Raw genomic sequence first — 55299 nt, forward strand, 5'->3', positions numbered from 1 at the left:
CGGCGCCTTGCTGCGCTGCAGGGTCAGCAATTCCATTGCCAACTCCCGCCAAGACATTGGGCTGCGACTTCAGTCGCGCTTTGCGAGGCTCTGATTTTACCACCAACTTCCGCCACCGATTATTTGTAGACATATCGCATTTCCTGCCACTCTTCCTTACCCCTTCCTACACCTCCCTTTCAAGCACAACCTCTGCGATGTTTATTCCCTTTCAGATTGCACCGTCTTGCGTAAATCCCCCGCCACTGAATGCGTTTCGCTGATCGCGCAATACACAAGGTTAACCAGGGACGGCGCACCCCGAGCCACGTGGCCAGAGGTGGGTTTTCCTTGTGAATATGGACTTAAAGCCTTGTTTGTTTAACGTGCGGAGCCTCGCGTTCAGCGTTCAGTGTCCGGAGAAAGGATGTGTGGGATGCGTTTTATGGCATCAGGGATATGTGTTCAGGATTGTGCTTTGCGAGACACGCCTTACGTGATCAGATAAAAGACATACGCATTCAGCAATCAGACAAAAAATTAAAGAGGCACACCTTGCGCAATAAGATTTGCGTGATCCGGTTTCCGATACCCGCAATGTGCGTTCAGATCAAAGTGATGTGAATTAATATAAACGAACCATGCGATCCGCATTGTGAGAAATCCAAACGGTGAGGTGAGGAAGGTAGTATAAGTTCCGAAACAGGATGCCCTCGGCGAGCGGGATGTCGCGGCCTTCTGCGAAGCGCGACAGCGGCGGGACCAGCAGGCGCTCCTGGGCAACGGCCGACCAGTCGCGCAGCGCATCTTCCAGAAGCTTGTCGGTCTTAGATATCCCGAGCGCCTTGTGGCGGCCTCGCGCCCAAGTGTCGAGCAGGATCTCTGCCGACTGTCGGCCTTTATCCGCGCCGAGGAAGAAGCAACGGTGGAAGCGGACGACGTCCTTGGCATTCGCGGGGCGGCAGAGACGCTGCCGCTGGTTTCATCGACGGTCCAAGAACCTGCGAAATCTGCGCCATGCGCCTCGCGAGCATAGATCACGGTCTCAAACTGCGCGTCGGACAGCAAGCCATCGCACCGAACGGCAGCGCGCCGCGTGGGGCGGAAGGTGGGTTTGGGCGACATAACGGAAGCGCTGACCACCGAACTGCCACTGGAGCAGGGCTAGCAAAGCCCGAACGACCACGGGCGCAGGGCAACCCGGTCACGGGCTCGGTACGGAGTCCAGCGCACGGATGCACTCGACAAAGGCGCGCACGCGGCGGTTCTCGCGGTTGGCGGGGCTGAAATAGGTGTAAAGATAGTTTGGCGGCGGCATGTAGCCGGTCAGCACCTCCTGAATATCCGCCACGGTGGCAAGCTCGCGGCACATGCTCTCGGTCAGATAACCAAGGCCCAGCCCGGCCCCAACCAGCCGCATCGCCGTCGAGAAGGCCGCGACGGTCATCTTGCCCGGCGGTTCGAGTTCGATGATCCGGCTGTTGATGGCAAATTCCCACCGATAGGGCTGTTCCTGCCCCGGAAGATGGCGGCGGATACAGTGATGCGCCATCACATCCTTGGGCACCTCGGGGCGGCCATGCCGCTCCAGATAGGCCCGCGTCGCGACGACCCGCCAGTTGACGGGTTGCGGAATCCGGGCGGCCAGCATGTCGCTCTGAATATACTCGCCCAGCCGGATGCCCATGTCGAAGCCCTCGGCCAGCAGGTCGGGGCGTCCCTCGCGAATTTCGGCATGGACCGCAACGCCGGGATGGCGGGCCGCGAACAGTTCCAACGCCGGATCCAGCACGGTTTCCAGTGCCAGCGCCTGCACACAGATCCGCAAGGTGCCCCCCAGTTCGGCGCGGCGGTCCTGCAGATCCTTCAGCGTTTCCTCCAGACCTTCGGCCAAGGGACCAAGACGTTCCAGCAGCAGCAACCCGGCTGATGTCAGCTCCACCCGCCGCGTTGTCCGGTGAAACAGCTTGGAGGCAAGCCGCTCTTCCAACTGCCGGACCGTGGCCCCGACCGCCACCGAACTGACCCCAAGCCCTTGTGCGGCCTTTCGGAAGTTCTTCGTCCTGGCCACGGCAAGGAACTCTGGCAGGCCTTTGAACAGGTCGCGCTCTGTCATTGATTGATAACCTCAGCTTTCCACTGATGTTAGAAAGTATCGGATTGTTGATCAATGATATTCGCTGTCTCATGGGATCAGAACCGCACAAGGGATCAGGATCATGCTTTCCAACTCGCTCCGCGACCGCGACATTGCAAGTCAACTTCACCCGCAGACCAACCTGTCGCTGCATGAAAAGACCGGGCCGGTTGTGATGGCATCGGGTCAGGGGGTCGAGATCACCGACACCAACGGAAAGACCTATATCGAGGGCATGTCCGGCCTGTGGTGCACCGCCCTCGGGCTCAGCGAATCCCGGCTGGCCGAGGCCGCGACCCGGCAGATGGGGGTGCTGCCCTATTACCAGAACTTCGCCCATCGCGCGACCGAGCCGGGGATTCAGCTGGCCGAAACGCTGCTGGAGATCGCGCCGGTGCCAATGTCCAAGGTGCTGTTCCAATCCTCGGGGTCCGAGGCGAATGACACCGCGATCAAGCTGGTCTGGTATCACTTTGCCGCGCAGGGCCGCCCGGAAAAACGCAAGATCATCGGCCGCAACCGTGGGTATCACGGCACCTCCATCGCCTCGGCCTCCATCACCGGCCTGCCGCATCTGCACCGCGATTTTCACCTGCCGCTGCCGAATTTCCTGCATGTGACCTGCCCGCATTTCTATCGCGAGGGGAAACCGGACGAGACGGAGGAACAATTCTCGACCCGTCTGGCCAATGAACTGGACGCGCTGATCATCGCCGAGGGGCCGGACACGGTTGCCGCCTTCTTTGCCGAACCGGCAATGGGCACGGGTGGTGCGGTCATGCCCCCCAAAGGTTATTTCGAGAAGATCCAGAAGGTGCTGAAAAAGCACGAGGTTCTGCTGATCGCGGATGAGGTCATCACCGGCTTTGGCCGAACCGGCAACTGGTGGGGCTGTCAGACCTTCGGGGTTGAGCCCGACATGATCACCTGCGCCAAGGCGCTGACCGCCGCCTATATGCCGCTGTCGGCGTTGCTGATTTCCGAGCCGGTCTATCAGTCGATGAAAGCGCAGTCTGAAAAGATCGGCGTCTTCGGTCATGGCTATACCTATGGCGCGCATCCGGTTGCCTGCGCCGTCGCAAACGAGGCGCTGCGCATCTACGAAGAGGATGGCATCATCGCAGGTGTCGCCGCCAAGGGCGCACAGCTGGGCGGGTTGCTGACCCCGCTGGCCGATCATCCGCTGGTGGGCGAGGTGCGCGGCACCGGCCTGATGTGGGGGATCGAGATTGTGGCCGACAAGGTGACGCGCGCGCCCTTCGATCCGGCCCGCGCCATCCCCGCCAAGGTGCAGGAGGCCGCCTTCGCGCAGGGTCTGGTCTGCCGCGCGCTCGGCTCGGCCATCGCCATCGCCCCGCCGCTCGTGATCCGCCCCGACCAGATCGACGCCGTCCACAAGCGGTTCTCGACCGCGCTGGACCAGATCGCAGACGAGCTGGGCATCCTGTGATGACCCGCAGCCTTTACCCTTCCACGACCGCAGGAGCCCGTACATGACCCAGGCCGCCCCCCTTTATATTGCCGGTGAATGGCTGCAATCGGGCCGCGACAGTTCCGCCGTGCCCGACCCATCGGGCCTGCCGGATGCCGGGCGCGTCACCCATGCAACCCTCGCCGATCTGGACCGCGCCGCCGAAGCCGCGGCGGATGCCTTCCGTGGCTGGTCGCGCATGTCGGCATATGACCGATCCACCCTTCTGCGCCGCGCCGCCGATCTGCTGCGCGACCGCGCGGATCCGATTGCCCGGCTTATGGTGCGTGAACAGGGCAAGCCGCTGGCAGAAGCGCGGGGCGAAGTGATCGGCGCGGCGGATCATATTGACTGGGCGGCAGAAGAGGGCCGCAGGCTTTATGGCCGGATGATCCCCGCCCGTATGCCGGGTGTGCTGCAAATCGCGCGAAAGGAGGCCATCGGCCCGGTCGCCGGTTTCTCGCCCTGGAACTTCCCGGTCAGCCAGGCCGTCCGCAAGATTGCGGGCGCGCTTGGGGCCGGCTGCACCATCGTTGTGAAATGCCCCGAGGAAACGCCCTATTCCTGTGTGGAGCTGGTGCGCTGCTTTGCCGATGCGGGCCTGCCTGCCGGTGTCGTCAATCTGGTCTTTGGCCAGCCTGCACAGATCTCTGAACATCTGATCCCTCATCCGGGCATCCGCATGATCTCATTCACCGGCTCGGTCCCGGTCGGGCGGCAACTGGGTGCCTTGGCAGCAGCGCGGGTGAAGCGCGCAACGCTGGAACTCGGCGGCCATTCGCCGTTCATTGTGTGCGAAGATGCCGATGTGGAGGCTGCAATCAAGCTGGCGGCGGGGCTGAAGTTTCGCAACGCGGGTCAGGTTTGCGCCGCACCGTCACGTTTCTATGTCCACGAGGCGCTTTATGATGCGTTTGTCGACGGGCTGGTCACCGCCGCCAAGGCCATCAAGATTGGCAACGGCTTCGAGCCGGGCGTGACCATGGGTCCGCTGGCCAACCCGCGCCGCCTGACCGCGATGGAGCGGTTCGTGGCCGATGCCACCCTGCGGGGCGGAAAACTGCGCGCCGGGGGGCGGCGTCATGGCAGCGCGGGCAATTTCTTCGAACCGACGGTGCTCACCGATGTGCCGGATGACGCCGCGCTGATGCTGGAAGAGCCCTTTGGCCCGATCGCCCCGGTCAGCGCGTTTTCATCGCTGGACAGTGCTATCCAACAGGCCAATGCCCTGCCCTTCGGGCTGGCGGCCTTTGCCTTCACCCGCAACTTCGCCACCGCCGAGAAGCTGTCAACAGAGTTGGAGAGCGGCATGATTTCGATCAATCATTTCGGCATCGCGGCCCCGGAAACGCCTTTTGGCGGCATGAAGGAAAGCGGCTATGGCTCCGAAGGCGGCACCGAGGGGATGGAGGCCTTCGTGACCACCAAGTTCACCAGCGTCCTGGGGCTTGGCGCCGCCTCCTGAGGGGGACCGGAATGGGCCAGCAACTGCATTTCGACGCGGATCCTCCGTCGCGCAAACCCACACTTTTGCTGGTGCATGGGCTTCTCAGCAGCCGGAACCACTGGTTGCCGAACCTGCCGGCGCTCCGGCGGGTTTTCCGCACGGTCAGGGTTGATCTGCCGGGGCATGGGCTTTCCCCTGCCCGGCCATCCCCCGATCAACTGCACCCAGATCATCTGGTTCAGGCGCTGGACAGCATCCGGCAGCGGCTGGGCCTGACCAACTGGGCGCTGTGTGGCCAGAGCTTTGGTGCCGGTCTCACCCTGCGCTATGCCCTGCAATGGCCCGAACGGGTGCCGTTTCATATCTTTACCAATGCCACCGTCGCCGTGTCGGACATGACCCCCGCGCAGGTGCTGAGCCATTGGACCACGCGCCTGCCAAGGTTGAAATCGGGCCAGCCCGACGCCTTGCTGCAGGAACCCGTGCATCCCAGCCATGCCCGCTTCTGGCCTGCGGAGCTGCGCGACCGGCTGGCACAAGATGCGGCGGGCATGGATCCGCTGGCCTATGCCGCGCTGATCGAGCATGGCCTTGCCCATCTGCCATTGGGCCGCACTCTCGCCCACCTGCGCCCGCCAGGCTTGCTGGTCAACGGGCAGCACGAACGCCGGTTCCAGCCGCTGCGCACCACACTGCCCGCTATGATACCCTGTCTGCATATTGTGGATCTGCCGGGAGGCCATTCGATCAACATCGACAATGCGGCAGGATTTGATGCCGCCGTTCTGAAGTTCGCGTCTGAACATCTGGGCTTCCCGGACGAAAGCCAGTAGGTTACCGTTACAACGATCTGGTTGTGATCTTTAACGTTCTGATATTCAGGTGTAGGACAGATGGACAAGGCAACACGGCTTGACGGCATCGGCGACAAGAACGGCGACATCCGCCACCTGTTTACCTATAATCTGCAACGGCTTGCCGGTGTGTCCAGCCGCATCGCCATGCTGACAATCCGGCCTGAATTCCAGATCAACACCCTGGATTGGCGGGCGATGGCCGTGCTGGACTTTCTGGGCGTGGCCACCTTGCAGGTGCTGGCCCGGCGCGCGGGCGTGCAGAAAAGCCAGATGAGCCGCACGGTCGCGGCGCTGGAGGCGAATGGCATGATCCAGCGTGAAGACAACCCCCGCGACAAGCGCAGCGTTCACCTGAGGCTGACGCCCAAGGGCAAGGATCTTGTGCAGGCCATTCTGGAAGCCTCGCGCGAACGGAACCGCGCGATGCTGAGCCAGCTTTCCGACGCGGAAAGGTTGCAACTGATGGCGCTGCTGGACAAAGTCACCATCGGATCGCTGAACTATCTGAAACAGTTGAAAGGCCATGAGGAGGGCGACGAACCACCCTCCCCCGAAACCGCCTTTGAAACAGAAGTGTTTTAGGCTGGATAAGCTGCACGGAACATCCGCAGGGCAGACCCACGCTGCCCTGCCCCGCGCAAGGCCCTAGCGCGGCAGAGCTGCGACGATCGCCCGATATTCCCGGGCAATCTCGAACACGATGTCGGCGGCGGGCTGGATCCGCTGCACCAGACCGGCAGACTGCCCGGCCTCAAGCTTGCCGCGCTGAACATCGCCATCCAGCGCCGCCATCTTCAGGGTCGATGCGGTGAACAGGCTGCGGCGGTCATCTTCGGGCGCATTGGCGGTTTCCAGTGCAGTCATGCGTTCGGTGAACTCATTGGCAATGGCGCGGATGAGGCCCAGCCCGCGCCCGACAGTGCGGGTATCGGCGATCCCCGCCGCGACAACCGCCTGTTTATACCCCTGTGCCAGCCCGGCTTCGGGCGTCGCCATGAAGCGGGTGCCGAAATTCGCCGCCCCTGCCCCCAGCGCCAGCGCCGCCGCCAGCCCGGCCCCATCGGCGAACCCGCCCGAGGCGATGACCGGCAGACGCCCGTCCATCGCCCGGACCACCGCCCGCGTCAGAACCAGAGTCGAGACCAATGCCTCGGGCGGATGGCCCCCGGCCTCGCCCCCCACGACGATCAGCCCGTCAACGCCCTTGTTCGCCGCACTCAGCGCATGGGCTTCGCTTGCGACGACATGCAGGCAGATTGTGCCGAGCGCCTTGAAGCGTTTCAGATACTTGTCCGGCCCGCCTTGCGAGGCGATCAGGATCGGCACCCGCTTTTGCTCCAGCAGGTCGAGGATCTCTTCAGAGCCCTTGCGATACAGCGGCATGTTGACGGCAAACGGCTTGTCGCTGCCCGCACGCAGGGTATCTATGGCCTCGGCCAGGGCTGCGGGATACATCGGCCCCGCGGCAATCACGCCCAGACCCCCGGCCCGGCTGACCGCCAGCGGCAGCGCCGCATTCGACGAGGCCCAGGACATCCCCGCCTGCAGGATCGGCAGGTCGATCCCCAGAAGCCGCGTGACAGAGGTTTCAATCCGCATTCCGTAATTCCTTGATCTTGCCGACAGTAAAACGCGGCCCGCATTGGGGCCGCGCTTCAAGAGCGTTCAGTTCGAGACGCCGGACCAGGTGTTGAACCGGACGGTCAGGTCTTCCAGATTGTCCTGCCAGAATTCGCGCGCCGCCTCTGATCCAAGAAACAGCGCGGTGTCCAGATTGTCGCCTGCGGGCAACATCGGCACCCGTGCGGCATCCACCAGATCCATCGCAGCAGGCACCGTCGGCCCATAGGCGAAGCGGTTCGAAAAATCGGCCTGGCGCTGCGCATCCGACGCATAGGCGATCAGCTCATGCGCCAGATCGGGATAGGGCGTGCCGGCCGGAATGACCCAGGCATCGGCATCATAGAGGGTGTTTTCCCACAGGATCCCCAGCGGACGCCCTTCGTCCAGCGCGGCAGAGATGCGACCGTTATAGGCCAGCGCCATGGTGACATCGCCCGAAACCAGCCACTCGGCCGGCTGCGCGCCCGAGTTCCACCACTGAATGCTGCTCTTGATCGTGTCGAGCTTGGCAAAGGCGCGGTCCACCCCCTCTGGCGTCGCCAGCACCGTATAGACATCCGCAGGGGCAACCCCATCGGCCATCAGCGCGAATTCAAGATTGATCTTGGGGCCACGGCGCATGCCGCGCTTGCCCGGCCAGGTCTGCAGGTCGAAGAAATTCGCCACGGTGGTCGGCGCCGTCCCGATGGTGCTTTCGTTGAAGGCCATCACCACAGACCAGATCACGGTGCCGACGCCACATTCGGACACAGCTGCGTCGTAGAAGCTGTCTTTCGGCCCGATCTTCGTCCAGTCGATGGGCATGAAGATGCCCTCTTCACAGCCGCGCACCAGTTCGGCCGTTTCGACCTGCACCACATCCCACGGAATGACGCCGGTATCCTGCATCGCCTTGAAGGGTGCCCAGCCGCCATCATAGACATCATCCAGAACCCGGATGCCCTTTTCGGTGCCAAAAGGCGTGAACATGATGTCGCGCTTTGCATCCTGCACCGCGCCGCCCCATGCGGTGACGGTCAGATCCCGGCTCTGCGCCGCCACGGGTGAGGCCAGCAATGTGGCAAGCCCAATTGCAAGAAGTTTCCTCATGATATTTCCCTGTTGTTGGTGATTATCCGATTGTTGGTGCTGGCCTGACAGCGCGCAGCCGACACAGAAAAATCGTTGTCCTTCTGTGGCATCGCCCGGATCGCTGCGGTTTCAGAGGCGCTTGCCACAAGATCCCGCAGTGATTCCCAGCCTGTTCAGGTTACGTTTAATTAGGTGATGTTGTAAACTATATTGTAGTCAACATCATCAAATATCATCGCAGGATCTGGTTGCGCGCGGCCCGGCTTCGCAGCACCTCATAGGCGGCCAGCAGACCGACCGTGAACACGATCACCAAGGTCGAAATCGCGATGATCGAGGGGTCAAGCTGCTCGCGCAGGCCCGAGAAAAGCTGCCGTGGCAGGGTGAACTGCGCGGGCGAGGCAATGAACAGCGCGATGATGACCTCATCAAACGAGGTCATGAAGGCAAACAGCGCGCCCGAGATCACCCCCGGTGCCACCAGCGGCAGAATGACCGACAGGAACGTGGTCACAGGCCGCGCGCCGAGGCTGGAGGACGCCAGCACCAGCCGCCTGTCAAACCCGCGCAAAGCGGCGCTGACGGTAATCACCACATAGGGCGCACCGATGGCGGCATGTGCCAGGATCATCCCGGTGAATGTGCCGCTCAGCCCCATGCGCGCGAACATGAAATAGATGCCAAGCGCCACAATCACCATCGGCACGATCAGCGGCGAGATCAGGATGCCAATGATGATGCCCCGGCCCGGAAAATTGGCGATGGTCAGCCCGTAGGCCGCCAGCGTGCCCAGCGTGGTCGCAATCGCCGTTGCGCCCAAAGCAATGATCAGGCTGTTCTTGACCGCTGCAAGCCAGGGCGTCGGCTGCAACACCGTCTCGTACCAGCGCAGCGACAGGCCCGGCAGCGGATAGCTGAGAAAGCTGCCGGAACTGAACGACAAGGGCATGATGATCGCAATCGGAACGACCAGAAACAGGCAGACCAGAAGGGTGAAGACGGTCAGCACAATCGGGTTTTTCGGGGGGTTCATATCGACCTCTCAGACGGTGAAGCCGCGGGCGCCGAACGCCTTGCGGAACACGACATAGACGACAATGGTGGTCAGCAGCAGCAGACCCGCCGCAGCGCTGGCCATGCCCCAATTGCCGAGATTCAGCGCAAATTGTGTGATCAGATAGCTCAGCATCTGGTCTTGCGCGCCCCCGACCAGCGCGGGGGTGATGTAGTAGCCAAGCGCAAGAATGAAGACCAGCAGCGCCCCCGCACTGACACCGGGCAGCGATTGCGGCAGATAGACCGTTCGGAAGGCCGCAAATGGCCGCGCCCCCAGCGACATAGCCGCCATCACATGCGCCGCCGGAATGGTGCGCATCGCGTTGTAGGTCGGCAGCACCACGAAGGGCAGCAGCACATGCACCATCGCGATATAGACGCCCAGCCTGTTGAAGATCAGCTCCAGTGGCGCGTCAATCAGACCTGCCTTCAGCAAGAAGCTGTTCACCATGCCCTCGCGCTGCAACAGCGTCATCCATGCCGCCGTCCGCACCAGAACCGAGATCCAGAACGGCAACAGCACGCAGGCCAGCACGATCCGCGCGGTGACTGGCCGGGCATGGGCCGCGAAATAGGCAACCGGATAGCCGATCACGATGCAGAGCAAGGTCACCGACAGGCTGATGACCAGCGTGCGTTTCAGGTAATCCAGATACAGCGCCTGATCGGGAGGAACCGCAGCGATCACGCCGCCCTGATCGCGCCGCAGGTCCAGCACCGCCAGCAGATACCGCGCGGTGTAAGGGGTGGCGGTGGCTTGCAGATGCACCCAACGCTCGGTCTCGGCCCAAGCCGGGTCCAGATCGGTCAGCGCTTGCAGATAGGGCGGCTGCATCTCGCCCGCCTCGCGCGCCGCGCGCATCATCACGCTGCGCATGCCGGGCTGTTCCTCGTTGATGCGGGTGGCGGCGGCGGCAATGGTCTTTGCAGCATAGGCCCCGGCGATTTCCGGAACCATGATGGCGGCCATGTCCTCGGTCGGGGGGCTGGTGCCGTCCCAGTTCAGCAGCATGGCAGAGGTCTGCGGCAAGGCGTTGCTGACATCCGGGCTGGCGATGGATTTGGTCAGCGTCGTGGCGATGGGGGCGACAAAGACCACGCCGAGAAATGCCAGCAGCGGCAGCACCATCAGAAAGGCGGTCAACTGCCGCCCACGTTCGGCCCGCCGCATTGCGCGGCGCAGGTCAGGCTGCGGTGCGCTCATTTCCCCTCCTCCCGGTCCAGAACCCGGGCGCGTTCGCGCGGCCAGCTCAGGTCGATGGCGGTGCCGGGTTCAAAGCGGTCGGTGCGTTCCAGACTGCTGCGGGCGGTGATGCCCTTGCAGCCCGCGACCTCGACCTCATACCGCAGATGGTCGCCATGATAGATCAGCGTGCGCACCACGCCGCGCACCGCGCCGAGGCCGCCCTGACCATCGGCAGCCAGCGCAAGACGCTCGGGGCGAACCGCCAGATTGACGGTCTGGCAGATCACCGCATTCAGCACGTTCAGGCCCTGAACCTCGGTCCCGCAGGACAGGCGGACCCGGGCGAAAGCGCCCTCCACCGCTGTAACCTTGCCGTGGAAGTTGTTGATCTCGCCAATAAAGTTGCCAACGAAGGAACAGTTCGGCTCTTCATAGATCTCCTGCGGTGTGCCGATTTGCAGGATGGTGCCGCGGTTGAATACGGCGATGCGGTTCGACATGGTCAGCGCCTCGGACTGATCATGGGTCACATAGACGACCGTCATGCCCAGTTCTTCGTGCAGGCGCTTGATCTCGATCTGCATATGCTCGCGCAGCTGTTTGTCCAGCGCGCCCAGCGGTTCGTCCATCAGAACCACATCGGGTTCGCTGACCAGCGCGCGCGCCAGTGCGATCCGCTGCTGCTGACCGCCCGAAAGCTGGGTCGGCAGGCGGCTGGCGAATTTTCCCATATGAACCTTTTCCAGCGCCGTTTCGACCCGGCGATCAATATCGCCCTTCGGGATGCGGCGCTGTTTCAGCGGATAGGCGATGTTTTGCGCCACCGTCATATGCGGAAACAGCGCATAGCTTTGAAACACCACGCCCATGTTGCGCTTGTAGGCCGGGGTGCGGTCCAGCCGCTTGCCCGCAAGGTGGATTTCGCCGCCGGTCGGGTTTTCAAACCCGGCCAGCATCATCAGCAGCGTCGTCTTGCCCGACCCCGAGGGGCCCAGCAGCGTCACGAATTCGCCGCGCTGAATGGACAGTGACAGGCCGTCGACGACATTGCTCGCGCCGTCATAGGTCTTTGAAATATCTCGGAATTCGACAAAGGGGGCAGACAGGGTCTGCGTCTGTTGGGCTACCATGATGTCCTCGGCATGTTGGGAGACGCGCCGTTGGGCCGGCGCTGATGTCATTCAGGGCTTGGGTTCGCTAAAGCGCGACGGCGCGCGGATATCGCCGCGCCACATCGACAAGGCTAAGAGGGTCTCATCCCCGGTCCGCATGGCATGGGGCTGCATTTCATGGTGCAGAAGGAAGGCTCCGGGCGGGCGTGGGGCAAAGGGCGTGTCGTCCACCGCCCAATCCGCCGTGCCCGCGAGCACCAGATACAGCTCGCGCGCCGGGTGTTCATGCAGCGGATACAGCGTCTGTGGCCCGACGATCACCAACCCCAGCGTGACCTGATCCGACGCTTGCACCCCGTCCGGGCCGACCAGATCACAAAAGCCGAAGCGGTCATACAGCCGGGCGTCGCTGTTGCGGTATTTGTTGCGCCACCACAGCCCCCCGGCCAGCGCCGCCACCGTGCTTGCCAGATGCTGCAACGGCCCCGGTGCCACGGTTTGCAGGGCTGGGTGCAGGAACCGCACCGCAGGCAGTTCGTGCGCCTGCGGATTGCAGATGGGTGCGGTGACACCGGCCAGCAGCCGCGCCATTTCCGCGCATTCTGCCGCGACCTCGGGCGGGCTGTTGCGCGCGGCGTCAGAGGTCAGCAGGACCCGCGTCGCGTCGCAAAAAGCCGCCACATCGGCAGGCCAATCGCCCTGCGTCACCAACCCTGCGGCGCCACCCGCGCCTTGCGCCGGATCCCGGGTCATTGCACCGTCTCCGCTGTGTGCAGCAGTGCGATGGCATGTTCTGCCAGCCGGGTCTTTTGCACCTTGGCGCTGGCGGTCATGCCGATGTCGTCAAAACTGTCGACGATCCACAGGTGGCGCGGTACCTTGAAACCCGCCATTTCTTCCTTGCTCCAGGCCAACAGGGTGGCGGGATCGGTGGTTGTCTGCGCGTTCAGAACGACGAAGGCAGCGCAGACCTCGACCAGCCGCGCGTCGGGGACGCCCACGACCTGCGCCTGCTTGACCGCCGGGTGGCGGTGCAGGATGTTCTCGACCTCTTCGGGCGAGACGTTCTCGCCACCGACACGGACGATGTTTTTCAACCGGCCCACAAACTCCAGCCGGCCCTCACCGTCCATCCGGCCCAGATCGCCGGTCAGCAGCCAGCCGTCTGCGGTCAGCGTCTCGGCGGTGCGCTCGGGCATCTCGAAATAGCCCGGCATCACCGACCAGCCCCGCACGCGGATCTCGCCAACTTCGCCCGTGGGCAGCACCGCCCCGCAGGCCGGATCGGTGACGACCACCTCAAGCCCCGGCTGTGGCGACATCAGCCCTTTGAAACGCTGCTCCATCGGCTCCCACCAGGCCGATTGCGCGACATTGGGCGAGGCTTCGGACAGACCATACCCCGACACAACTTCGGTCGCGCCCAGTTCCAGCGCCACGCGGCGCAGAGCGGTTTCGGCCCCCGCCACCCAGGCCCCGCGCAGGCACAGCTTGCGCGCGGGCCGGTCGGGATGGTTCAGCAGCATCAGCGCCATGGTGTCATTGCCCGAAAAATGCGTGCAACGCTCCGCTTCCATCAGGCGCAGGGCCTCGGCGGGTTCAAACCGCCGCATGGTGACCAGCGTGGTCAGGTTCTGCAAACAGGACAGGATCGACAGCGTGGTGCCCGCAACGTGAAAGAACGGCCGCGCCGAATGGAAACGGTCGCCACAGCGCAGCCCCATCCGCTGACCCGACACGAAGCCGTTCGCCAGCATCGCGCCCTGCCGCAGCATCACCCCCTTGGGAAAGGCCGTGGTGCCCGAGGTATACTGGATCAGCATCATATCATCGGCGCAGGCCAGAGCGCCCGGATCGGCCCCCGCCCCGGCCATGAAATCATCCCAGGATCCGCAGGTCGCCGGCACTGTGTCGCCGTCAACCACGACCGTGTGCAGATCGGGCAAGGCGGCGTCCGGCAGGCCATGATCCAGCCCCGGCGCAATCCGCCGCAGCAAGGCGATGAAATCCGACGACAGCAGCCGGTCGGCGGTGAACAACCGCGTCACCCGCGACTGGCGCAGGGCATAGGCAATCTCCTCGGATTTGAGCCGGGTGTTCACCGGAACCGACACCGCGCCCAGCGTGCCAAGTGCCAGAAACAGCGTCAGGAACCGGGTGCCATTGCCCAGACAGATGCCGACATGGTCGCCACGCCTGACCCCCGCCACCGCCAGTGCGGCACGCACCCGCGCCACTTCGGCATCAAGCTCTGCAAAGGTCAGGCGGCCATCGGGAGCGACAATCGCCTCGACCGTGGGGGCCAGGCTGCGCGCGCGGCGCAGGGCCTCGGCCACTGTCACCGGGCAGAGGGTTGCGGGATCAAAGTTCATGCCCCTGCCTCCTTCTTGCCCGACCCGACGATCCCGGAAAAGCGGGCGACGCCGCCGCGCCAATCGCTTTGTTGCAGGTTGCGTTCGATGGCCGACATCTCGATGGCGATGCCGCTTGCCAGATCGGTGCGGCTGCCCTGATCCACGCAATGTTTGGTCAGGCGCATTGCCAGCGCGGGCGCTGCCAGAATACGGTCAACCACCGCCTCGACTTCACTGGCCAGCGACGCGGAGGGGACCAGCCGCGCGACGAGGCCAAGCGCCAGCGCCTCATCCGCCGCCATGACGCGGCCCGTATACAAAAGTTCCTTGGCACGACCGACGCCGATGGCCCGTTGCAGCCGCTGCGTCGCGCCGACCGTGCCCCATTGGGGTTCAGGAAACCGGAAGCTTGCCGCATCGGAGGCGATAATGAAATCACAGCTCATCGCGATTTCCCCGCCTGATCCCACCAAAGCACCCTGCACGACGCAGACCACAGGCACGGCACAAGCCGCAATGCAATCATAGGCCCGGAACGAGGCACGGCGACGGGCCATCACCCAGGCTTCATCCCGGCCCTCGCGTTCCTTCATGTCGGCCCCGGCGCAGAACACCGGCCCCTCGGCCGACAGCACGACAATGGCGATCTCGGGCGTGCGCGCGATGGTGTCAAAGGCGGTGATCAGCTCTTTGCACATCTGCAAATTCAGCGCGTTCCGGGCTGCGGGCCGCGACAGGATCACATCGGCGCGCCGGTCGGACAGGCGCAGGGTCACAAGGGGGTGGCTCACGCTACGGCTCCTTTGCGGAAAAGTGCGTCGATTTCATCTTCGGTCAGGTCCAGCTCCTTCGACAGGATCTGGCGCGAATGTTCGCCCAGCTGTGGCGGGGGGGAAAACCGCGCCGCGTCCCAGCCAGACAGAAGCGCCGGATTGCGCAGACCGGGCGTCGCGCCCCGGCCCGGCACATCGAAATGGTCAATCATCTCGCGCGCCTGCGTATGCGGATCGTTCAGGATTTCGGGCACGGTGTTCACCTCGCCCGCCGGGACACCACGCGCGCGCAGGGCCTCGGCCAGTTCTGCGCGGTCGCGTGCGGCAATAGCCTCCCGCAGCGCGGCCTCCACCGCATCACGGCGACGGACGCGGTGACGGTTCCGGGCCAGTTCGGCATCGGCCAGCAGGGCATCCAGGCCCAGTTCGGCACAAAGCGGTTCCCAATGCTGGTCCGAGGCGCTGATGAACAGCCAGCCGCCATCGCGGCAGGCATAGGCGGCGCTTGGCACCCGGCCCAGATGCCCGGTGCCGGTGCGGGTCGGCGTCTCGCCCAAGGCAAAATACCGCGCGGCAGGCAGCCCCAGCAGACTGACCTGCACATCCATCATCGACAGATCGACATGGGTTCCCCGCCCCGACTGCGCCCGCCCCATCAGCCCGGTCAGCACCGAAATCGCAATCCACAGCCCCGAGGTCAGATCGGCAAAGGGCAACCCCACCTTGGCAGGCGGGCCGTCCGGCTGGCCCGTCAGGTCAATCGCCCCCGACAGCGCCTGAAAGATCGTGTCATAGCCCTTGCGGTTGCGGTAAGGCCCGCTCTGCCCGAACCCGGTGTTCGAGACATAGACCAACCCCGGATTGACCGCCGACAGCGCGGCGTAATCCAGACCGTATTTCGCCATTTCACCGGGCAGGAAATTTTCGACCACCACATCGGTTCCGGCGGCCAGATCGAAAGCCAGCTTGCGGCCCTCGGGCGATTTCAGATCCAGCGCGATGGACCGTTTGCCGCGATTGAAGGCGCTGTAATAGGCGCTGGGGCCATCCTGAAAATGCGGCTCGAAGGTGCGGCTTTCGTCGCCGGTGCCGGGACGTTCGACCTTGGTCACCTCGGCGCCATAGTCGGCGAGGATCTGCGTGGCCATCGGCCCCGCCAGCACGCGCGAGAAATCCAGCACGCGGATGCCATCAAGCGGCCTCATGGCTTCGGCTCCCGGAACGAGCGCATCATGGCGTTCACGTCGCGCCCGACCTGCATCGCCGCCTCGGTCGGCAGGTCTGACACGCGATAAAATAGCTGCTTGGCGGCCCGCATGGCGCGCGGTTCGGCGGCGGCCCAGGCCTCGGCGATGGTGAGGGCCTCGGCCAGCGGGTCGTCTGCGATGCGGTTGGCCAGCCCCAGCGCCAGCGCCTCATCCGCGCCGATCAGGCGGCCAAGGCTGATCATCTCGAACGCCTGTTTACGGCCCAGCCCGCGCACCAGCCCGGTCATCACCAGCGCCGGAACAATGGAGTGCTTGACCTCGGGGTAGCCGAATTTCAGGTCACGACCCACCACCGTCATGTCACAGCCGATCGCCAACCCCGCGCCACCGCCCACCGCCGGGCCCTGCGCCGCCGCAACAACCGGCTTGGAAATCTGGCTCATCACCATCTGCACCCGGCAGGTCAGATCGGCGCGTTTGATGACCGCATCGGATTGGTCGGGCGTCAGATGCCGGAACTCTGCCAGATCCGCCCCGGCGCAGAAGGCGCGCCCTGCCCCGGCCAGAACCACCGCGCGAATGTGTGTCGCGGCGTCGGCCTCCAGCATCGCGTCCAGCACGCCCTGCGTCAGCGCGGTGTTCAGCGCATTCATCTTCTCGGGGCGGTTCAGTGTCAGGATGCGCACCGCGCCACGGTCTTCTTTCAGGACCAGATTTTCCACGTCAGACTGTCTCCGCTTGCATGGGTGCAAAGGCCCCGGCCCGCGCCACCCGGCTGTTCAGGTTTCTGCCAAGCGCCGCCTCGCAGGCGGCTGACGCTTGCATCATCAGATCAAGGTCGATTCCGTGGTTCAGATTTTCACGATCCAGCAGCGCGACCAAATCCTCGGTTGCAACATTGCCAGTTTCGCCCTGCCCGTAGGAAATCTGCCGGGGATGGCCACCGACCCCCCCCATGGCGCTGTCGAAATCGACGCAGTCGGCCTCAAGCGCGGCCATGCAATTGGCGATACCTGCGCCACGGGTGTCGTGGAAATGTGCCACCGGCACGATGCCCGGCACCTCTGCGGCCAACCGCCGGAACAGATGCCGCACCCGCGCGGGCGAAGCGCTGCCAACCGTGTCGCCCACCGCCAGCAGCGCCGCGCCCAGGTCGGCGAAACGCGCCGCATCCTCGATGACACGGCCGGGGTCAACCTCGCCTTCGAACGGGCAGCCAAGCGCCATCGAGATCACGCCGACCAGCCGGACCCTGCCGCGCGCCAGAGCCGCCATCTGTTCGACCCGTTGCCATTGTTCGGCCCGCGTGGTCCGAAGGTTGCGCGCCGTATGGCTTTCGGTGGCCGAGACCAGCAGGCTCAGTTCATTCGCGCCATGCCCCGCCGCCTGATCGGCCAGCGCCCGATCCACCGCACGCTGATTGGGACAGGTGGCCTTGTACCAGACGCCAGCCCGACGCGGCATCTGCCGCAGCAGATCGCTCGCATCGGCAAAGGCCGGAACCTGACCGGGGTGGCTATAGCTGGTCGCTTCGATGCGGGGGAATCCTGCGGCGGCGAACAGGCCGATCAGCCGGGCCTTGGTGCCGGTATCCGGCACCTGATCCTCGTGCTGCAACCCGTCCCGCGCAAAGCATTCGCAGATGGTGAGTCTTGCGCTCATCTGATCTCCCTCCATATAGTTAATTCTTGCAACAATATTGATGCTTGAGTCAACCTAAATTTGACGAGGAGGCGATATCTGTTCTGCACCTCTGCCCACCAGACTAGACCAGGCCCGGCTTCAGGTGGTGGCGGTGATGTGCCGGATATTGCGATCTGCACGCGGCAAAGCCGCCCGCGATGACGGGCGGCTCTATCCGAGACGCGACAGGATCTTGATCAGGTTCGGCGGGCCGAGGGGCGGTGCGCCAGTCCAGACGACAAGCCCCTCTATCTGTCCAGCCGCCGCAGCGGCGCAGCGCTGCGCTGGCTGACGCCGGTGCCCGGCGCGATGCCGACGGCGGCATTCGAGGGCGCCAGCAGCGGGCGGCCCCGGATCATGTCGGCGCCGCGTTCGGCCAGCATGATGGTGGGGGCATTGAGGTTGGCATTGGGTTCGGTCGGAAACACCGAACTGTCGATCACCCGCAGGCCGTCAAGCCCACGCACGCGCAATTCACTGTCCACCACCGCCAGCGCATCTTCGCCCATCCGGCAGGTGCCGCAGGGGTGATAGGTGCTTTCCATGGTCTGCCGCACGAAAGCGTCGATCTCTTCATCGCTCTGCACCTCGGGGCCGGGGGCGATTTCTGTCGCGCGATACCGGTCCATCGCGGGCTGGGCGATGATTTCACGGGTCAGGCGCAGGCAGCGGCGAAAGCCCTCGCGGTCTTCCTCGCGGTCAAGGTAGTTGAACAGGATATCGGGATGGTCATTCGGATCCCCGCTGCGCAGCCGGACATGGCCGCGGCTCTTGGGTTTGTTCGGTCCGGTCAGCACCATGAAACCATGGCCTTTCAGCGGCTTCTTGCCATCATAGCGCATGGCGGCGGGCAGGAAGTGGAACTGGATGTCGGGCCAGGCCAGCGCCGCGTCAGAGCGGATGAAGCCACCCGCCTCGAAATGGTTGCTCACCCCCAGCCCCCGTTTGAACAGCAGCCATTCGACCCCGATCAGGAATTTGCTGAACAGGCCCATCTTGCCGTTCAGGGTGATCGGCTCCTTGCAGGCATATTGGATATAGACCTCGGAATGGTCTTGCAGGTTTTCACCCACGCCGGGCAGATCATGCAGCACCGCGACACCCGCCTGTTGCAGCACCGCCCCCGGCCCGATGCCAGAGCGTTGCAGCAGATGCGGCGAGCCGATGGGGCCGGCCGACACAATGACCTCGCGGTTGCAATGGGCGATCTGGCGCGTGCCGTCAGCCTCATATTCCACCCCGATGGCGCGTTTTCCCTCCAGCAGGATACGGCGGGTCATGGCGTGGGTGATGACCGTGAGGTTCGGGCGGTGCATCGCCGGGCGCAGATAGGCATTGGCGGTGGACCAGCGCACCCCGTCCTTCACCGTCATGTGCATCGCGCCGAAGCCTTCCTGCATATGGCCGTTGGGATCGTCGGTCTTGATGTAACCGGCCTGATGCCCGGCCTCGACGAAAGCGCCGTAGAGCGGGTTCTTCATCCTGTTGCCCGCATTGGTGGCCAGCGGTCCGTCAGCGCCGCGATAGCTGTCGCCGCCCTCGGCCCAGGTTTCGGCGCGCTGGAAATAGGGCAGGCAATGAGCATAGCCCCAGCCCCGCGCACCCTGCTCCTCCCATTCGTCGAAATCATGGGCGTGGCCGCGCATATAGACCAGACCGTTGATCGAGGACGACCCACCCAGCACCTTGCCGCGCGGACAATGGATGCGGCGGCCATCAAGGCCCGGTTCGGGCAGGGTTTCATATTTCCAGTTGTATTTCGTGCCATTCATCGGGATCGACAGCGCCGTGGGCATCTGGATGAAGATGCTGCGGTCACTGCCGCCGAATTCCAGCACCAGCACCGACACCATCGGGTCTTCGCTGAGCCGGTTCGCCAGAACACAGCCAGCCGAGCCCGCGCCAATGATGATGTAATCGAACGTGTCCGGCATGGGCGTGCTCCTGATCTGTCATGGGGTAGAGGGGGGGAAGGCACGCGGGCCTTCCCCGGTAGCGGTGCGTCAGGCCCTGGGGTAGGCACCCCAGCCGGCGGCGCGGGCAAAGGCCTTGGTCAGCCCGAAATGGACCAGACCGGCGGCAAGGCAGGACGGGATCGACGCGGTGAGATATTTGAACACCGCGGCGCTTTCGAGGGTTTGCGGGTTGAAGATCCAGACATAGACCACGAAGCCCACCGCCAGCGCGCAGAGCCCGATCGGGTTGAACCCGCCAAGGAACCGGTAGGGCGAACGGTCATCGGGCGCATGCAGGCCACGCAGGTCAAGCTTCTGGCGGCGCAGGAAGAAATAGTCGGCGATGCCGATACCCGCCAGCGCACTGTTCAGCGCCGAGGTCCAGACCAGAAAGATGAAGAAGCCGTCATACATGCCGGGAAAGAACAGCACGAGGATCAGCGGGATCACACAGAACAGCCCGAGGATCACCTCCCAGCGCAGCTTGCGCAGACCCTCGGTGCCGACCTGACGCAGCCCGACAATCGAGGTGTAGAGGATATTGGCCATCGAGGTGATATTGGCGAAGGCAACGAAGCCAAGCGCAATCAGGCCGACGGCCAGCCCGCCGATCTGGGTCATCCAGATGGTGGGATCACTTTGGCCAAGCGCGACGGCGGCCAGCAGGCCGACGATCTCGCCCAGGGCGGCGGCGCCGAAGATGCCGAGGATATTGGGCCAGAAGGCGGTGCGTTCCGTCTTGGTCAGCCGCCCGAGATTGCCGATATAAGGCCACCAGGAAAACCCGGCGGCGAGGTTGACCTCGATGGCGATGATGAAGTTCAGGGTGCTATCCTCGAACGGCGGCGCGAGGGCCGGCATCGCCATCAGATCAGCAAAGCTGTGCTTGCTGAGCAGCAGATAGAGCATCCAGACCATCAGCACCGCCAAGGCGGGCGACACCACCATGTTGAAGATCTTGATCGAGGTCGGGCCCCTGGCCACGATGAACCAGGTCAGCAGGATCGCACCAAGGGCGGCAATCGTCATTTTCACGCCAGTGGGCGAGGCTTCGGTGCTGCCGACAATGGCGGTCAGCCCGTCGATGGAGCGGCCGAACATCATCGCCAGCACCGCAAGCCAGCCCATGGTCAGGAACACCACCGCCAGCACATAGACGAGGCGGCTGCCATGGGTGCCGAACTGGCTGCGCAGGGCGATGAACTGCTCGATGCCGTATTTTCCGGCAGGCGCGCAGGTGGCAAGCGCGGTCAGCACCACGCCGATGATATTGCCGATGACGATGGCGGCGATGCCTTCCTTCGGGCCGACGAAAAGCCCGACCGCGCCGCCGATCAGAAAGGCCCAGGTGGCAATCGCCAGTGCGGCATTGGCATAGGAGAACTCCCAGAAGCCCCAGAGCCGTTCGGCGGGCAGCAAGGGCGCATCGCCACGTTCCGCCGCAGCCCGGAAATCTGCTGTGATTTTGGCCATCTCAGTGCCCCCAGACCCAGAAGCCGACAACCAGCAGGGCTGTCAGCAGGACGATCGCAAGGTAATCGACAGCGCCCATCCGCCCCTCCCAGGCGGCACGGGCGTCGAGATCATCGTAATGGCTGGCGCGGCGTTCGATCTCGCGTTGCCAGGCCTCATCTGTCCGGTCCATCTTTATCCTCCCTTTGCGCCACGTTTTCCGCGGTCGGCCTTGATTGCAGCGGCGGCAGGCCATGCAGGCCTGCCGGGGTCATCGCACCGTGACCGGCGCGGTGAAGTAGGGCAGCTGGTCGATGCGCGGCGACCATGCGCCGCTGGCGATGACGTGCAGAACATGGGCGGCGATGTCCTCCATCGGGGCGAACCAGACGTCGCCCCGCGCCACCAGCCCGGCCAGAAACTCATGCCAGACATGCCAGCGCGCCAGCCGCCCGGTGGCGAAAGGATGCACCACCGGCACCCACAGCCCGCCATAGGCATAACTCGCCTCGAACTCCTGCGCGAAGGTGGCCAGCCCCTGTTCGGGCGCGCGGATCGGCATCATGTAATCCAGATCCATCGACTGCACATATTGCGGCCAGTCATCCAGACCCCAATGCGACGGCAGCTCGACCAGCCGCCCCATGGCGCTGTGCAGCAGATAGGGTTGATCGTCCCCCATCAGCGAGGCGTCATAGGTAAAGCCGCGCGCCACCAGCAGATCGGCAGAGCGGTGCGAGAAGTTGTAGAGCGGCGCACGCCAGCCACGCGGGCGCTGGCCGGTGGCGCGCAGGATCACCTCGCTGGCGCGGTCGAGCCAGTATTCCTCCTGCGCATCGTCCAGCTCGCGCGGATGTTCATGCAGATAGCCGTGATGCGCGATCTCATGCCCGCCCTTGAGAATGGTCTCGATGGCGGCGGGATATCGCTCGATGCACCAGGCCGGGATGAAGAAGGTCTGCTTGATGCCGAGAGCAGCGAAGCTGTCGACGATGCGTGGAATCGCGACTTTCGGGCCATATTGCAGCATCGAGATCGCGGCGACACGCGAGTGGCCGTCGGTCGGATGGCCGATATGGATCAGGCTGTCGGCATCCATGTCGAAGGTGACACAGGCGGCGCAGCGCGCGCCATTGGGCCAGGGGATCGGATTGCGGATCATGGCATGATGCTCCCGCCATTGGTGCCAAGGCCCTGGCCGGTGATGTAGGCGCCGCCCGGCCCGCCAAGAAACAGCGCCAGATGGGCCACTTCTGCGGGTTGGCCAAACCGGGCGAGCGGGATGGCAAGTTCCTTTTCGCGCCATTCGGGGCTCATATGCGCGGCCCCCAGCATCTCGGTGTCGATCGGGCCGGGGCAGATGGCGTTGACGAGGATCGTGGGGGCGAATTCCTTGGCCCAGGAGCGCGTCAGGCCCAGCACCCCGTGTTTCGAGGCGACATAGGGCGAGAAGGTTTCGCGCCCGTAATAGGCCATGTCCGAGGCGATCAGGATGACGCGGCCCGATCCCGCCTTGTGCATCAGCCCGATTGCGGCCTGCCCGACCAGAAAGCTGCCACGCAGGTTGACGGCAATCACCCGGTCGAAATCTGCCACCGGGGTCTCCAGCAGTGGCGCTTCGTGGATGATACCGGCGCAGTGGATCAGGATATCGAGCCCGCCAAACGCCGCCTCCACCTGTTGAACCATGCCGGTAACGGCGCTGCTGTCGGCAACATCGCAACCGCATGACAGCACGTCTGCGGCCCCGGCGGCGCGCGCCTGTTGCGCCGTGGCCTCGGGCGCGCAGAGATCGGCCAGCGCGAGCCTTGCGCCGCTGCCCGCATAGGCCAGCGCACAGGCCGCCCCGATGCCGCGACCGGCGCCGGTGATCAGAACCCGGGTCATGCCATCACCTCGCCCCGGTCCAGCATCATCGCCTGCCCGGTGATGTCGCGCGCGGCATCCGAGGCGAGAAACAGATAGAGCGGCACCATGTCCTCGGGCTCCAGCAGGCCCGGCAGAACCTGCGCGCCGGTGATTTCGGCCAGAAGATCGGCTTCGCTGCGCCCGGTGCTGAGCGACATTTTCCGCAGCGACAGCATTGCCGCCTCGGTGCGCACCCAGCCGGGACAAACCGCATTCACCCGGATGCCTTTCGGGCCAAGCTCTTTCGCCATCACCCGGGTAAAGCCCAGATTGGCGTGTTTCGAGGCGATATAGGCGGCGAATTCGGCCACCGCCACCCGGCTCCAGATCGAGGCGGTCAGGATGATGCGGCCCCCTTGCGCCATTTTCGGCACCGCATGGCGGGTGACGTAGAAGGTGCCATTGGTGTTGATGTCGGTGATGCGGCGAAAGGTATCCTCGACCGCATCATCGGCATCGAGCAGCGGGGTGATCCGTTCCAGCCCGGCATTGTTCACCAGCACGTCGATCCGGCCCATTCCGGCCAAAGCGGCCTTGACGGCGGCGCTGTCGGTGATGTCGCATTCCAGCGCGGCACAGGCGCGCCCGGATTCCGCCGTGATGCGGGCGGCGGCCTGATGGATGCCGCTGCCGCTGGACAGGATGGTGACCGCAGCCCCGGCAGCGGCAAAGCCCCGGGCGACTGCATGGCCGATGCCCCGGCTTGCGCCGGTGACAAGCACGGTTTCTCCGGTAAAATCGAAACTGGCGCGGGCCATGGCTCAGCCCTCCCGCGCGTGCATGACACGACCGATCAGGTTCATCAGCACCTGCGCGGCAAGGATCGTGGTGGTGCCGGTGTGATCGTAATCCGGCGCGACCTCGACCAGATCAATGCCGACGATGGTGCCGCGCCTGGCCAGACCCGCCAGCAGTTCCAGCACCTCGTAATAGATGAACCCGCCATGCGACGGCGTGCCGGTGCCGGGCGCAATCGACGGGTCGAAGCCGTCGATGTCGATGGTGACGTAATACCGGGCCGCCGCCGGAATCCGGGCCAGCACCGCCTCGACCCCAAGCGCGCGGATCTGGCGCACCGAAAGGATGTCCGAGCCCATGTCGCGCGCCGCGGCATAGCCGTCTTTCGCGGTGGACGAGACATTGCGGATGCCAAGCTGCGTCAGGCCGCTGACATAGGGCTTTTCCGCTGCGCGCCGCATCGGGTTGCCGTGACCATGGCGCACGCCGTGACGGACATCGACAAAATCCAGATGCGCGTCGAATTGCACGATATGGATCGGACCATTGCGGGCGCAGTCTTCGGCAAAGGCATTGACGCAGGGAATATTGATCGAGTGATCGCCGCCCAGCACAACCGGCAGCGCCCCGGCAGCCAGGATCTTGCGCACGCCATGTTCGATATTGGCATGGCTGGTTTCGGTGTCGGTATGCACGATATCGGCATCGCCTAGGTCAACCATACGCACCTTGTCTGCCGGCAGATAGGTCACGTCATCTTCATGGTCATAGGCCCCGCCATGGCCGAAGGAAAACAGCGTGGAGGCCTCGCGGATGCCGCGCGGCCCAAACCGCGCGCCCGAGCGCCATTGCGTGCCGAAATCGAACGGCGCCCCGAGAATCGCCACATCGGCATCAATGCGGTCCCAGTCCGGCTGATACGGGCTTTTGCCGAAGGTGCAGATGCCGACAAACGGCAGGTTCAGGCGCCCACTATCATAAGAATTCTCGGCCATGGCCCGTCCTTTGCTTGAAAACACGGCAAAGTAGGCCCGCGACCCATGGATTAAAAAATATCTATGTTTTGATGTTTACTTATGGTTTCATCAATGTATGCCAGAGACCAGCCAAACCATCCGCCCGCGCCGCACCTCCCTCGGGGATGTGGATCTGCGGCTGCTGCGGGTCTTTGTCGAAATCGTGCGCTGCAACGGCTTTTCGGCAGCGCAATCCAGCCTTGGCATGAATCAGGCGACAATCTCGGCCCATATGCGGCACCTTGAGGAACGGCTTGCCGTGCGGCTGTGCGAGCGGGGCCGCAGCGGCTTCTTCATGACGGAAGAGGGGAAAAAGATCCATTCGGCCGCGCTTGACCTGTTTGGCTCCATCGAACGGTTTCAGGGCGCGGTGGGCGATGCGCAGGGCGAGCTGACGGGCCGGCTGACCTTCGGCACGGTCGATGCCATGGTGTCAAACCGGACGCTCGATCTTCAGGCCGCGATCGGTGCCTTTGCGCGCCTCGCCCCCAAGGTGCATCTCGACATTGATGTCGCCGCGCCACAGGCGCTGTCGCAGGGTATCCTGAGCGGTCGCTATCAGATCGTGCTGATGCCCGCGCAGACGCATTTTCCGCAGATGCGCGCGGTCGATGTCTTTCTGGAACGGCAGAACCTCTATTGTGGCCGCAACCATCCGCTGGGCGCGGTGGCGGATTGCGACATCACGCCGGAACTGCTGGCCATGCAAGCCTTTGCAGGGCGATCCTATATGCCGCGCGCGCCCATCTGCGGTGTGGATTTCCGCTGGAGCGCGGTGACAGCCCATATGGAAAGCACGCTGCTGCTGCTGTTGTCCGGGGCCTATATCGGCTTTTTGCCCGATCACTATGCCGCCCCGGCGTTGCACAGCGGCGCCTTGCGGGCGCTGGATCCCGGACGGTTCACCTTCGAGGACACGTTCCAGATTGTCTATTCCAGAGAAAGACCCACGCGGGCGGTGGAGCTTCTGGTCAGCAGCATTTCGCGCCCGCAACCGGCGATGGCATGACCAGCCCTATGGCTCATCGGGCTCATGCCAAACCGCATCCGCGCGCCGATGTCGGTGACCAGCGGCTGAAAAAATCGGGGGTGTTGCACCATGCCTCACGTTTCACCTGAGCGCCCCTTCACCGAACGTCACAGCCGGACCATGGCCCGCCCACCACGGGAAAGCCCGCATGGGGGGCGCGTGGCAGATACATCCGGCCTGTTTGATCAAGAGCAAGGAACACGCGCACCCGTCCTGTATGCTCGCAGGATCACTTCCGGGGGGCGCGATGCCGGGCAAACATCTTTCACGCTGGACATTGGCATGGTTCGGATCGGCGCTGCTGTTCCTGCTGGCGGCCTGTGGCCTTGCCTTGCTGGGGGCCGCAGGGCCACAGGACTGGTCGCGCGGGGCCGGGCTGGCGGTGGTGCATCTTTTTACGCTGGGATGGCTGTGCCATGTCATGCTGGGCGCGTTGATCCAGTTCGTGCCGGTGTTGGCCGCCCGCCCGCTGGCACTGCCCATGCTGGCGCTGCCGGCCCTGATCGCGGCCTCTGCGGGCACGGTGGATCTGGCTTTGGGGTTTCTGTTCCTTGACGGGCATGACGCGCTGCGCCCGCTTTTCCTCATCGCGCCATTCGCAACCGGCCTTGGCTTCACGCTCGTCGCGCTGATGGTGGCTGCCACGCTGCTGACCCACGCCACTCTGCGGCTGGCCGAGGTCAGACTGGTGCTCCTCGCGCTCTTCGCACTCGCCGGGCTTTGGCTGAGCGGCACGCTCATGGTGCTGACCCTGTCGGGCACCGCTATGGTGCTCGATCTGGCGGTGACAAGGCCGCTTCATATTCTGCTGGGCGTTGGTGGCTGGCTGAGCCTTGCCGCCTTCGGGGTCAGCTACAAGCTTTTCGCGATGTTCCTGCTGGCCCCTGAAAAGATCAGCCGGCTGCGCGATGCGATATTCCTGACGGCGATGCTTGGGGTGACAATCCTGCTCACGGCGCTGCTTTTGCTGCTGACCGAGCGGTCGACGGCTTGGGCGATGGGTGTCACCCTCGGGCTGATCCCTGTCATCGCGCTTCTGTATCTGTCCGAAATCACCCGGATCTGGCAGAGCCGCCGCCGTGCTGCGCCCGAAGGGAACATGCTCTGGAGCCGCGTGGCCCTGGCCTTTCTCGGCCTTGCCGTGCTTCTGGCACTGCCGGGCTGGTTCATCGGCGGGGTCTGGGCCGAGGCGGCAATCTTTCTGGCACTGGTGGGCTGGCTGTCGACACTGACCCTTGCACAGATGGTCAAGATCGTAAGCTTCCTGACATGGATCCAGATTTTCGCCCCGCGGATCGGACGCCGGCCGGTGCCGCTGGTGCAGAAGCTGAGCAATGCACAGGCGGTGGCTTTCTGCCTCGCGCTCTGGTCTGCCGGTGCGGTTACGGGATGTGTTGCGCTGCTGCTGGCAAGTTCTGCGGGCTTCCGGCTTGCGGTTGCCCTGCTGACCCTTGCCGCGCTCGGGCTTGTTCGCGAACTGATCGCAATCCGGCATCTGTCGCACCTTGCCGCGCAGGAACGCCCCGCCACCCTGCCCCATCTTATCCTGCCCCTCACGCAGCCCCTCCAGCCCGTAGAGTTCCGATCATGACACAGCCCACCCCTCTTGAGCTTGACGTTCGCCCGATCATCCGGCGGGGCGAAGAACCTTTTGGTGCCATCATGGCTGCGGCAGATGCGCTGACGCCCGGTCAGGCCTTGCGCCTGCTGGCCCCGTTCCGGCCCGCGCCGCTGTTCAACGTGATGGCCAATCGCGGGTTTGCCTGCCGCGACCGACAGCGCGATGATGGGGTCTGGGAGGTGGTTTTCACTCCCACGCCCGGTGCCGAAACGGAAACCGGAATGGCCCATGGCTCTGCCCCCGGCGCGGCCTTCTGGCCCGATCCGGTGCGCGAGCTTGACCTGATCGGTCTGGCCCCGCCCGAGCCCATGGTGCGGATCCTTGAAGAGGTCACATTGCTTGCGCCGGGCGATGTGCTGTTCGCACTTCTTGACCGCGAGCCGATGTTCCTGTTCCCCGAACTGGCACAACGCGGCCATGAATGGGCGGGAAATTTCGCACGCTCGGGAGAGGCTTACCGGCTGCTGGTCCGGGCTGGGGCACAGGATGACTGAACCCGTTCCGGATATTCACCAGGCATTGCGTGGTGTGCTCGACCCCGAAACCGGGCGCGACCTGATCGCCATGGGCCTGATCTATGAGACGCGGTTTGAGACAGGCACCGCCCATGTCCGCATGACCACCACCACACGCGGCTGCCCGTTGACCGAGATGCTGCGGCTGGGGGTCGAGGCGGCATTGCTTGCGGTGCCCGGCATCGCGGCAGCCGAAGTCACCCTGACGTGGGAGCCGCTCTGGACCCCCGACCGCATGGAACCGCTGCCGATGTGACCGCCGAAAGGGCAGCGCCGGTGGCCCTTTGCTGGTGGCGGCAGCATCCGGTCAGGCGCTGTCTGCGCGCGGCTTGCGCCGCATCCGCAGCAGCATCCCGCCGTATTCCGCAATGAACAGCGTGAAGGCAAGACTCCAGAGCGCGCCCGAAGCGGTCATCAGCCAGGGCCAGCCTGCCAGATCGGCCAGAGGTCGCGCGAGCGCCGCCGCAAACAGGCACAGATAGGACAGCACTGTCCAGCCCGAGGCCGTCAGCGGCCGCCCGGTATGGCCGCGCGTGGCGCGTGTCATCACTGCCAGCATCATGGTGGCAATCACGCCAACCGTCAGCACATGCAGCGCCGAGACCTGAAGGATGCGCCCCTCCGCCGCGAGTGCGATGGCCAAAAACCCCAGCGGAACAAAAGCATAGGCCAGATGCAGCACCAAGAGCAGCCATTCTGCCCGCACCGCCCACCCACGCCAGCGCGCCAGCCGCGCCGCATTCAGCCCCGCCGCGACCAGCGCCATCGGCGCGATCAGCCGTTCTCCGGGCAGGGCAACCCATGCTGCCAGCGCCAGGGCCGAGAAGAGGATCACCCCCATGTCAAACCGGTTATAGGCCACAGGCATCGGCCCCTGACCGTGCTGGTTCAACCAGTTGCGGGTAAAGCTGGGAAGGATGCGCCCGCCGATGATCATCACCAGCACCACATATCCCGCCACCGCGCCGCGCAGCCAGATCTGCGGCGTGCCGCCAAGCGCCACCGCAAGGTGGAAGCCGAGACTACCAAGGCTGATGGCAAAGACCCCGGCCAGCACTTTCACGTCACCCCATTTGCCGCCCCGGATGATCTCGCGCAGGCAAAGCGCAAGAAAGACCGGCAGGAACGCGGCATCAAGCATCGAGGCGATGGGCACCCCCGTCAGCGCCGCCGCCGCCATGGCGACCCGGCCAGCAAACCAGAGAGAGACCAGCCAGATCAGTGGCGCACCCGAGACCGGCAGGCTGCCGGTCCAGTTCGGGATGGCAGTCAGCAGGAACCCCGCCAGCACGGCGGGGGCAAAGCCGAAGATCATCTCATGCGCATGCCACAGCGGCGCGCCAAAATCACCGCCCAGCGGCAGGCCAAGCGCAAGCGTTGCGATCCACAGGATCATGGTCAGGACCGCCCATATCGCGCCACCGAGGAAGAACGGCCGGAAGCCGTAGGACCAGAGCGCCGCACCATCCGCTTTCAGGCCGCGCGGGATACGGGGGCGTTTTGATTCGGTCATGACGGCGGCTCCTTGGTCAGATCGTCTGGGTTCACCCCAGCGATAGAGCGGAAATCTCTCTGCTCTTTGCGCTGCCGCAAGCAAGGGGGCCTTTCGCCTGACCCAGCTTGATCCGGGTCAACGAAGGCCCGTGCCGAATGGCACAGTATTGCCGCAACCGGACAAGATCCGGCCCAAAAATCAGAGACATGCGTGAAAGGAACCTGCCATGCCCTCCCTCCCCGTCAGCCGCCGCACCCTTCTTGCCGGTGCCGCCATCGCCGGAGCCATGACGCAGATCCGCCAGGCTGCGGCAGAGACCCAGAAGGTGCTGACCCCGGCAAGTGCGACCGACATCGCCAGCCTGCCGCGCGTCAAGGTGCAACTGGTCGACCCACCCTTTGTTCATGCCCATGAACAGGTGGCCACCGGCGGCCCCAAGATCGTCGAATTCGAGATGACCATCGTCGAGAAGAAGATCACCCTTGATGCCGATGGCGCGACCTATTGGGCCTCGACCTTCAATGGCACGGTGCCGGGCCCGCTGATGGTGGTGCATGAAGGCGATTATGTCGAACTCACGCTGATCAACCCCGACACCAACGAGCTGATGCACAATATCGACTTCCACAGCTCCACCGGCGCGCTTGGCGGCGGCGGGCTGACCCAGGTGAACCCGGGCGAAAAGACGATCCTGCGCTGGAAGGCGACCAAACCCGGCGTTTTCGTCTATCACTGCGCCCCTCCGGGCATGGTGGCCTGGCATGTGGTGTCGGGGATGAATGGCGTGATCATGGTGCTGCCGCGCGACGGGCTGAAAGGGCGCGATGGCGAGGCCGTGACCTATGACAAGGTATATTACATCGGCGAGCAGGATTTCTATGTGCCGCGCGACGCGGCTGGGGCCTGGAAGACCTATGACAGCCCCGGCGAAAGCTATGAGGATACGCTGGCCGTCATGCGGACGCTGACGCCGACGCATGTGGTGTTCAACGGTGCCGTGGGTGCCCTGACGGGCGACAACGCGATGACGGCGAAAGTCGGCGAGACGGTGGCCTTCATCCATGGTCAGGCGAACCGCGACACCCGGCCCCACCTGATCGGCGGCCATGGCGATTATGTCTGGGCCACCGGCAAGTTCAACAACCCGCCCGAGCGGGGGCTGGAGACATGGTTCATCCCCGGAGGCACAGCCGGTCTGATGGTCTACACCTTCGAGCAGCCGGGCATCTATGCCTATGTGAACCACAATCTGATCGAGGCCTTTGAACTCGGCGCCGCAGCGCATGTGGTGGTGGAGGGCGCGTGGAACGACGATCTGATGACGCAGGTTCTGGCGCCAAGCCCGATCTGATCAGCACCCTTTGAACGCCCCGCTCTGGCGGAAGAGATCCGGCCCGCCGCAGAGACAGACCTGCGGCGGGCCATTCTGCAAGGGAACCCACCATGCATCTCGCCACCTTGTTTCTGACCGGCACGACATGCGCCCTGCTCGCGGCCTTGCATCTTGCCGGGCCCGACCGGGCACCCCTGCCCGAGACCCCGGCCATGGTGCGGCTGGAGCCTGCCCCGTTCCGGCACCGTCTGGACGGCGACTGGCAGCGCAACGGCCAGCCGGTCGATGCGCCACTGGCCATGGTGTCCATACCCGCCGCCATCGAGATCATGGCAACCCCGGTCAGCACCCGCCAATGGCAGGCCTGTGTCGCGGCGGCTGTCTGCGCGCCCCTTGTCGCGGCGACCGCGCCGCCTGATCTGCCTGTGACGGGCGTGAACTGGTATGATGCACAAACCTATGCTGGCTGGCTTTCCAGTGAGACGGGCGAAACCTGGCGTCTGCCGACGGATGTCGAATGGGCGCAGGCCGCAGCCGAGCTGTTTCGGAACGACGCGCTTGGGGTCGAGAGCGATCCGAACAACCCCGCCACGCTCTGGCTGGCCGAATATGCGGTTGAATCGGCACGCAGCCGCGATCTCGACCGTGAAATCCGCCCGGTGGGCAGCCTGAACGTCAACTCGCTGGGCGTGCATGACATCGGCGGCGCGGTCTGGGAATGGACCGCGACCTGCCTGCGCCGGGGCGAGATTGACGATCAGGGCAGGATCCTGCGCGAAAGCGACAGCTGCGGCATCTATATCGCCGAAGGGCTGCACCGCGCCGCAATCACGGATTTTGTGCGCGATCCGAAATCGGGCGGCTGCTCGGTCGGGGTGCCGCCCGCCAATCTGGGCTTCCGCCTCGTCCGTGAAACCGGCTGAAACCGGCTATGCCGAGGACCATGCGAAAAGGGATGCTTTGCTTTCGCCCGCTTTTGCGGCACCTAGGGGGAACCCTATGGTAAAGGCGACCTCAGTGGCGATCGACATTTCTATTGTCCGCAATCTTCCGCTGTTCCGCCAGATGGACCCGGCGGCGCTGACGCGTCTGATGGTGCGCGCCACGCCGCAGCGCATCCCGCAGAACGATACGGTGTTTGAACAGGGCGGCGATGCGGTGGCCTTTTACCTTTTGCTGCATGGGCGGCTGAAGGTCAGTCAGGTCACCCCCGATGGTCAGCAGGTCATGGTGCGGGTGGTGCATCCGGGCGATCTGTTCGGCTTTGCCCGGGCCTTGGCGCGGCCCGATTACCCCGGCACGGCCAAGGCCGCCGTGGAATCTCTGGTCATCTCCTGGCCGATGGCGGATTGGGACGCGGTGGTCGAGAACAACCCCCGCCTTGCGATCAATGCGATGCAGACCATTGGCCAGCGCCTTGATGAAGCCCATACCCGCCTGCGCGAAATGTCGACCCAGGAGGTGGAACGCCGCGTGGCCCATGCGGTGCTGCGTCTGGCAGACAAGGCCGGCCGGATCGAGGCGGCGGGCACCCGCATTGATTTTCCGATCACCCGTCAGGATATTGCCGAAATGACCGGCACCACCTTGCACACCGTCTCACGGCTTCTTTCTGCCTGGGAAAGCCGGGGCCTTGTCGAAGGCGGGCGACAAAAGCTGACCATCACCGACGCGGAAGGGCTGGCCCGGATCGCCGATCCCGAGGCGTGAACGCGCGCAGGGCCGAAAGCGGGCATCGCCCTGCCTGAAAAGATGTTTTCCCGGCCTGTCTTTGTCGCGCTGTTTGCGATTGCGCAAAGTGGGGCCCGCGTTTCCCCCCTAGATCTTCGGGCAACGGATCGGAACCCCGATCCGATTGACCGGAGATCTGACATGAAACTTGCCACCCTTCTCGCCGCTCCCACTTTCGTTCTTGCGCTGGCAGGGGCGAGCCTCGCCGCCGAGCACGAAGTGCATATGCTGAACAAAGGCGCCGCCGGGGCCATGGTGTTCGAACCCGCCTTCGTGAAAGCCGAACCCGGCGATACGATCCATTTCATTCCCACCGACAAAAGCCATAATGTCGAGGCGATCAAGGACATCCTGCCCGAGGGCGTCGAGGTGTTCAAAAGCAAGATCAATGAGGAATACACGCTGACCGTGACAGAGGCCGGGCTTTACGGTGTGAAATGCACGCCGCACTTTGCCATGGGCATGGTCGGCCTGATCCAGGTGGGTGATGCCCCCGCCAATCTTGACGCCGCAAAGACCGCGAAGATGTCGAAAAAGGCCCGCGAGCGGATGGATGCGGAAATCGCCCAGGTGAAATGACCGGCTTCAGGCGCGCGTAATCGGCTCCGCCTCAGGGCAGCGGTGAAACCCCGATCAGATGCGGATGGGCGGCAAGAATTGCCGCCCATAGTGCTGCCCAAAGGCACAGACGCGCCCAGGACAGTGCCGGAAGGATCCGCCAGGGCCGGGGCAGGTTCGAGGTGCGGGCGGCAAGGCGATGCCATTCGGCTTGGCCAAGATCACGCCGACGACGCCGATCCAGCATCGACATGCCGATCAGGCAGAATATCGCAAACGCCGCAAAGAGAATGCCATGCGCCAGATCCCCGTTCACCAGAAGATGCGCCGCCGACCACAGGAACAGCGCCCACAACAGCGGATGGCGCATGGCCCCCGCAAGGCCGGGCTGTTCCGGGTCAAACCCGGTGCTGCGGCCACCAAAGCTCAGCGGATTGGGCGCAGCGATGGCCAGCACCAGAAGCAGAAGGGCCACCGGCATCACGATATTGGCGACCCATCGCATCCAGGGATAGTGCGGCCAGATCTCGACATAGGGCGCCTGGCCTGCCGCCACGATCACCCAGACAAGCACGATCAGCGAAATTGACCCGAAAACCGCGCCATACCCCGCCCGCCCCAGCCGCGCCTGCGCCCGCGTCTTGACCCAAGGCAGCGCAGGCACCGCATGGCTGGCAAAGAATGCCGTCAGTGCCGCCCCGAAATTCAGCCATTCCATCCCGGATCCTCCTGCCCGAAAGGCCCGCCATGACGCGCCAGACCCTGACCCCGCTGCACCGCCGGATCGCCTGCCAGTCGCGGCTGTTCACAAGCCTGCCGCAAGACATCGCAGACCGGCTGCTTGACGCGGCCCATGTCAGACGGCTGCGGCGCGGGCAAGTGCTGTTCCATCATGGCGATACCGCCCATTCGATCCATATCGTGACCGAAGGCTGGGTGAAGCTGTATCGCATCGCCCCCAATGGCACCGAGGCAGTCGTGGGCGTGATGACACGCGGCCAGAGTTTTGGTGAACCGATCGCACTGCGCCGCGCCGCCTATCCGGTTTCCGCCGAGGCGACCACCGCGGCTGAACTCCTTGCCGTTCCGGCCCAGGCCTTTCTGGATCTGCTGCATGCCCACCCGGAAACCGCGATTTCGGTTCTGTCGGCCACATTCCTGCATCTTCAGGGCCTTGTGGAACAGATCGAACAGCTGAAGGCGCGGTCCGGCGCACAACGGGTGGCGGAATTCCTGCTGGAGCTCTGCCCCGATGGCGTGGAAAGCGCGACCGTGATCCTGCCCTATGACAAGGCGCTGATCGCGGGGCGGCTGGGGATGAAGCCCGAAAGCCTGAGCCGGGCCTTCGTCCGGTTGCGCGATTTCGGGGTCAAGGTGAACCAGACCAGCGCCGCGATTGCCTCGGTCACGCAATTGCACAGTCTGGCGCATGATGATGGCTCCGGGGCGCTCTGCCGCGCGATCTGAGGGGGTGTCACAACGCCAGCGCATGAAGCCCCCCGATCAGGGCAAGCCAGAGCGCCAGCGGCACGGTAAAGGCCGAAAGCCAGCCGGGTATGGCCTCCAGATGCAGGAAACGCCCGAGGATCAGCCGGGCCTTGAGCCACGCCAGCGCCAACACTGCCAACGCCGCAAGCCTGCCATCAAAACCGGCAAGGGCCGTGGTTGCCAGTGTCAGCCCGATCAGACAGATCCATGTTTTCGTCAACGTGTCCATGAGCTTCACCAGATCAGCCAGACGACAGGCAGGAGCAGCACCCAGACAAGATCGACCATGTGCCAGAACATCGCACCCGCCTGCACCCACTCGGCCCGGGTGCGCAGGCTGACAAGCAGCAGGACCGCGACACCGGCAATCACATGCGCCGCGTGAAAACCGCTCAGCAGGTAATAGAAGGTGAAGAACGGGTGGCTGTCGATCCCGATTCCGGCCCGGATATCGCGGGCATATTCGACGCCCTTGACCACCAGAAAGATCACCCCGCCAAGCGCCGCAAGGCGCAGCCCGATCCGCGCGCCGCGCAGGTTGCGGCGTGCCGCATCACGCTCGGCCCGGGCGGCGAACAGGCCCGATGTGACCAATACCACCGTATTCAGCGCCGCCATCCGGCCATCAAGCTGCGCGTGTGCCGCCGCAAAGCCCTGCGGATCCATCAGGCCAAGCACGACCATCACCGAGATCCCGGTCATGAACACCGCCAGTTCCGAGACGATCAGGATCCACAGGATCAACTCGCCGGGCAGATCATCCACCCGCATCACAGCACCAGTTGACGGTAGATTTCCGGCAAGGCCGTCACCAGCCGGTCCGGCTCGCGGATCACCTGAAAGCCGCCCTGCCCGAAGATGCGAGGGAACCAGCTTTGCGCATCGCGGTCGATGGTGATGCCGAACACCGCATGGCCGGCCCGCCGCGCCTCACGCACGGCCATGGCGCTGTCCTCGATGCCGTGGCGACCTTCATAGTGGTCAAGATCATTGGGCTTGCCATCCGTGATCACGATCATCAGCCGCCGCGACCGGGCCTCGGCGCTCAGCCCCGCCGAGGCATGGCGGATCGCCGCCCCGAGCCGGGTATAGAAGCCGGGGCGCAGCGCGTGGATGCGGGCCTCGATCTGTGGCCCCATCTTCTCGTCGAAGGATTTGCAGGTATGGATCCAGACCCGATCGCGTCTGAGCGAGGAGAACCCCTGCACCGAAACCCGGTCGCCGCAGACCTCCAGCCCCCAGGCCAGGGCCGTCAGCGCCTCACGGGCAATCTCGATCACCGCGCGGCCGGTGACGGCGCTTTCGGTCGAGCGCGAGACGTCCATCAGGATCGACACCGCCAGATCGCGCTTTTCGGGCCGGGCCTGTCTCCAGATGCGGTCCGACCCGCGCCCCGTCGCGCGCAGATCGGTGACGGACCGCAGCGCCGCGTCCAGATCCAGCTCTTCGCCATCCGGCTGCGCGTGGCGGATCAGCCGCGCCGGGCGCAAAGCTTCGAACTGCCGTTTGACCGCGCGGATGCGGCGGCGGGCGGCGTCATCGGTGATGCCCGCATACTCCGCCGCGGGCGTGACCGGGGCCGCCAGGACGCGGCAATGATCGGGCAAATACACCCCGCGCCGCACATCCCATTCGGGATAGGTAAAGGCACCGGCAATGCGCTCGTGGTCGACATCCTCGGGGGCAAGATCAAGATGCAGCTTCAGCTTGGTCGCCGGGGCTTTTAAAAGCTGGCCAAGCACCACCTCCTCATGGTCTTCGGCGGCCTTCTTTGCAGTGTCGAGATCATCATCCTCGACCCGGCGATTGATGTTCATCATCTCGGCCCAGGTCAGCATGGCCTCGAATTTATAAAGAATAAGGCTGTCCTTGCGCGCGACCTGATCCGCCTTCATCCGGCGTGCCTTGCGGGCGGTGCCGTCCCCGGCCTCTTCGGGCGTGCCATCGGTGGGCAGGGTGGCGATCTCGGTCGGGGTGCCCCGCGCAAGGCCGCGCAGATCGGGCCAGAGGGGCACCGGCAGGACGGGGCGATAACCTTTCGGTGCCTGCCATTCGGGGGGCGGGTTGTCGTAATGCAGCAAAAGATCGGGCGCGGGCACCGCCGGATCACCCAGAAGATGGCGCATCAGCGCCTCGATCTGCGCCTCGGTGCCGCGCAGCGTGGGACGCTGGCGCAGCGACAGATGCGCCGCGCAAAGCCGCGCCCAAAGGCTGCGCAGACCCGGCGCGGCGTCAAGCGTGGCGCGGGTCATCTGCACCCCCGCCCGGATGGCGGCGAGATCGGCATGCAGCGGATCAGATGCCACATGCAGCGGCGGCGCATGGGCCGAAGCCGCCGCCAGCCAGAGATAAAGCGCCTCGTTGTCGCTGCGGTCGGGAAAGACTGCCAGTTCCATCGGCAGGCGCAGTGCCGCGCCATCGAAACTGGCGCGGGCCAGCTGTTCGGCATCAAAGGCCAGCCAGCGCCGCCAGGAAATGCGGTGGCGCGAGGTCTGATCGGCCACGGGCTTCAGCTCGACATCATGGTCGCCGCCAAGCCCCCGGAACAGCACGGCAATCCGGCCGCGCATGTCGTCAAACCGCACGGCGGCATCGGGAAACCGTGGCGCGGGGTCCATCCTTGACGCCAGCCGATGCCAGATGCGGCCCACGGTTTCCTCGGGTTCCCAGGGCGTGATGTCGAGATGGGCCATGGCGTCAGCCCACCACAGCCACGACCAGATCCATCAACCCCCGGCGGGTGTCGGCATCATCGGTCAGCGGTTCGATCATCGCGGCGCGGATGGCGCGGTTCATATCCATCCCCCCCGCGATCAACGTGGCGGCATAGACCACAAGGCGGGTGGAAACACCCTCCTCCAGATCCTGCCCTTTCAGGCCGCGCAGCTTGCCCGCAAGCCGCACCAGCAGCGCGACGCGATCGGGGTCCAACCCGCTTTCGCGCATCACCACCGGAATTTCATGCGCAGGCTTCGGAAAGGTGAACTCCACCGACAGAAAGCGCTGCCGGGTGGAGGGTTTCAGGGTTTTCAGGATGTTCTGATAGCCGGGGTTGTAGCTTGCCACCAGCATGAAGCCGGGCGCGGCCTGCAACTCCTCGCCGGTGCGGTCAATCGGCAGGATGCGGCGGTCGTCGGTCAGGGGGTGCAGCACCACGGCCACGTCCTTGCGCGCCTCGACCACCTCATCCAGATAGCAGATCGCGCCCTCGCGCACCGCGCGGGTCAGCGGGCCATCGACCCAGACCGTCTCGCCGCCTTTCAGCAGATAGCGCCCGATCAGATCGGCGGCGGAAAGGTCATCATGGCAGGCCACAGTATACAGCGGTCGTGCCAGTTGTGCGGCCATGTGGGCCACGAACCGTGTCTTGCCGCAGCCGGTCGGGCCCTTGAGCAGCAACGGCAGGCGGTTTGCATCCGCGGCGGCGAAGACTTCGCATTCATCGCCCTGCGCGAGGTAGAAAGGGGCCGGAGCCCCCCCCAGGTTCAGATTTCCATCCATGATGTTACTCCGCTGCATGTTTCACAACCGGGCCGGGCGCGATCATTTCGCGGCGCGGCACCAGCAGGGCATAGATCAGGATGTAGGTGCCGATCACCACCGCCACGCCCGCGCCCAGCCGCATCCAGAAGAACAGCGCGATCTGGTCCTGCACCTCCATGTAATACTGGCCCATGACACGTTGCAGATGGGTCTGGATCGTGCCCGCAAAGGTCAGCACGAAGGTCATGAACACCATGCCAGCCGACATCAGCCAGAAGGCCGCCATGTTCAGCACCTGATTATAGGGATCCCGCTGGCGCAGGATCGGCAGCGCATAGGTGAAGAGCGCGATATTGACGCAGACATAGGCCCCGTAGAAGGCGAGATGCCCGTGCGCCGCCGTCACCTGCGTGCCATGGGTGTAGAAGTTCACCCCGTGCAGCGTGTGCAGGAACCCCCAGACGCCAGCCCCGAAAAACGCCAGAACCGCGCAGCCAAGGCTCCACAAAAGCGCCGCCTTGTTCGGGTGATCGCGGCGGCCTTTCCAGACCATCACGAAGGCGAAGGCCATCATCGCGAAGAACGGCACCACCTCGAACGAGGAAAAGATCGAACCGATCCATTGCCAGTAGGCAGGCATGCCGATCCAGAAATAATGGTGCCCGGTGCCCAGAATACCCGAGAAAAGTGCGGTGGCGACAATGACATAGAGCCATTTTTCGACCACTTCCCGATCCACCCCCGTCAGCTTCAGCATCAGAAAGCCGAGGATCGAGGCCATGATCAGCTCCCACACGCCTTCGACCCACAGGTGAACCACGTTCCACCAGTATTGCTTGTCGAGCGCCAGATTGTCGGGGTTGTAGAAGGAGAAAAGGAACAGCAGCGCCAGCCCCCAGAGCCCGATCAGCAGGATCGAGGAAATGACCGTCTTGCGGCCTTTGGCGACCGTCATGGTGACGTTCCACAGAAAGATGAGCGCGGCCACAACGATGCCGACCTTGACCCAGCGGGGCTGTTCAAGAAACTCGCGCCCCTCGCGGCCCAGCAGGAAATGCCCCTCGAACAGGTTGAAGAGATAGGTGAACACCACCCCCGCCGTGCCAAGCACCAGAATGGCCAGCTGGATATAGGCGGCCTTGATCGAATGGATCTCGCGTTCGGCCTCCTCGGGGATCAGGAAATAAGCCGCGCCGAAGAACCCGGTCAGCAGCCAGACGATCAGCGAGTTGGTATGCAGCATCCGTGCCACCGAAAAGGGCAGCACCTCGGCCATAAAATTCGGCTGGACATAGATATAGCCCAGCACGACGCCCATCGACACCTGAACGGCGAAAAGGGCCAGCGCGACCAGGATATAGGCCAGCGCGATATTTTGGGATTTGTATTTCATGGTTTTCTTCCCCGCTCAGCCGGCATCATTGGGCGGCCAGCCCTGGGTGTTGATCTTTCCGGTCCAGATCAGAAAATCGGACAGGTTTCGGATATCTTCGTCGGTCAGATGGAACTGCGGCATCTGGCGGCGGCCCTCGATCCCCGACGGCTGTGCCTCCATCCAGCCTTTCAGCGTCTCGAACGCGGCTTCGGGATCATCCGCGACGCCCCAGCGGGTCATGACATTACCAACCTCGGGGGCGAAATACGCGCCTTCTCCCAGGATCGAATGGCAATTCACGCAGGCTTTCTTTTCCCAGATATGCTTGCCGCGTGCGACGGATTCCGTGATCCCGGCGTGATCGGTCGAAACATTGACGATGTACCAATGGCCATGGATGAACAGGCCGATGAATATGAGGATGAAGAACAGTGACCCGCCATAGAAGATATTCCGGGCCATGCTCTTCGTCAGGACTTCGCGCATGGCGAGGGTCTCCCGGAGCTGTTGGCGATGGCTCCGGCTTGCGCCTCTGAGACGAGTCTCTCCTTAACAAAAGTCAAGGATATGGGATTTTGTGCATGCCAGAACGGGCCAGAGCCGGAAATGTTCAGCAGAGGTCATGATGAAACCGCAGATATGTCAGAGATCGGCGCCGGGCTGGAGCGTCTGGAAACTCGCGGTGGTGCTGTATGTGTTTGCGGCGGCGGCGGTGGCCATCAATCTCTTCATGCTGGGCCTGCTGATGCAGGCCGTCGGCTTCAGCGCGCTGTCGCCGGTAACGGCGCTGCTGGCGGCAGGGCCGCTCGGCATCCCCGCCGCATGGGCAGCGGGACGGTGGGCACGGCATTTGCTGGATGAGGCCAGCGCGGGTTGAGCCTCGGGGAAGCGGTCCGTGCGTCACGACATTCAGCGCGGCGGGTCGTCCGTCGCCATGGTGACGCGCGGCATCCGATGCCCCTGCCCGCTTCCACCGCCGGTGAGGAACAGCCCTGAAAATACAGAGAGAGCTGCTTCAGCGTTTCAGCGACTGCAACAGATGCTCGACAAAGCGCGCGACCGCAGGGCGCTGCAAGGCGGCGGTCTGGCAGCGCACGAAGTTGCCCCGGCCTGCGGTAATCTGGGCCGGGTGGGCCAGAACCAATCGACCATCCGCCAGATGGGCGTTCACCATGTGCTGCCATCCCAGCATCACGCCTTCGCCTGCCAAGGCGGCTTCGATCAGCAGGGCCACCTTGTTGCTCGAAAGGCTGGACGGGCCGCGTTCCCAACGCGTGCCCTGCGCGCGGAACCATTCTTCCCAGCCCAGCGGTTGCCAGCCTATCGCATCCGCGCTCCAGTGCCGTTCGTGCAAATGCAGAAGATTGGCGTGGTTCAGGCTGGCGGCCTCCTCGAAAGGGCCGTGGCTTGCCAGATAGGCGGGGGCGCAGACGGGTTGCGCGACTTCGGGGAACAGGTAGTGCAACTCCTCGCCGACTTCGCTGCGTTCGTTGCCACACAGAAGCGACAGGTCCACGCCCGAATAATTGCGCATCGTGTCATCTTCATCCGAGGCGAGGATGACAAAACCGACGGTCGGATGATCTGCGCGAAAGCGGTTGATCAACGGCTTCAGCCAATAGGCGGCCATCCCGTTGGTGGCCGATATGGTCACGGTTTCCGGCTGGGTTTCCGGTTGCAACATGCCCAAACCGGCACTGATGGCGTCCAGCCCCGCCGCCACCGCGCCGAACAGGTTACGGCCTGCGGCTGTCAGCTCCAGCGCGTTGTGCTTGCGGATGAAAAGATCAACCTCCAGCGCCTTTTCCAGCAGACGGATCTGCTGGCTGACAGCCCCTTGGGTGATGTTCAGCTCTTTCGCCGCAAGGGTAAACGACAGGTGTTTGGCGGCAACCTCGAACGTGGCCAGGGCACCCAGAGAGGGAAGATGTCTGCGGCGCACTGGTCTCATGTCATTCGGCCCTTGCCTGCCATTCCTTGACACGAAGATAGGCATTTGCGCCGATGGTGTCGAAGGGATGTGGCGGCAGGCGGCTGGGTTCGGCCTGTGCGGTGAAAAACCGGGTGATGTCGCTGGTCTGCCCCATCGCCAGTTCCGCAGCGCCAATGCCCGTCAGGGTGCCGCGTGTGGTGCCAAGGCCGTTCTGCACACAGGCCGAGTAGAGGCCGGGTTCCAGTTCACGCATGACCGAAACCGCGTTTTTCGACAGGCAAAGATGGCCGGACCACGCATATTCAAACGCCAGATGCCGCAGAGCGGGAAAGCGGGCGTCAAACTTTGCCCGCATCCGGGCGGTCACGCGGGCCAGATCGGTGGCGCTGGTCTGCATCTTCGGGCGGTAATAGCCTCCCTGCCGGATCACGATCCGGTTGCCGCCCTGCGCGCTGGAAATCCGCCGGACCGTGCATCCCATCGGATCCGATGGGGTCAGACCCCAGGTGTCCTGCCCGCCCAACATGCGCAGATCGTCGGCCCCGAGGGTTTCGGTCATGCAGGCATTCAGCATGATGTGCATCAGCCGCCCGGATTTGAACCCGAAGCTTTCCAGATGGCCATTGTTGGCCAGAATGACTTTGGCGGCCCGCAAGCGTCCCTGTGCCGTGGCCAGCACCCAGCCAGCGCGGGTGCTCTCGAACCCGGTGACGGGCGAGGCCTCGAAGATCCGCGTGCCCTGTACCTCAAGCCCTGAGACAAGGCCCCGGATATAGGCTGCTGGCTGGATCATCGCCGTGCCGGGGGTATGAAGCCCCGCCCTGTAATAGCCCGAGCCTGTCACCTGCCGCATTGCCTGTGCATCCAGCATTTCATGCGGTTCGCCCAAGGCGGTCAGATGTGCAGCGTAAGAGCGGTTCGCCGCCTCACCGACCTGGGATCCCGCACCGTTGATTTTGCCCGATCTTTGGAACGTGCCGGCAGACAGATCATAGTCAGAACAGACTGTTTCTGCAAAATCAATGGCATGGCGGTTCAGGCGGGTCAGTGTGCGGTCTTGCGTGGCCCCCGCTCCGGCATAGTCGGCGCTGGTCAATTCATGCGGCAGGTCAATCATGAAACCGGAATTGCGGCCTGCGCTGCCTGCGGCCACCCGCCCCGCATCAACCACTGCCACCGCCAGCGAGGGGTCAAGCTGCAGCAGCCGCCGGGCGGCAGAAAGGCCTGCGAACCCGGCGCCGACGATAGCGATGTCGCAGGTCTGCTCACCCGTCAGCGTGGCGCGCGCCGCAGCCGGTGGCAGGATCGCGTTCCATCCCGCGGGGCCAGTATGAACCGGCAGGCGTGACACTTTGCGCAAGCTCATGTGATACCTCACTCAATCGCGGTGTCAGCGGTATCGCTCAGATCCACCCAGATGGTTTTCAGCTGCGTATACTGATCATGGGCATGGATGGCATTGTCGCGCCCGCCAAATCCCGACTGTTTGTAGCCGCCGAAGGGGGTCGTGATGTCCCCCTCGCCAAAGCTGTTCACCGTCACCGTGCCCGCCCGCAGCATCCGCGCCCCGCGCAAGGCCCGTTTGCCATTCGCGGTGAAGATACTGGCGGCAAGGCCGTAGGTCGTGTCATTCGCCACGGCAATCGCCTCTTCAAAGCTGCCCACCGGGATCACCGTCAAAATCGGGCCGAAGATTTCTTCGCTGGCGAGCGTCGAGCCATGGCTGGCCTCGACCACCGTCGGTTCGATGAAGCCCTCGGCAACCACCTTGCCGCCGATCACCACCGTCTCTTTCGCCGCCACCTTCAGATAACCCAAAACCTTGGTGAAATGCGCCCTGGAAATGAGCGCGCCGACCCGCACCTCCGGATTCAGCGGATCCCCAACCACCCATTCACGAAGATGCTCTGCAACCTTTGCCAGCAAGCGGTCCTTCACCCCGTGCTGCACGATCAGGCGCGATGCGGCGGAGCAGTTCTGCCCCATGTTCCAGAACGCCCCGTTGACCACATGCGCCGCCACTGCGTCCAGATCTTCGGCGTCATCCAGCACGATGCAGGGGTTCTTGCCGCCGAGTTCCAGCACGATTTCCTTGAGGTTGCTGTCGGCGGAATAGTGCAGGAATTTTCGCCCCGTCACGGTGGAGCCGGTGAACGACACCATATCCACATCCGCGTGCCGTCCCAGCGCTTCGCCCACGTCACCGCCGCCGGTCACGATGTTCAGCACCCCCCGTGGCAGACCCGCATCGGCGGCCAGCTCGGCCAGCCGCAACGCGGTCAGGCTGGTTTCGGCCGCAGGCTTCACCACCACCGAACAGCCCGCCGCCAGCGCCGGGCCGATCTTCCATGCCAGCATCAGCAAGGGGAAGTTCCAGGGCAGCACCAGCCCCACCACCCCCACGGGTTCACGCAGGATCATGGCGATGTGGTCGGTGGATGCCGGGGACACCTGATCGTAGATCTTGTCGATCAATTCGCCATGCCATTTGAGGACATGGATCGATTCCGGGATATCGACGTTTTCGCAATCATAGATCGTCTTGCCGCTGTCGAGGCTTTCCATCACCGCCAATTCGCGCGCATTGCGGTCCATAAGGTTGGCAAGGCGCACCAACACCTCTTTGCGCGCGCCGGGATGCAGGCGTGACCAACGGCCATCCTCAAACGCCGCACGGGCCTTGGTAACAGCCAGATCCACATCGGTGGCATCGCAGGCAGCAACCGTGCCCAGAACGGCGCCTGTTGCCGGGTTGTTCGTCTCGAATGTCTTGCCGGAACGCGCCGGGCGAGAACTGCCGTCGATCCAGGCGTTCTGCGGCAGATCCAAAGCGGCAGCAACGGCGCGGTATTCCTCATGGGTCAGAAGGTCAGTCATGGCTCAGTTCCCCTGCATGATGGCGGCAACGGTGGTCTTCAGGGTGCGGATCACCTGTTCCAACTCGCGCTTTTCTTCCTTGTTCAGTCCCTTCAGCGGCGGGCGCATCGGCCCCGCCGAAATGCCGGAAACCTCGACCCCATGCTTGATGCACTGGATGAACTTGCCCCCCTGTTCCAGCACAGCCATCAGCGGCAGCATGGCCGACATGATCCGCCGCCCTTTGGCAAAATCACCCTTGATCACGCAGGTGTCGTAAAGGGCAATGTGTTCTTCGGGCAGGAAGTTCGAGCCGCCGCAGATCCAGCTTTGCGCACCCCAGGCAAAGAATTCCAGCGCCTGATCGTCCATGCCACAGGACATCTGGATATGCGGATAGTCGCGGGCCAGCAGATGCACCCGGTTGATATCGCCCGAGCTTTCCTTGATCCCGATCACGTTCTTGCTGCGCCCGACACGGTCGAGGAATTCGCGCCCCATCTCTACGCTCATCCGGCCGGGATAGTTGTAAAGGATGATCGGCAGATCTGCGGCACGATCAATGGCCAGGGCATTCAACGCATTTTCGCGCTCGGTCGGGACAGAATAGGGGGGCGTCCCAAGCAGGATGCCATCGGCACCCATATCCCGCGCGCCCTGTGCCAATGCGATGGAATCCGGCGTCCGCATTGCGCCAGTGCCGATGATCACAGGAATGCGCCCCTTGACCTGTTCGACGATGAACCGCGCGATCTGCAGGCGTTCTTCAACCGTTTCGGCATAGTTTTCGCCGGTGGATCCGCCCGAGATCAGGCCATGCACCCCAGCCGAGATCAGCCGTTCGATCAGCGCCGCCAGAGAATCGAAATTGATCCTGTCATCGGCGAAAAACGGCGTGATGAGCGGGGTGTATATCCCCTGCAACTTGAACCGGACAGTCATGCGCGCCCTTCCTTGCGATTATCGGACAATACGCCAGCAAAGGGGCGTCGCCGATCAGGTTCAGGCTCCTGCGCCTGCCCCTGTTCGATAGAAGAGTTCGCAACCGGCACGCAAAGGAGAATGTCCTGCGGCTTGGCATGAGCGCAACTAATGCAAGGGGGGCCAACGGCACCAAGATCGGCGCGCGCGACCTACCCCCGCGCAAAGGCATGTGCTGCGTCCGGCGTCCAGCGCACATGCAGTTTGTCGCCCTTTGACACCCGGCCAGACAGCGGATGGCCGAAGCCCACCCGCACGGTCAGCGCGCCGCCCCATCCGGTGCGGGCGGCGATCGTGGTGTTATTGCCCAGAAACGTCAGATCCTCGACGGTGACGGGCAGCGAGGCGCCTTCCGCCCCCGCCTCGGCAGACAGGTCGATCCGTTCGGGGCGCAGCATCAGGTCGGCGGCCTGGCCTGCGGTCCCGGTTCCATGCAAGGGCACTGCCGCCACAAGGGTGCCGTCACCAAAGCGCAACCCGGCGCGATTGCCCGATACCCCGACCAACTCGCCCTTGAGAAAGGTGCTGTCGCCGATGAAATCGGCGACAAACCGGGTGGCCGGGTTGGCATAAAGCTCGGGTCCGGTGCCGACCTGTTCAATCTTGCCCGCGTTGAAAATGGCAATCCGGTCTGACAGGCGCAGCGCCTCTTCCTGATCATGAGTCACATAGAGGATCGTCACCCCGGTTTCCTGATGGATGCGGCGGATTTCGAACTGGATTTCCTCGCGCAGCTTCTTGTCCAGCGCGGACAGCGGCTCGTCCATCAGCAATACCGGCGGATCATAGACCAGCGCCCGTGCAAGCGCGACGCGCTGCTGCTGCCCGCCCGACATCTTGGCAGGCATCCGGTCCTCGAACCCGTCCAGCCGCACCAGCGCCAGCGCGCGCTTGACCTTGGCCGCGATCTCGGATTGGCCCATGCGGCGCACGCGCAGCGGGAAGGCGACGTTTTCGCCCACGCTCAGATGCGGGAACAGGGTGTAACGCTGAAACACCATGCCGATATTGCGCCGGTGCGACGGGGTCGACAGGATCGAGCGCCCCTCCAGCTTGATGTCGCCCGCCGTCGGATCCTGAAACCCCGCAAGGATGTAAAGTGTGGTGGATTTGCCCGAGCCGGACGGGCCCAGAAAGGTCATGAACTCGCCTTTGGCAATGGTCAGCTCCACATGGTCGGTGGCAATCACCGGGCCATAGATTTTGCGGATGCCGTTGATGTGCAGATAGGGCGTTGTCATTTGGTTTTGCCTTTGCGGATCAGGGCGGCAGCGATCATCAAGAGCACCGTCAGCGCCACAAGCAGGGTGGAGGCCGCTGCGATGACCGGGGTCAGATCCTGTCGCAGGGTTGTCCAGACCTTTACAGGAAGGGTTTGCAGGTTGGGCGAGGCCATGAAGATTGCCAGCACCACCTCATCCCACGAAATCAGAAAGGAAAAGATCGCCGCCGAAAACAGGCCATGGCGGATCCCCGGCAGGGTGACGCGCAGCCGTGCCTCCCAGGGCGAGGCGCCGCAAAGGATGGCGGCATCCTCGATGGCGGGGTCAAATGTTTCCAGCGCGCCGGTGATGGTGATGATGGCAAAGGGCAGCGCCACGATCAGATGGGCGATGACAAAGCCGGGCAGCGTGCCATTCAGCCCAAGACGCAAGAACGCGGCATAGAGCGCGACCGCCACAATCACCACCGGCAGCACCATCGGTGTGAGGAAAAACGCCCGCAACACCGCCCGCCCCTTGAAGCGCCCGCGCACCAGTGCCAGCGACGCCAGCAGGCCCAGCCCCACCGACAGCACCATGACAATGACCCCGATCTTGGCCGATGTCAGCGCCGCCCCCAGCCAGCGCGGGTCTGCGAACAGCTCGGCATACCAGTTCAGCGTCCAGCCCGGCGGCGGAAAGATCAGCCAGCGTGACGACCCGAACGACAGCGCCACGATGAACAGGATCGGCAGCAGCAGGAACAGCGACATCACCGCGCAGATCCCCGACAGGATCCATTTCCATGCGCCCAGCTTATCAAAATCAAGCAGCATCAGATCGCCTCTTTCTGTTCGAAAAAGCGCAATTGCACGGCGTAAAGCCCCAGCGTGACAATCAGCAGCAAGAAGGCCGCGGCACCGCCCATGCCCCAGTTCACCAGGCTTTGCACTTGCTGGGCGATCAGCTCGGCCAGCATCATGTTGGCGGTGCCGCCCAGCAGCGACGGGGTGACGTAATAGCCAAGCGACATCACGAACACCATCAGCGCCCCCGAGGCGATCCCCGGTGCCGACAGCGGCAACAGCACCTTGCGCAGGGCCTGCCCCTTGGTTGCGCCACACAGGGCGGCGGCCTGCAAGATCGCGGGGTCGATTTTCTTGAGAACGCCCATCAGCGGCAGGATCATGAAGGGCAGCATGATATAGACCATGCCGATGGTCACACCGATCAGGTTGTTGGTCAGTTGCAGCGGCGCATCGATCACCCCAAGCGCCATGAGCGTGCGGTTGATCAGGCCGGTTTGTTGCAGCAGCACCATCCACGCATAGGTCCGCGCCAGAAGGTTTGTCCACATCGACAGCAGGATGATGGCAAACACGACCGAGGCCCACCGCGCGGGCATGATGGCCAGCGCCCATGCCACGGGAAAGGCGATCAGCACGGTGATTGCCGTCACCACCCCAGAGACGAAGAAGGTATTGAAAAAGATCCGCGCATAAGTGGCGCTTCCCACGAGGGCGGCATAGTTTTGCAGGCCCAGTTCTGGCTCGGTGAACGAACGGGTCAGCAAAAGCGCCACCGGCACGACGAAAAACGCAAGCAGCAACACAATCGCAGGCAAGGCAAAGCCAAAACCTGACCCGCGACGCCGCGTGGAGATGGCGGACAGCATATCAATTCCCCTGACAGAACTCTGGGCGGAAGGGCGTGCAGGTCTGCCGGGCGCCATGGCGGCACCCGGCAGACCGGCGCGGTTATTGCGCTTGCCACGCATACCAGCGGTTGCCGATCTCATCGCGGTTGGCGGCCCAATAGGCCATGTCGGCATTCACCTGCACCGCCGTCTGCGCATCGGGCAGCGTGGCGCGGACGGCCGGGTCCATCAGATCGGCAGAGCCGAGATTGACCGGCGCATAGCCAGTCGCCGCCGCAAAGACGGCCTGACCTTCGGCACTGGTGGCCGCGGCGATGAAGGCCATTGCGGCGTCCTTGTTGCTGGTTCCCTTGGGCACCACAAGTGCGTCGGCGGCGGTGATGTTCTGATCCCAGCTGATGCCGACGGGCATTCCGTCAGCGGCCAGCGCCGCCAGCCTGCCATTCCAGAAAAACCCGATCGGAGCCTCGCCCGAGGCCAGCAATTGCTGGCTTTGCGCGCCACCTTCCCACCAGATGATATCGGCCTTGATCGTGTCGAGCTTGGCAAAGGCGCGATCAAGATCAAGCGGATACAGCGCCTCCGGTGCCACGCCATCGGCAAGCAGCGCCGCCTCGATCACGCCGGGCGCGGACCATTTGTAGAAGGTGCGCTTGCCGGGGAACTTTGCCGTGTCAAACAGATCCGACAGGGTGGCGGGCTGCGCCTCGGTAAAATTCGCCGGGTTCCAGCCAAGAACGAAGGAATAGTAGAACGACCCCACCGCAAAATCCGACACAAAGCGCGGATCGAGCTTTGTCTTGTCGATCACCGCAAAATCCAGCGGCTCCAGCAGGCCTTGCTGGCCCGCTTGCAGCGCCCAGTCATACTCCACATCGACCACATCCCAGTTGACGGCATTTGCCTCGACCATGGCTTTGATCTTGCCGTAATCGGTGGGGCCATCCGGCACGACCGAGATGCCCGATTTTTCGGTAAAGGGTGTCGCCCAATGCGCAGCCTGCGCATCCTGCGTGGTGCCCCCCCAGGAGGTGAACACCATCTCCTGTGCCATTGCGCCATGCGCCATCACGGCACTGGCTGCGGCCAGTGCGAACAAGGTCTTTTTCATGTGGTCGTCTCCCTAGGTTTGGTGCTGTGTCAGCGCATCACGAACGGGTCCGGGATCGGATCGTCAGAGGTGCGCAGCCAGACTGTTTTGATTGTCGTGTAATCCAGTGCTGCTGCCAGACCGCCTTCGCGGCCATGCCCCGAAAGCCCATGCCCGCCAAACGGCGCAATGGGCGAGACGGCACGGTAGGTATTGACCCAGACAATCCCGGCACGAATGCCGCGGATCATCCGGTGCGCGCGCGTCAGATTGCGGGTGAACACCCCCGACGCCAGACCGAATTCGGTCTCGTTGGCCAGCTCAAGCGCCTGTTCTTCGGTGTCGAAACTGACCACCGACAAGACCGGCCCAAAGAATTCCTGACGCAGGCACGGGGCATCGGGCGCATCGGTGCAATCCAGAATGGTTGGCGGAAAGTAGAAGCCCGCCCCCGACACCGCGTGCCCGCCCGTGACCAGATTTGCCCCCGCCGCCAGAGACTGCGCGATCAGCGCCTCGATCCGGTCACGCTGGCGCGCGGTGCAGAGCGGGCCGATCTCGGTTTCCATCCGGTCGGGGGCGCCGATATGGGCGGCTTCGGCCTTGGCCTTCAGCCGCGCCAGAAACGCCTCCTTGACGCTGCGCTGGACCAGCAGCCGCGATCCGGCGACACAGCTTTGCCCGGTGGCCGCAAAAATGCCAGACACCTGCGCATTGGCGGCACTTTCCAGATCGGCGTCTTCAAAGACGATGAACGGGGATTTGCCGCCCAGCTCCAGCGAGGTTTTCGCCAGATTCTCGGCACTGGCCCGCACGATATGGCGCGCGGTATCCGGCCCGCCGGTAAAGGCGATATGCGCCACCTTGGGGTGGCTGGTCAGGGCGCGGCCTGCCTCGGGGCCGCCGGTCAGGATATTGATCACCCCCGGCGGAAAGCCTGCCTCATGCACCAGCCGCGCAAATTGCAGCAGGGGCGCCGGGCCATCTTCGCTCGCCTTCAGCACCACGGTGCATCCCGCCGCCAAAGCCGGGCCAAGCTTCACCGCCGAAAGGAACAGCTGGCTGTTCCATGGAACAATCGCCGCCACCACGCCCACCGGCTCGCGCCGCAACCAGACCTCCATGTCAGGCTTGTCGATGGGAAGATGCGACCCTTCGATCTTGTCGGCCAGACCGGCGTAATAACGATAGTATTCCGCAACATAAGCAATCTGCGCGCTGGTTTCCCGGATGATCTTGCCGGTATCGCGGGTTTCAAGCGCCGCCAGCCGTGGCGCATGGGCCTGCACCAGATCGGCCAGCCGCATCAGCAGTTTGCCCCGCGCACTGGCCGTCATGCCCGCCCAGGCGGCAGAGGTGAAGGCCCGATGGGCCGCCGTCACCGCCCGGTCCACATCGGCAGCATCCGCCAGCGGCATCACCGCCCAGGCGGCCCCCGTGGCCGGATCAAGGCTTTCGAAGGTGGCGGTGCCATCCGCGAAACTGCCGTCGATATAATGCTGGAAGCGGTCCATCGTGGTTCCTTTTCAGGCGAAAGCGGGCATCACATCGCGGATCAGCCGTTCAAGCGAGGCTTTCTTGCGTGCAAAGCCCATGCCGGTGTCGATCCAGAAGCTGAATTCATCATATCCCAGCGCCTCATAGCCCTTGATGCGCGCGATCACTTCGGGGGCCTCGCCGATGATCTGGTTCTTCCGCATCGCCGCTGCGGAATAGAACGGATGCGCGGCGATTTCGGCCTCGCTCAGCTCTTGAATCAATCCTTGTGAAATCGGGCGTTCATTTTTGAACCATGCCCCGAAATAACAATAGAATTTGTTGATCTCCTGGGCTGCCAGCTGCGCATCGGCCTCGCTGTCGGCAACATAGGCGTGGCGCAGCACCATGATACTGGGGCGCGGCACATCGGGATGGGCGGCGCAGGCGGTGTTGAAGCGTTCCATCAGACTGACCACCTCCTCATCGCCCAGATGCAGCGGCGTCACCTGCACGTTGCAGCCATTGGCCACCGCAAAATCATGGCTGCTGGGGTCGCGCGCGGCCACCCAGATCGGCGGCCCCGGCTGTTGCAGCGGTTTGGGCGAGGCGGTGGTTTTCGGGAACTGCCAATATTCGCCCTCATGGGCATAATCGCCAGACCAGAGCGCCTTGACCGCCGGGATCAACTCGCGCATCCGCCCCCCCGCGCCCCAGGCGTCCATGCCCGGCATCAGGCGTTCGTATTCAAACGTATAGGCCCCCCGCGCGATCCCCAGATCAAGGCGGCCATCCATGATGAGGTCGGCCATGGCCGCCTCGCCCGCCAGGCGGATCGGATGCCAGAACGGCGCAATCACCGTGCCGGTGCCCAGGCGCACATTGCGGGTGCGCCGCGCCAGATCGACAAGGTTCAGCAGCGGGTTGGGCGCGATGGTGAAATTCATGCCATGATGCTCGCCCGTCCAGATGGCGTGCATGCCGCCCTCATCCGCGATACGGCACAGCTCGATCATCTCGTCATAAAGCTGCTTCTGGTCATCTTCGGACGAAACGCGCTCCATATGGATAAAAAGAGAAAATTTCATCCGGCTTGTCCTTCCAGCGTCCGCTGCACGCGGCCTTGCTCATGTGTTCCAAAGTAGATGCCGTAGTTGCCCATGCGCGATTCCTCGGCCAGCCGCTGCAACATCTGGCGCAGCGCCGGGTCGGTGACATCGGCAACTCCCTGGGCCGACAGTTCGACAAAGGCCCCTTTGGCCGGTTGGCCGGGTTTGGTGGGGCAGCGCAGCGCAATATGTTGGGTGCCCTGAACCGGGTCTTCATACACGGCATAGATGGAGCCTGCTTCGGCCTGCAGCCCGGTGGTGCGGATCAGCCCGGCCAGGGCCGACTGAACGCCTTCGCGCCCCACCCGCGCCATGGGCACCGACAGCCCGCCGCGCCCGTCATCCACCAGAAGCACCGTGCCTTCGGTTTCCAGAATGGCCGAGATCACCACATCCGGCCCGGCCGGTAGCTGGGCCGCGGTTGCTGCCGGGGTCACATAGGCCCCCCGGTAATAGCCCAGACCAGCGGTGGGTGTGGCCTCGAACGCGCCGATCCGCCCTATCAGGATCGTGTGGTCGCCTGCCGGAATGGCCTGCGCCAAATCACAGTCGAACCACGCCGACACCCCGGCGATCAGCGGCGATCCAATCGGGCCATGCCGCCAATAGGTTTGCGCAAAGCGGTCTGCTGACGGGCGGGCAAAGGTGCCGGACACCTCTTTTTGCCCCTCGCCCAGAATGTTCACCGCAAAGCCCTTGCCCGAGACGAAAGCGCCAAGGTTGCCAGAGCTGTTGGCGATCGACACCAGAAGCAACGGCGGATCCAGCGAGACGGAGGAAAACGAATTGGCGGTAAAGCCAAGCGGTTTTCCGTCGGCATCCAGCGTCGTGACCACTGTAACCCCGGTCATGAAACAGCCAAAGGCATCCCGAAGGGCACGGGGATCAATCGAAGCGATCTCGGCGCTCATTCCGCAGTCTCCTTGGTGGACAGCCAGCGTTGCAATTCGGCGGTAACAGCCTCCGGGGCCGTCAGATTGACCATATGCCGGTGGCCGGAAATGATTGCGGCGCGTCCGTGGGGGACCATCGCCGCCATGGTTTCTGTCATGGCCGGGGTCGAATTCGCATCACCATCGCCGGTCAGCACCAACAGCGGGCAACGGATCTGGTCCAGCCGGTCGGCATAGACGGTATCCCCTTCCGCAAAGGCGCGGTAAGCGGTGGCATAACCGCGATGCGAGACGGCCCGCAGCCAGCCCGCCACCTGATCACGCAGCGCATCCTCCTCCGGGGCGAACCAGCGGTCCAGCGGCCCCTCGATCCCGCCTGCATCGGCGGCGATTTCTGCGGCACGGGTCAAGACAGACGCGCGGGCGGCAGGGCTGCGGCGATGCACGCCGTTCAGCAAAGCCCCGCGGCGGACCAGATCGGGCCGCTCCACCGCCAGACCGGCAGTGATCAGGGCCCCCATCGAATGACCTGCAAGACTGACCGGCCCCAGGTTCAGGGCCTCGATCACTTGCGCAGCCCAGGCCACATAATCCGGCAGAAGCGCGCCGCCGGGCAAGGGATCGCTGTCGCCATGGCCGGGCATGTCAATCGCGATGACCCGGTGATCTGCCGCCAGCGCCGCGAACTGCGGCGCCCAGGCTTCCGCCCGCATCCCCACCCCGTGGATCAACACCACCGGGTCGCCCGCCCCTGCCATCAGGGCGCGGACGGCAAGCCCGTCAGACAGCCGCAGGGTTTGCGAGATCATTGCCCAGATCCTTCAGGTCTTGATAGCGGTCGCCGATACGATGATGCGGCCGCCCACCGGTCGACGCGCCAAGCGCCACGACGATCTCATCTGCCGCCGGGGCATCGGGGATCGAGAAATGGATGGTCTGGTAATGCGAGCGGCGGCCCTCGTCATGCTTGTCCATCAGCGGGATCATCACCGGGCAATTGGCCGGGCCGCGCACGTTGGTGAAGGCCAGATAGGTTTTCGCGCCCAGAGCATGACGATAATGATTGCCGAAGCGCAATGTGTGGATCAGCGCATTGGCGTGTTCCAACTCACCATCCAGCCCCACAACCGCCGCCTTGCCGTAACCTTCGACGGCATCAGCGCCCCCTGCCGCTTCAAGGATCATCGCGGTCAGCAGCGCGCCCAGTTCCGGGGCCACGGCGTGAATGGCCGGTTTCAGATCCTCGACAAAGCCCATGCCCGCCCAGGGGTTTTTCAGCACCGCCGCCGCTGTGATCAGCTTCAGGGGGCGGGGCGCCGCGCGTCCGCCCTCGACCAGCGTTGTTTCGATGAGGGTGAAGGTTTTCCGAATCTGCGCAGTCATCAAAGGCTCTCCCGTTTGCTTGTCTGTATGTTGGTATACCATCATACGTCATGTCAATATAAACTTGCACAGACCGCCCGAGGCCCCTATCCTTCATCCCATGGATCAGACATCGGACAGCGATCTGCGGATCGAGCACACGCCCACAACCCTGCGCGAACTGGCGGTCGAAAGACTGCGCCATGCCATCATTTCAGGCCGGTTCACCGGCGGTTACAGGCTGGTGGAACGGACGCTCTGCGATCAGTTGGGCGTCTCCCGCTCTGTCGTGCGCGAGGCGATCCGGTATCTTGAGGCAGAGGGGCTGGTCGAAACGCTGGCACGCAGCGGCCCGATCGTGGCCAATCTCGATTGGACCCGCGCGAAACAGGTCTATGAAATCCGCCGCCTGCTTGAGGCCGAGGCCGCCGCCACCTGCGCCCGCGTCGCGGATGATGCGGTCAAAGCCCGGCTGCGCAAGGCATTGGCCACGTTGGAGGCCGCATTCCATGACGAAGATCCGCAACAGCTCTATGCCGCGACCACCGATTTCTATCAGGTCATTTTTGCCGCCGCCGGGCATGATATTGCGTGGGAAGTGGTGCAGCGGCTGAATGGCCGGATCTCGCGGCTGCGGGCGCTGACTTTGGCATCGACCAATCGCCGCATTTCCGGGCCGGCCCATATGGCCTCGATCTGCGCCGCCATCTGCGCCAATGCCCCGGCAGCGGCGGCGCAGGCCGTGCGGGACCATCTTCAGGATGCCGCCGAAATTGCCCGCACGCTGTTGGAAAGCACATCATGACCGCCTATTGGATCGCCCATGTCACCGTCACCGATCCACTGGCCTATGCGGCGTATCAGGCGCTTGCCCCGGCAGCCTTTGCTACCCATGGCGCGCGGTTTCTGGCCCGCGGCGGCACCTCGGAGGTTCTGGAAGGCCAGTCCCTGACCCGCCATGTGATCATCGAGTTCCCCTCATTGGCCGCCGCCAAAGCATGTTACGACAGCCCGGAATACCAAGCCGCCCGCAAGGCGCGGTCAGGGGCCGCCATCGTCAGTGTCGTCATCGTCGAGGGCATTGC

At 64.0% G+C, this 55299-nt stretch carries 57 protein-coding genes and 1 pseudogene (2 of these 58 only partly in view); 16 read left to right on the forward strand and 42 right to left on the reverse strand.

What is annotated here, in order from left to right; genetic code table 11:
- The 3 genes and pseudogenes from KM031_RS17775 to KM031_RS17785 all read right to left on the reverse strand — a co-directional run.
- Positions 1–36, reverse strand: partial view of a relaxase/mobilization nuclease domain-containing protein gene (locus KM031_RS17775; RefSeq protein ID WP_215505177.1) — the start only. It extends 1887 nt beyond the left edge of the window; only the first 36 of its 1923 coding nucleotides appear in the window; it begins with the start codon at positions 34–36; its stop codon lies beyond the left edge, outside the window.
- A gap of 643 nt (positions 37–679) precedes the next feature.
- Positions 680–1143, reverse strand: a pseudogene (locus tag KM031_RS17780) (strawberry notch-like NTP hydrolase domain-containing protein); the annotation flags it as partial.
- Positions 1144–1183: 40 nt separating this feature from the next.
- Positions 1184–2095: a LysR family transcriptional regulator gene (locus tag KM031_RS17785; RefSeq protein WP_215505176.1), complete on the reverse strand. Its 912-nt coding sequence runs from the start codon at positions 2093–2095 to the stop codon at positions 1184–1186.
- Between the two features lie 103 nt (positions 2096–2198).
- On the opposite strand from KM031_RS17785, the gene KM031_RS17790 reads away from it, so the two are divergent.
- The 4 genes from KM031_RS17790 to KM031_RS17805 are packed head-to-tail and all read left to right on the forward strand — an operon-like array spanning position 2199 to position 6473.
- On the forward strand, positions 2199–3566 hold the full coding sequence (locus KM031_RS17790) for an aminotransferase (RefSeq protein WP_215505175.1): 1368 nt from the start codon (positions 2199–2201) through the stop codon (positions 3564–3566).
- A 43-nt stretch (positions 3567–3609) separates the two neighbouring features.
- Positions 3610–5052: an NAD-dependent succinate-semialdehyde dehydrogenase gene (locus KM031_RS17795; protein ID WP_215505174.1), complete on the forward strand. Its 1443-nt coding sequence runs from the start codon at positions 3610–3612 to the stop codon at positions 5050–5052.
- A gap of 11 nt (positions 5053–5063) precedes the next feature.
- Positions 5064–5867 (forward strand): alpha/beta fold hydrolase, encoded by an 804-nt coding sequence (locus KM031_RS17800; protein WP_215505173.1) that lies wholly within the window; start codon positions 5064–5066, stop codon positions 5865–5867.
- Between the two features lie 60 nt (positions 5868–5927).
- Complete coding sequence (locus tag KM031_RS17805) at positions 5928–6473, forward strand: MarR family winged helix-turn-helix transcriptional regulator (RefSeq protein ID WP_215505172.1); 546 nt, start codon at positions 5928–5930, stop codon at positions 6471–6473.
- 63 nt (positions 6474–6536) lie between these two features.
- On the opposite strand, the gene KM031_RS17810 is transcribed toward KM031_RS17805, so the two are convergent.
- The 18 genes from KM031_RS17810 to speB form a co-directional block, all read right to left on the reverse strand.
- Entirely contained in the window at positions 6537–7490 is a 954-nt protein-coding gene (locus KM031_RS17810) for an NAD(P)H-dependent flavin oxidoreductase (protein ID WP_215505171.1), read from the reverse strand.
- Between the two features lie 66 nt (positions 7491–7556).
- Complete coding sequence (locus tag KM031_RS17815) at positions 7557–8603, reverse strand: ABC transporter substrate-binding protein (RefSeq protein WP_215505170.1); 1047 nt, start codon at positions 8601–8603, stop codon at positions 7557–7559.
- Positions 8604–8817: 214 nt separating this feature from the next.
- The gene (locus tag KM031_RS17820) at positions 8818–9618 is read right to left on the reverse strand and encodes an ABC transporter permease (RefSeq protein ID WP_215505169.1); all 801 of its coding nucleotides are present in this window, start codon (positions 9616–9618) and stop codon (positions 8818–8820) included.
- A gap of 9 nt (positions 9619–9627) precedes the next feature.
- Entirely contained in the window at positions 9628–10845 is a 1218-nt protein-coding gene (locus KM031_RS17825; RefSeq protein WP_215505168.1) for an ABC transporter permease, read from the reverse strand.
- Entirely contained in the window at positions 10842–11957 is a 1116-nt protein-coding gene (locus tag KM031_RS17830; RefSeq protein WP_260692154.1) for an ABC transporter ATP-binding protein, read from the reverse strand. Before KM031_RS17830 ends, KM031_RS17825 begins: the two co-directional genes overlap by 4 nt.
- 51 nt (positions 11958–12008) lie before the next feature.
- Positions 12009–12692 carry a dimethylsulfonioproprionate lyase family protein gene (locus KM031_RS17835; protein ID WP_215505166.1) on the reverse strand — a complete coding sequence of 228 codons (684 nt, stop codon included), beginning with the start codon at positions 12690–12692 and terminating at the stop codon, positions 12009–12011.
- Positions 12689–14311, reverse strand: a complete 1623-nt coding sequence (locus tag KM031_RS17840) for an AMP-binding protein (RefSeq protein WP_215505165.1) — start codon at positions 14309–14311, stop codon at positions 12689–12691. The genes KM031_RS17835 and KM031_RS17840 overlap by 4 nt, the downstream gene beginning before the upstream one ends.
- Positions 14308–15084 (reverse strand): enoyl-CoA hydratase/isomerase family protein, encoded by a 777-nt coding sequence (locus tag KM031_RS17845; RefSeq protein ID WP_260692155.1) that lies wholly within the window; start codon positions 15082–15084, stop codon positions 14308–14310. Before KM031_RS17845 ends, KM031_RS17840 begins: the two co-directional genes overlap by 4 nt.
- The gene (locus KM031_RS17850) at positions 15081–16271 is read right to left on the reverse strand and encodes a CaiB/BaiF CoA transferase family protein (RefSeq protein WP_215505164.1); all 1191 of its coding nucleotides are present in this window, start codon (positions 16269–16271) and stop codon (positions 15081–15083) included. Before KM031_RS17850 ends, KM031_RS17845 begins: the two co-directional genes overlap by 4 nt.
- Positions 16268–16996: an enoyl-CoA hydratase/isomerase family protein gene (locus tag KM031_RS17855; RefSeq protein ID WP_215505163.1), complete on the reverse strand. Its 729-nt coding sequence runs from the start codon at positions 16994–16996 to the stop codon at positions 16268–16270. The genes KM031_RS17850 and KM031_RS17855 overlap by 4 nt, the downstream gene beginning before the upstream one ends.
- A 1-nt stretch (position 16997) precedes the next feature.
- Entirely contained in the window at positions 16998–17936 is a 939-nt protein-coding gene (locus KM031_RS17860; protein WP_215505162.1) for a hydroxymethylglutaryl-CoA lyase, read from the reverse strand.
- Between the two features lie 269 nt (positions 17937–18205).
- Positions 18206–19891, reverse strand: a complete 1686-nt coding sequence (gene betA / locus KM031_RS17865; protein ID WP_215505161.1) for a choline dehydrogenase — start codon at positions 19889–19891, stop codon at positions 18206–18208.
- A 69-nt stretch (positions 19892–19960) separates the two neighbouring features.
- A complete protein-coding gene (locus KM031_RS17870) occupies positions 19961–21385 on the reverse strand; it encodes a purine-cytosine permease family protein (protein WP_215505160.1) in 1425 nt (474 codons plus the stop codon).
- A 1-nt stretch (position 21386) separates the two neighbouring features.
- Positions 21387–21557, reverse strand: a complete 171-nt coding sequence (locus KM031_RS17875; protein WP_215505159.1) for a hypothetical protein — start codon at positions 21555–21557, stop codon at positions 21387–21389.
- 78 nt (positions 21558–21635) lie between these two features.
- Positions 21636–22526 carry a polysaccharide deacetylase family protein gene (locus KM031_RS17880; RefSeq protein ID WP_215505158.1) on the reverse strand — a complete coding sequence of 297 codons (891 nt, stop codon included), beginning with the start codon at positions 22524–22526 and terminating at the stop codon, positions 21636–21638.
- Positions 22523–23251, reverse strand: a complete 729-nt coding sequence (locus KM031_RS17885; protein WP_215505157.1) for an SDR family NAD(P)-dependent oxidoreductase — start codon at positions 23249–23251, stop codon at positions 22523–22525. The genes KM031_RS17880 and KM031_RS17885 overlap by 4 nt, the downstream gene beginning before the upstream one ends.
- The gene (locus KM031_RS17890; protein ID WP_215505156.1) at positions 23248–24030 is read right to left on the reverse strand and encodes an SDR family NAD(P)-dependent oxidoreductase; all 783 of its coding nucleotides are present in this window, start codon (positions 24028–24030) and stop codon (positions 23248–23250) included. Before KM031_RS17890 ends, KM031_RS17885 begins: the two co-directional genes overlap by 4 nt.
- A 3-nt stretch (positions 24031–24033) precedes the next feature.
- Positions 24034–25005: an agmatinase gene (gene speB, locus KM031_RS17895; RefSeq protein WP_215505155.1), complete on the reverse strand. Its 972-nt coding sequence runs from the start codon at positions 25003–25005 to the stop codon at positions 24034–24036.
- A 97-nt stretch (positions 25006–25102) separates the two neighbouring features.
- Here speB and KM031_RS17900 point away from each other — a divergent pair, with 97 nt between their 5' ends.
- The 4 genes from KM031_RS17900 to KM031_RS17915 all read left to right on the forward strand — a co-directional run bounded on the left by KM031_RS17900 (position 25103) and on the right by KM031_RS17915 (position 28448).
- Complete coding sequence (locus KM031_RS17900) at positions 25103–26035, forward strand: LysR family transcriptional regulator (protein ID WP_215505154.1); 933 nt, start codon at positions 25103–25105, stop codon at positions 26033–26035.
- 268 nt (positions 26036–26303) lie between these two features.
- Entirely contained in the window at positions 26304–27647 is a 1344-nt protein-coding gene (locus KM031_RS17905; RefSeq protein WP_215505153.1) for a hypothetical protein, read from the forward strand.
- Positions 27644–28171, forward strand: a complete 528-nt coding sequence (locus KM031_RS17910; RefSeq protein WP_215505152.1) for a DUF2249 domain-containing protein — start codon at positions 27644–27646, stop codon at positions 28169–28171. Before KM031_RS17905 ends, KM031_RS17910 begins: the two co-directional genes overlap by 4 nt.
- Positions 28164–28448 carry a metal-sulfur cluster assembly factor gene (locus tag KM031_RS17915; protein ID WP_215505151.1) on the forward strand — a complete coding sequence of 95 codons (285 nt, stop codon included), beginning with the start codon at positions 28164–28166 and terminating at the stop codon, positions 28446–28448. Before KM031_RS17910 ends, KM031_RS17915 begins: the two co-directional genes overlap by 8 nt.
- A gap of 51 nt (positions 28449–28499) precedes the next feature.
- Here the strand turns inward: KM031_RS17915 and KM031_RS17920 are convergent, their stop codons facing one another.
- A complete protein-coding gene (locus KM031_RS17920; RefSeq protein ID WP_215505150.1) occupies positions 28500–29705 on the reverse strand; it encodes an NnrS family protein in 1206 nt (401 codons plus the stop codon).
- Positions 29706–29913: 208 nt separating this feature from the next.
- Between KM031_RS17920 and nirK the strand changes: the two genes are divergently transcribed.
- The 4 genes from nirK (at position 29914) to KM031_RS17940 (ending at position 33330) form a co-directional block, all read left to right on the forward strand.
- Entirely contained in the window at positions 29914–31038 is a 1125-nt protein-coding gene (nirK, locus tag KM031_RS17925) for a copper-containing nitrite reductase (RefSeq protein ID WP_215505149.1), read from the forward strand.
- A gap of 92 nt (positions 31039–31130) precedes the next feature.
- Positions 31131–31943 carry an SUMF1/EgtB/PvdO family nonheme iron enzyme gene (locus KM031_RS17930; protein WP_215505148.1) on the forward strand — a complete coding sequence of 271 codons (813 nt, stop codon included), beginning with the start codon at positions 31131–31133 and terminating at the stop codon, positions 31941–31943.
- Between the two features lie 76 nt (positions 31944–32019).
- Entirely contained in the window at positions 32020–32730 is a 711-nt protein-coding gene (locus KM031_RS17935) for a Crp/Fnr family transcriptional regulator (RefSeq protein ID WP_246567060.1), read from the forward strand.
- A 162-nt stretch (positions 32731–32892) separates the two neighbouring features.
- Positions 32893–33330, forward strand: a complete 438-nt coding sequence (locus KM031_RS17940) for a pseudoazurin (protein ID WP_215505147.1) — start codon at positions 32893–32895, stop codon at positions 33328–33330.
- A 31-nt stretch (positions 33331–33361) separates the two neighbouring features.
- On the opposite strand, the gene KM031_RS17945 is transcribed toward KM031_RS17940, so the two are convergent.
- Positions 33362–34027, reverse strand: coding sequence for an NnrU family protein (locus KM031_RS17945; RefSeq protein ID WP_215505146.1), 666 nt, complete (start codon positions 34025–34027; stop codon positions 33362–33364).
- 29 nt (positions 34028–34056) lie between these two features.
- On the opposite strand from KM031_RS17945, the gene KM031_RS17950 reads away from it, so the two are divergent.
- Complete coding sequence (locus KM031_RS17950) at positions 34057–34776, forward strand: Crp/Fnr family transcriptional regulator (protein WP_215505145.1); 720 nt, start codon at positions 34057–34059, stop codon at positions 34774–34776.
- 7 nt (positions 34777–34783) lie between these two features.
- Here the strand turns inward: KM031_RS17950 and KM031_RS17955 are convergent, their stop codons facing one another.
- The 6 genes from KM031_RS17955 to KM031_RS17980 are packed head-to-tail and all read right to left on the reverse strand — an operon-like array spanning position 34784 to position 40141.
- Positions 34784–35026, reverse strand: coding sequence for a cytochrome C oxidase subunit IV family protein (locus KM031_RS17955; RefSeq protein ID WP_215505144.1), 243 nt, complete (start codon positions 35024–35026; stop codon positions 34784–34786).
- A 5-nt stretch (positions 35027–35031) separates the two neighbouring features.
- Complete coding sequence (locus KM031_RS17960) at positions 35032–35568, reverse strand: cytochrome c oxidase subunit 3 (RefSeq protein WP_215505143.1); 537 nt, start codon at positions 35566–35568, stop codon at positions 35032–35034.
- Positions 35568–37490: a nitric oxide reductase activation protein NorD gene (locus KM031_RS17965; RefSeq protein WP_215505142.1), complete on the reverse strand. Its 1923-nt coding sequence runs from the start codon at positions 37488–37490 to the stop codon at positions 35568–35570. The genes KM031_RS17960 and KM031_RS17965 overlap by 1 nt, the downstream gene beginning before the upstream one ends.
- A gap of 4 nt (positions 37491–37494) precedes the next feature.
- Complete coding sequence (locus tag KM031_RS17970; protein ID WP_215505141.1) at positions 37495–38298, reverse strand: CbbQ/NirQ/NorQ/GpvN family protein; 804 nt, start codon at positions 38296–38298, stop codon at positions 37495–37497.
- 4 nt (positions 38299–38302) lie between these two features.
- On the reverse strand, positions 38303–39673 hold the full coding sequence (locus tag KM031_RS17975; RefSeq protein WP_215505140.1) for a cbb3-type cytochrome c oxidase subunit I: 1371 nt from the start codon (positions 39671–39673) through the stop codon (positions 38303–38305).
- 15 nt (positions 39674–39688) lie between these two features.
- The gene (locus KM031_RS17980; protein ID WP_215505139.1) at positions 39689–40141 is read right to left on the reverse strand and encodes a c-type cytochrome; all 453 of its coding nucleotides are present in this window, start codon (positions 40139–40141) and stop codon (positions 39689–39691) included.
- A gap of 139 nt (positions 40142–40280) precedes the next feature.
- Between KM031_RS17980 and KM031_RS17985 the strand changes: the two genes are divergently transcribed.
- Positions 40281–40532, forward strand: coding sequence for a hypothetical protein (locus KM031_RS17985; protein ID WP_215505138.1), 252 nt, complete (start codon positions 40281–40283; stop codon positions 40530–40532).
- Between the two features lie 138 nt (positions 40533–40670).
- On the opposite strand, the gene KM031_RS17990 is transcribed toward KM031_RS17985, so the two are convergent.
- The 13 genes from KM031_RS17990 to KM031_RS18050 all read right to left on the reverse strand — a co-directional run bounded on the left by KM031_RS17990 (position 40671) and on the right by KM031_RS18050 (position 54235).
- Positions 40671–41606, reverse strand: coding sequence for a LysR substrate-binding domain-containing protein (locus KM031_RS17990; protein ID WP_215505137.1), 936 nt, complete (start codon positions 41604–41606; stop codon positions 40671–40673).
- A gap of 1 nt (position 41607) precedes the next feature.
- Positions 41608–42954 carry an NAD(P)/FAD-dependent oxidoreductase gene (locus KM031_RS17995; protein WP_215505136.1) on the reverse strand — a complete coding sequence of 449 codons (1347 nt, stop codon included), beginning with the start codon at positions 42952–42954 and terminating at the stop codon, positions 41608–41610.
- Positions 42955–42962: 8 nt separating this feature from the next.
- Positions 42963–44465, reverse strand: coding sequence for an aldehyde dehydrogenase (locus KM031_RS18000; RefSeq protein WP_215505135.1), 1503 nt, complete (start codon positions 44463–44465; stop codon positions 42963–42965).
- A gap of 3 nt (positions 44466–44468) precedes the next feature.
- A complete protein-coding gene (locus KM031_RS18005; protein WP_215505134.1) occupies positions 44469–45386 on the reverse strand; it encodes a dihydrodipicolinate synthase family protein in 918 nt (305 codons plus the stop codon).
- Positions 45387–45577: 191 nt separating this feature from the next.
- The gene (locus KM031_RS18010) at positions 45578–46666 is read right to left on the reverse strand and encodes an ABC transporter ATP-binding protein (RefSeq protein ID WP_215505133.1); all 1089 of its coding nucleotides are present in this window, start codon (positions 46664–46666) and stop codon (positions 45578–45580) included.
- A complete protein-coding gene (locus KM031_RS18015; protein WP_215505132.1) occupies positions 46663–47463 on the reverse strand; it encodes an ABC transporter permease in 801 nt (266 codons plus the stop codon). The genes KM031_RS18010 and KM031_RS18015 overlap by 4 nt, the downstream gene beginning before the upstream one ends.
- Positions 47463–48302 carry an ABC transporter permease gene (locus KM031_RS18020; protein WP_215505131.1) on the reverse strand — a complete coding sequence of 280 codons (840 nt, stop codon included), beginning with the start codon at positions 48300–48302 and terminating at the stop codon, positions 47463–47465. Before KM031_RS18020 ends, KM031_RS18015 begins: the two co-directional genes overlap by 1 nt.
- Positions 48303–48384: 82 nt before the next feature.
- Positions 48385–49395, reverse strand: coding sequence for an ABC transporter substrate-binding protein (locus KM031_RS18025; RefSeq protein ID WP_215505130.1), 1011 nt, complete (start codon positions 49393–49395; stop codon positions 48385–48387).
- Between the two features lie 29 nt (positions 49396–49424).
- Positions 49425–50888, reverse strand: a complete 1464-nt coding sequence (locus tag KM031_RS18030; RefSeq protein ID WP_215505129.1) for an aldehyde dehydrogenase — start codon at positions 50886–50888, stop codon at positions 49425–49427.
- A 12-nt stretch (positions 50889–50900) separates the two neighbouring features.
- Positions 50901–51938 carry an LLM class flavin-dependent oxidoreductase gene (locus KM031_RS18035; RefSeq protein ID WP_215505128.1) on the reverse strand — a complete coding sequence of 346 codons (1038 nt, stop codon included), beginning with the start codon at positions 51936–51938 and terminating at the stop codon, positions 50901–50903.
- Positions 51935–52870, reverse strand: a complete 936-nt coding sequence (locus tag KM031_RS18040; protein ID WP_246567059.1) for a flavin reductase family protein — start codon at positions 52868–52870, stop codon at positions 51935–51937. Before KM031_RS18040 ends, KM031_RS18035 begins: the two co-directional genes overlap by 4 nt.
- On the reverse strand, positions 52867–53661 hold the full coding sequence (locus tag KM031_RS18045; protein WP_215505127.1) for an alpha/beta fold hydrolase: 795 nt from the start codon (positions 53659–53661) through the stop codon (positions 52867–52869). Before KM031_RS18045 ends, KM031_RS18040 begins: the two co-directional genes overlap by 4 nt.
- Entirely contained in the window at positions 53633–54235 is a 603-nt protein-coding gene (locus KM031_RS18050) for an amino acid synthesis family protein (RefSeq protein WP_215505126.1), read from the reverse strand. Before KM031_RS18050 ends, KM031_RS18045 begins: the two co-directional genes overlap by 29 nt.
- A gap of 100 nt (positions 54236–54335) precedes the next feature.
- Here KM031_RS18050 and KM031_RS18055 point away from each other — a divergent pair, with 100 nt between their 5' ends.
- Together KM031_RS18055 and KM031_RS18060 are read left to right on the forward strand one after the other, a co-directional pair.
- Positions 54336–55019 (forward strand): GntR family transcriptional regulator, encoded by a 684-nt coding sequence (locus KM031_RS18055; protein ID WP_215505125.1) that lies wholly within the window; start codon positions 54336–54338, stop codon positions 55017–55019.
- Positions 55016–55299, forward strand: the 5' portion of a protein-coding gene (locus tag KM031_RS18060) for a DUF1330 domain-containing protein (RefSeq protein ID WP_246567058.1). 4 nt of this gene lie beyond the right edge of the window; only the first 284 of its 288 coding nucleotides appear in the window; the start codon lies at positions 55016–55018; the stop codon falls past the right edge of the window. Before KM031_RS18055 ends, KM031_RS18060 begins: the two co-directional genes overlap by 4 nt.

The sequence above is a fragment of the Gemmobacter fulvus genome (assembly GCF_018798885.1).
GTDB lineage: Bacteria > Pseudomonadota > Alphaproteobacteria > Rhodobacterales > Rhodobacteraceae > Gemmobacter > Gemmobacter fulvus.

Coding starts and splice junctions, on each gene's coding strand:
- KM031_RS17860 (WP_215505162.1), bottom strand. CDS start 17,936: ATGAGCGCAAGACTCACCATCTGCGAATGCTTTGCGCGGGACGGGTTG.
- nirK (WP_215505149.1), top strand. CDS start 29,914: ATGCCCTCCCTCCCCGTCAGCCGCCGCACCCTTCTTGCCGGTGCCGCC.
- KM031_RS17910 (WP_215505152.1), top strand. CDS start 27,644: ATGACACAGCCCACCCCTCTTGAGCTTGACGTTCGCCCGATCATCCGG.
- KM031_RS17970 (WP_215505141.1), bottom strand. CDS start 38,298: ATGGATGGAAATCTGAACCTGGGGGGGGCTCCGGCCCCTTTCTACCTC.
- KM031_RS17940 (WP_215505147.1), top strand. CDS start 32,893: ATGAAACTTGCCACCCTTCTCGCCGCTCCCACTTTCGTTCTTGCGCTG.
- KM031_RS18030 (WP_215505129.1), bottom strand. CDS start 50,888: ATGGACCGCTTCCAGCATTATATCGACGGCAGTTTCGCGGATGGCACC.
- KM031_RS17825 (WP_215505168.1), bottom strand. CDS start 10,845: ATGAGCGCACCGCAGCCTGACCTGCGCCGCGCAATGCGGCGGGCCGAA.
- KM031_RS17985 (WP_215505138.1), top strand. CDS start 40,281: ATGAAACCGCAGATATGTCAGAGATCGGCGCCGGGCTGGAGCGTCTGG.
- KM031_RS18050 (WP_215505126.1), bottom strand. CDS start 54,235: ATGACTGCGCAGATTCGGAAAACCTTCACCCTCATCGAAACAACGCTG.
- KM031_RS18045 (WP_215505127.1), bottom strand. CDS start 53,661: ATGATCTCGCAAACCCTGCGGCTGTCTGACGGGCTTGCCGTCCGCGCC.
- KM031_RS17810 (WP_215505171.1), bottom strand. CDS start 7,490: ATGCGGATTGAAACCTCTGTCACGCGGCTTCTGGGGATCGACCTGCCG.
- KM031_RS17965 (WP_215505142.1), bottom strand. CDS start 37,490: ATGGCCCATCTCGACATCACGCCCTGGGAACCCGAGGAAACCGTGGGC.
- KM031_RS17955 (WP_215505144.1), bottom strand. CDS start 35,026: ATGGACACGTTGACGAAAACATGGATCTGTCTGATCGGGCTGACACTG.
- KM031_RS17785 (WP_215505176.1), bottom strand. CDS start 2,095: ATGACAGAGCGCGACCTGTTCAAAGGCCTGCCAGAGTTCCTTGCCGTG.
- KM031_RS17915 (WP_215505151.1), top strand. CDS start 28,164: ATGACTGAACCCGTTCCGGATATTCACCAGGCATTGCGTGGTGTGCTC.
- KM031_RS17800 (WP_215505173.1), top strand. CDS start 5,064: ATGGGCCAGCAACTGCATTTCGACGCGGATCCTCCGTCGCGCAAACCC.
- KM031_RS17815 (WP_215505170.1), bottom strand. CDS start 8,603: ATGAGGAAACTTCTTGCAATTGGGCTTGCCACATTGCTGGCCTCACCC.
- speB (WP_215505155.1), bottom strand. CDS start 25,005: ATGGCCGAGAATTCTTATGATAGTGGGCGCCTGAACCTGCCGTTTGTC.
- KM031_RS17820 (WP_215505169.1), bottom strand. CDS start 9,618: ATGAACCCCCCGAAAAACCCGATTGTGCTGACCGTCTTCACCCTTCTG.
- KM031_RS17805 (WP_215505172.1), top strand. CDS start 5,928: ATGGACAAGGCAACACGGCTTGACGGCATCGGCGACAAGAACGGCGAC.
- KM031_RS17795 (WP_215505174.1), top strand. CDS start 3,610: ATGACCCAGGCCGCCCCCCTTTATATTGCCGGTGAATGGCTGCAATCG.
- betA (WP_215505161.1), bottom strand. CDS start 19,891: ATGCCGGACACGTTCGATTACATCATCATTGGCGCGGGCTCGGCTGGC.
- KM031_RS17830 (WP_260692154.1), bottom strand. CDS start 11,957: ATGGTAGCCCAACAGACGCAGACCCTGTCTGCCCCCTTTGTCGAATTC.
- KM031_RS17870 (WP_215505160.1), bottom strand. CDS start 21,385: ATGGCCAAAATCACAGCAGATTTCCGGGCTGCGGCGGAACGTGGCGAT.
- KM031_RS18040 (WP_246567059.1), bottom strand. CDS start 52,870: ATGAGCGCCGAGATCGCTTCGATTGATCCCCGTGCCCTTCGGGATGCC.
- KM031_RS17905 (WP_215505153.1), top strand. CDS start 26,304: ATGCCGGGCAAACATCTTTCACGCTGGACATTGGCATGGTTCGGATCG.
- KM031_RS18005 (WP_215505134.1), bottom strand. CDS start 45,386: ATGACTGTCCGGTTCAAGTTGCAGGGGATATACACCCCGCTCATCACG.
- KM031_RS17995 (WP_215505136.1), bottom strand. CDS start 42,954: ATGAGCTTGCGCAAAGTGTCACGCCTGCCGGTTCATACTGGCCCCGCG.
- KM031_RS17875 (WP_215505159.1), bottom strand. CDS start 21,557: ATGGACCGGACAGATGAGGCCTGGCAACGCGAGATCGAACGCCGCGCC.
- KM031_RS17945 (WP_215505146.1), bottom strand. CDS start 34,027: ATGGAATGGCTGAATTTCGGGGCGGCACTGACGGCATTCTTTGCCAGC.
- KM031_RS17935 (WP_246567060.1), top strand. CDS start 32,020: ATGGTAAAGGCGACCTCAGTGGCGATCGACATTTCTATTGTCCGCAAT.
- KM031_RS18025 (WP_215505130.1), bottom strand. CDS start 49,395: ATGAAAAAGACCTTGTTCGCACTGGCCGCAGCCAGTGCCGTGATGGCG.
- KM031_RS17920 (WP_215505150.1), bottom strand. CDS start 29,705: ATGACCGAATCAAAACGCCCCCGTATCCCGCGCGGCCTGAAAGCGGAT.
- KM031_RS17990 (WP_215505137.1), bottom strand. CDS start 41,606: ATGAGACCAGTGCGCCGCAGACATCTTCCCTCTCTGGGTGCCCTGGCC.
- KM031_RS17930 (WP_215505148.1), top strand. CDS start 31,131: ATGCATCTCGCCACCTTGTTTCTGACCGGCACGACATGCGCCCTGCTC.
- KM031_RS17840 (WP_215505165.1), bottom strand. CDS start 14,311: ATGAACTTTGATCCCGCAACCCTCTGCCCGGTGACAGTGGCCGAGGCC.
- KM031_RS18010 (WP_215505133.1), bottom strand. CDS start 46,666: ATGACAACGCCCTATCTGCACATCAACGGCATCCGCAAAATCTATGGC.
- KM031_RS17790 (WP_215505175.1), top strand. CDS start 2,199: ATGCTTTCCAACTCGCTCCGCGACCGCGACATTGCAAGTCAACTTCAC.
- KM031_RS18015 (WP_215505132.1), bottom strand. CDS start 47,463: ATGCTGCTTGATTTTGATAAGCTGGGCGCATGGAAATGGATCCTGTCG.
- KM031_RS17885 (WP_215505157.1), bottom strand. CDS start 23,251: ATGACCCGGGTTCTGATCACCGGCGCCGGTCGCGGCATCGGGGCGGCC.
- KM031_RS18000 (WP_215505135.1), bottom strand. CDS start 44,465: ATGACTGACCTTCTGACCCATGAGGAATACCGCGCCGTTGCTGCCGCT.
- KM031_RS18035 (WP_215505128.1), bottom strand. CDS start 51,938: ATGAAATTTTCTCTTTTTATCCATATGGAGCGCGTTTCGTCCGAAGAT.
- KM031_RS17980 (WP_215505139.1), bottom strand. CDS start 40,141: ATGCGCGAAGTCCTGACGAAGAGCATGGCCCGGAATATCTTCTATGGC.
- KM031_RS17900 (WP_215505154.1), top strand. CDS start 25,103: ATGCCAGAGACCAGCCAAACCATCCGCCCGCGCCGCACCTCCCTCGGG.
- KM031_RS18055 (WP_215505125.1), top strand. CDS start 54,336: ATGGATCAGACATCGGACAGCGATCTGCGGATCGAGCACACGCCCACA.
- KM031_RS17880 (WP_215505158.1), bottom strand. CDS start 22,526: ATGATCCGCAATCCGATCCCCTGGCCCAATGGCGCGCGCTGCGCCGCC.
- KM031_RS17835 (WP_215505166.1), bottom strand. CDS start 12,692: ATGACCCGGGATCCGGCGCAAGGCGCGGGTGGCGCCGCAGGGTTGGTG.
- KM031_RS17950 (WP_215505145.1), top strand. CDS start 34,057: ATGACGCGCCAGACCCTGACCCCGCTGCACCGCCGGATCGCCTGCCAG.
- KM031_RS18020 (WP_215505131.1), bottom strand. CDS start 48,302: ATGCTGTCCGCCATCTCCACGCGGCGTCGCGGGTCAGGTTTTGGCTTT.
- KM031_RS17850 (WP_215505164.1), bottom strand. CDS start 16,271: ATGAGGCCGCTTGATGGCATCCGCGTGCTGGATTTCTCGCGCGTGCTG.
- KM031_RS17975 (WP_215505140.1), bottom strand. CDS start 39,673: ATGAAATACAAATCCCAAAATATCGCGCTGGCCTATATCCTGGTCGCG.
- KM031_RS17960 (WP_215505143.1), bottom strand. CDS start 35,568: ATGCGGGTGGATGATCTGCCCGGCGAGTTGATCCTGTGGATCCTGATC.
- KM031_RS17890 (WP_215505156.1), bottom strand. CDS start 24,030: ATGGCCCGCGCCAGTTTCGATTTTACCGGAGAAACCGTGCTTGTCACC.